This is a genomic window from Endozoicomonas sp. ALC020 (genome assembly GCF_049275935.1).
In the GTDB taxonomy this organism is placed as follows: domain Bacteria; phylum Pseudomonadota; class Gammaproteobacteria; order Pseudomonadales; family Endozoicomonadaceae; genus Endozoicomonas_A.
The window spans coordinates 1,227,059-1,284,729 of sequence record NZ_CP184830.1 but is presented as its reverse complement, the minus strand read 5'-3'; the positions used below and the strand labels follow the sequence as shown (position 1 = coordinate 1,284,729).

The 57,671-nt window shown below is 49.2% G+C and carries 16 protein-coding genes (2 of these 16 running past the window's edge); 4 read left to right on the top strand and 12 right to left on the bottom strand.

Annotated elements, in window-relative coordinates; genetic code table 11:
• From ACOJUO_RS03800 to ACOJUO_RS03750, 11 genes are all read right to left on the bottom strand, one after another.
• Positions 1–627: the 5' portion of a methyltransferase domain-containing protein gene (locus ACOJUO_RS03800; protein ID WP_422138973.1), read on the bottom strand. It extends 228 nt beyond the left edge of the window; 627 of the gene's 855 nt are visible here — the first part of the coding sequence; the start codon lies at positions 625–627; its stop codon lies beyond the left edge, outside the window.
• A 206-nt stretch (positions 628–833) separates the two neighbouring features.
• Entirely contained in the window at positions 834–1,094 is a 261-nt protein-coding gene (locus tag ACOJUO_RS03795; protein ID WP_422135433.1) for a DUF5062 family protein, read from the bottom strand.
• Between the two features lie 412 nt (positions 1,095–1,506).
• The gene (locus tag ACOJUO_RS03790) at positions 1,507–1,938 is read right to left on the bottom strand and encodes a DUF962 domain-containing protein (RefSeq protein ID WP_422135432.1); all 432 of its coding nucleotides are present in this window, start codon (positions 1,936–1,938) and stop codon (positions 1,507–1,509) included.
• Between the two features lie 137 nt (positions 1,939–2,075).
• Positions 2,076–3,116 (bottom strand): peptidoglycan DD-metalloendopeptidase family protein, encoded by a 1,041-nt coding sequence (locus ACOJUO_RS03785; RefSeq protein ID WP_422135431.1) that lies wholly within the window; start codon positions 3,114–3,116, stop codon positions 2,076–2,078.
• 433 nt (positions 3,117–3,549) lie between these two features.
• Positions 3,550–4,200 (bottom strand): pseudouridine synthase, encoded by a 651-nt coding sequence (locus ACOJUO_RS03780; protein WP_422138972.1) that lies wholly within the window; start codon positions 4,198–4,200, stop codon positions 3,550–3,552.
• A 162-nt stretch (positions 4,201–4,362) separates the two neighbouring features.
• On the bottom strand, positions 4,363–4,956 hold the full coding sequence (locus tag ACOJUO_RS03775; RefSeq protein WP_422135429.1) for a hypothetical protein: 594 nt from the start codon (positions 4,954–4,956) through the stop codon (positions 4,363–4,365).
• A gap of 196 nt (positions 4,957–5,152) precedes the next feature.
• Positions 5,153–6,481: an MFS transporter gene (locus tag ACOJUO_RS03770; RefSeq protein WP_422138971.1), complete on the bottom strand. Its 1,329-nt coding sequence runs from the start codon at positions 6,479–6,481 to the stop codon at positions 5,153–5,155.
• A gap of 19 nt (positions 6,482–6,500) precedes the next feature.
• Complete coding sequence (locus ACOJUO_RS03765) at positions 6,501–14,465, bottom strand: AAA family ATPase (RefSeq protein ID WP_422138970.1); 7,965 nt, start codon at positions 14,463–14,465, stop codon at positions 6,501–6,503.
• Between the two features lie 120 nt (positions 14,466–14,585).
• Complete coding sequence (locus ACOJUO_RS03760; RefSeq protein WP_422138969.1) at positions 14,586–21,998, bottom strand: AAA family ATPase; 7,413 nt, start codon at positions 21,996–21,998, stop codon at positions 14,586–14,588.
• Between the two features lie 419 nt (positions 21,999–22,417).
• Positions 22,418–23,401 carry a transposase gene (locus tag ACOJUO_RS03755; protein WP_422138968.1) on the bottom strand — a complete coding sequence of 328 codons (984 nt, stop codon included), beginning with the start codon at positions 23,399–23,401 and terminating at the stop codon, positions 22,418–22,420.
• Positions 23,402–23,546: 145 nt separating this feature from the next.
• Positions 23,547–31,523 (bottom strand): AAA family ATPase, encoded by a 7,977-nt coding sequence (locus ACOJUO_RS03750; RefSeq protein WP_422138967.1) that lies wholly within the window; start codon positions 31,521–31,523, stop codon positions 23,547–23,549.
• Positions 31,524–31,789: 266 nt separating this feature from the next.
• On the opposite strand from ACOJUO_RS03750, the gene ACOJUO_RS03745 reads away from it, so the two are divergent.
• Positions 31,790–39,145: an AAA family ATPase gene (locus ACOJUO_RS03745; RefSeq protein WP_422138966.1), complete on the top strand. Its 7,356-nt coding sequence runs from the start codon at positions 31,790–31,792 to the stop codon at positions 39,143–39,145.
• An 85-nt stretch (positions 39,146–39,230) separates the two neighbouring features.
• On the opposite strand, the gene ACOJUO_RS03740 is transcribed toward ACOJUO_RS03745, so the two are convergent.
• Complete coding sequence (locus ACOJUO_RS03740; protein ID WP_422138965.1) at positions 39,231–39,509, bottom strand: hypothetical protein; 279 nt, start codon at positions 39,507–39,509, stop codon at positions 39,231–39,233.
• Positions 39,510–39,748: 239 nt separating this feature from the next.
• On the opposite strand from ACOJUO_RS03740, the gene ACOJUO_RS03735 reads away from it, so the two are divergent.
• The 3 genes from ACOJUO_RS03735 to ACOJUO_RS03725 all read left to right on the top strand — a co-directional run.
• Positions 39,749–47,086, top strand: coding sequence for an AAA family ATPase (locus ACOJUO_RS03735; RefSeq protein ID WP_422138964.1), 7,338 nt, complete (start codon positions 39,749–39,751; stop codon positions 47,084–47,086).
• Positions 47,087–47,243: 157 nt separating this feature from the next.
• A complete protein-coding gene (locus ACOJUO_RS03730) occupies positions 47,244–54,836 on the top strand; it encodes an AAA family ATPase (RefSeq protein ID WP_422138963.1) in 7,593 nt (2,530 codons plus the stop codon).
• Positions 54,837–55,194: 358 nt separating this feature from the next.
• Positions 55,195–57,671 carry the start of an AAA family ATPase gene (locus tag ACOJUO_RS03725; protein ID WP_422138962.1) on the top strand. Its footprint extends 5,098 nt past the window's final position, so 2,477 of the gene's 7,575 nt are visible here — the first part of the coding sequence; it begins with the start codon at positions 55,195–55,197; the stop codon falls past the right edge of the window.

Here is a 57,671-nt window from a genome sequence, read left to right as displayed (position 1 = left end):
ATCCACAGGGTAAGGTCTGACCGTTTCGTAGATAACCTGACGAAGTTCCAGCAAGTGCTTCTCTCCGGGAGACAGTAGCAGAACATGCCCGTCAGGCTTTAACAGTCGCACAAATTCGTTCCAGTCGCATCGTGAAAATACACTTACAATGACGTCAACTTCCTGGTCTTTAACGGGAATGTCATTAACACTGGCAACCAGCCACTGGACAGTTTTGCTTCTTTTGCAGCAGGCCATTATGGCAGGCCTGGAGATGTCAATGCCGACTACTGCGGCTCCCGGAAACGCCTGTTGCAGCCTTTCTGTGTAATAGCCTTCACCGCAACCGGCATCAAGAATAGACCGATTACTTTCTGAAAATTTCTCAAGGCTGTCCAGAGTTTTGGCAAGTGAATCAGCCACCGGCTGATAGTAGCCTTTGTCCAGAAAACGGGTTCGGGCCTGAACCATTGTTTTGTCATCGCCGGGGTTTTTGCTGCGTTTTTTATGCCCCGGAAGAAGATTGAAATACCCTTGTCTGGCTCGATCAAACTGGTGATTCCGGATGCAGCCCAGACCCGCACCGGAGGTATGGAATGACTGTGTCAGAGATTCGTGGCAGACGGGGCAGCGCAGAGTCAGGGTCATGATTACCAGTAAAGGTTTTTTTGATAATGCAAATGCAGCGCATCCGGACCTTTAAGCCACTTCCACGATTTGCTGGGAACTGGATTTAGCTCAGAGCTGCTCGAGCCGGGAAGTTTACTGTAATTACTGCTTTTTGCCATGAAAAAAATGTCCGCAGCGCCGAACATTAAATCAGCTATGACTTCTAATGGCCTAATTCAGGGCGCTTATTTCAACAGCGGATGATTTTCTGGCAGTTGGCGAGATATCCACAGCGCCAGTTTGCGCTTCATGCTTTGTTCTGACTCTTCCCCTTTCACCAGAGGTTGTATCAACTTGTCATGAACCAGCAGGCGGTATAGATATTCAATTTTTTGCTTGGCGGAATCTGTCGGTTCAAACTGAGCTACTTTGCGTTTTTGGGCATAAATGGCTCCGACTCTCAGAGCTTCTTTGACCAGTTCGCTTTCATTTTTGAGTTTTTTCATTGGCTTCCAGGTTTTGTTCTCTAAGCAGCCTGTCGGACTTAAGCGTCCGTAGCGAGGATTGCAAGAAATTGAGGATAAAAATCTCTGTTTCTGAGGAGAATAGCGAGCTATTTGACGAAGAAACAGGGATTTTTAGACCAATTTATTGCAACCGCAGTAGGACAGTCTTAAGTCCGACAGGCTGCTAAGGTTCACGGTAAAGGGTACATCATAATAGCTCAAGCGATCTCATGCTCCCGAGTAGTTTGCACTGAGGATCTGCCTGAGGTCAGCAATTCCAGAGTTAATTTGAGTACTATTGGCTAAATCCGGCACCAGACCCTGTTGTTTTTTCTTACCATGGAATAGCCACTCAATGGACTGCAAAGAATGTTTTGGGTTTTTAGAGGGTGTTACCGATAAAAACACCCTGTCAGACCCTTAAATTCCACTTCTTAAAAAGAAAATTCAGACACCAGAGTGGCCCGACCAGCAGAAACTGAATGTCTTCAAAGAAAGAGGGTTTTTTGCCCTCTATCTTGTGGCCGATAAACTGGAAGATCCAGGACACCGCAAAAACAGTAATGCTCAGGGTCAGTAAATACTCACCAAGGCTGGCGGCGATGCAACTCATAACTGCGTATAAGGCAATGATGGCCAGAGATAAAGGCAGAGACAGCATAAAGTAGAAAATCAGGGTCATGGCCATGACCACAATGACCGCAGCAGGGCTGAAAGACCAGACAATGCCAATAATACTGAACATGATTGCCGGAACGCAGATCCAGTGAATCTGTTTGTTGGTGGGGTCCTGGTGACTTTCACCATAGGCTTCGAGCCATTCAGTCAGGGGTCGTATTTGCATAGGGGGCCTCATTCTAATGAAACCTGCTAAAGCAGCGTTTTTGTTATTCTTGTCTTTATTCTGCGTAATGCCTGCTACTGAACCCAGTGGCAGGCATGTCAATGATACCTCGCACCATGGAGTTGTTCACAATGATTTTAAAATGCGTCAGTGTTTTTCAGAGTTAGCCAGTTATCAGGAGCACTGCTTGCCTTACTGACAAGGAGTGTTTCCTGCTGATTCTGATTCATGGCTGCGATCAACGGTTGTGTGGTCTTTTTAAATCGCTTCAATGCATCACCTTGCAAAGGTTCACCGGTTGGCAGTCTCGCGGTCATAGGATCCACTGCCTTGCCATCGATAAACAGTTCGTAATGCAAGTGGGGACCAGTGGACAAACCGGTATTTCCGGTTTTACCAATCAAATCGCCTTTGCGAACCTTTTGCCCTTCTTTCACATGCAGTTTGCTCAGATGAAGGTACCGGGTGACATAGCGACTGCCGTTTCGCATTTCGATAAAGTGACCGGCTGCCGGGTGATTGGTTTTTGCTTTGACGATGACGCCGTCAGCTGGAGCATAAATGGCAGTTCCTACGGGCACAGCCCAATCTGTTCCATTGTGCGGGCGAATCTGGCCGGTGATGGGATGCTTCCTGGCTGGATTAAAACCGGAACTGACCCGGCCCTTTTTACCCAGAGGGTACCGGGAGAAAGAGCTGCCGAGTATTTTTCCTTCCGGTGTATAGTACTTCCCATCGCTGTAGCGAACCGCCGTGTGGATTTCGTCCTTCTGATAGAGTCGGGCAGCCAGAATGACACCGCCAGCTCCCTTCTTGTTTTTCAGGGAATTGTCAGTCAATAGTTTAAAGCGATCACCAGCCTTCAGATCTTTACTGAAATCAATCTTATATCGGAAAATGGCCGCAAACTTATGAATGAATGAGCTTGAAACACCCGCTTTTCGCGCACTCCGGTAAAGGCTCCCCTGAATTTCGCCGGTAAAAGTTTTGAACAGTTCAAAAGCAGCGGGTTCATGCCTGTCAGTGGAATGAGCAAAAGCAATCTTTGAGAAAGACACTGAAAGTATCAGAGCGGCAGGCAAACTGCGTCTGACTTTGATGGTGAATGATTTGCTGGTCGAGCGATGAGGCCTGTCAAACAGTCTGGTGCAGGCTTTATAAAATGAATTGGCAGGCATTCATCAGGACCCCCTGTGGAAAACTGCAGGCAGTATCACAGCCCTCGAAAAAGTGGACTATGGAGGCTTCTCCTTAATAGGTCTGTGATCAGGATAAGCGATAACACTGGCTATCGGGATTTTTACCAGGCCGACATCGGACAGGAAAATAAAAAGGGAACAAACGAAGTGATCGAATGTGGACTTTCGTACAATCGGTTGTTCTTTCCGAGGTTTCTACTTAGAACAAAATCCATCTATCAGTATTTTTATATATCAGTAAGCAATAATTCTGCTTTTCTAACATTTGCACGTCTGTATCATGTGGCCGCTTTAATGGGTGAACGCACTCATCAATAGGCGTTTTCGCCCGTTACCCTGTTGTTCTGGCTCCCGCTATGGGCATGAATCCCTTGTTTACTTTTTTCCTGTAAAAACTCAACTCCGCCAGCCCTCAGAAAGGAGGCTGGCTCTCAAATCTCATGGTTTCTGCCGTGGCAGGGTGTTTGAATGTCAGAAGGCTGGCGTGCAGGCGCAAACGGTCAGACGCTGCTCTGGCTTTATCATGAGCGTAAAACTCACAGCCCAGAATAGGGTGTCCCAGCTCAGCCAGGTGAACCCTGAGTTGGTGAGACCGGCCTGTCACGGGCTCCAGCCAGACCCTGCCGTGAGTGCCATCACCCGCTATGTAGTAATACCGGGTCAGGGCCTTTTTTCCCTGCTCATGATCCACCTTTTGTCTGGGTCGGTTAGGCCAGTCGCAAATCAATGGCAGGGATATCTCTCCGGAGTCTTGTTCCGGCGTTCCCCAGACTTCTGCAATGTACCCTTTCTCCACTTCCCGATCCTGGAACTGTCGGCTCAGTTCTCTGTGGCTGGCTGCATTCAGGCCGAACACCATGAGCCCGGATGTGGACATATCCAGCCTGTGGACCACCCGGGTTTCCGGCTCAATGGCAAGCAGGCGCGCATGAGCGCTGTCGTTATCGTTGGGTGGACGACCGGGAACGCTTAACAATCCCGCAGGTTTAACAACAACCACCAGTTCGGAGTCACGGTACAGCTCAGTCAAAGGTTCCTGACAGTGAGGCGCAATAAAGGTCATGCAAAAAGGTCAATAATGAATGTGCGGGCATTATGCAGGGATTGAGGGGGGGATGAAAAGTAAGACTTCTAATCACTGCTGCTGTCACCACCGGTAAAGCCTACGCTCGTAGTATCCAGCTTAAGGACTCTGCCCGACAAAGTGAAAGCTGACATTGAGTTTTCATAGCTCATCTTTTCTTAGTATTATATCTCTTTCACTTGAGCAAATGCTTGAATCTGTCGAGGGCCAAATTTTTTTGTTTTCTTTTAAATTGGAGTCTCTAAAAAATAATCTCTGATTGTGAAGGTAGTAATCAAAATCTTCCCAGCAAATGACTAATTTCCCAGTAGCAATTTTTTTTAACCGTATGTAAGCGGTCATTCTTCCAGGCATTTTTCTTAATTCTTCCAGATTGGTTTCTTTTGTTAAAAAAACACCATTCAAGTCGGGATTTTCAGGGGGAGAAGCTGAAATCCATAAGGCGCTATGACTTAAGATTCCCTCATCTGTTGTTACATTCATAGTGTAGGTCCCATAACTACCATCTCTCATTACATGGCCGATCTCGGTACGTTCATCTTCTTCAGTTCTGTAGAGTATGAACAGTTTTTCAGAAGCGAAGGTGTTTAGTCCATGAAATTCCAGATTGATATGGTCAAGGCTGGCACTCTCACCATTCCATGAGCCCAATAACTCAAAATAATTAATGGTTGGTCTGGCGTAAGAAACCGATGTCAAAAAGATCAATATAGAAAGAAGCTTGATTCTTATCATAAATAAACCTCATTACTTCGAATGCAATTCATTGTAAAAAAGAATTTGCATAATTCCAGAAAACATAACAAAAAAAATCCAGCGGACTGCCAATGGTTATGCACAGGATCAATAATGAATGTGCGAGCATTATGCAGCCCCCCGCTACAACATAGTTGTCGTTTCATGTCACGATACGGCAGTACCGACAATGAACTCAATCACTGGCGACTTTCTTAACGAAGCGAGCGACAAAACGTTCTATAAATTCCGGCACTTTTCTGAAAATAAGGGCACAGATCAGCAGGTTGAGTACACCAAGTGTCAGGAAAAACTGTTCAATGGACAGCTCCAGGAACCCCAGGAATACCATGCCAGACAAGGCACTGACCACCATATAGAGTGCATTCTGAACATTCAGGGCAGCAATCGTCTGTGCACGACGGTTCGCAGGTGTTCTCTGCTGAACCATGGCATACAGAGGAACGATAAACAGGCCGCTGAAAAAACCAATCATGCCCAGATCCAGCAAAACTCTCAGATTCTCACTGTTTTCCATAAAGGCATCAATGGTCAGTAAGTTTGTCGTTGTGGCAGGAGTGACAGCGAAATACAAATCAATTCCGAACAGGCTCAGACCCAGGGCACCAATGGGTACAATACCCGGCTCAATATGACCTTTGGAAAGTCGTCCACAGAACAGCGAACCGGCAGCGACGCCAATGATGAATATCGCCAGCATGACACTGACGACTTGTGGACTGCCTTTCAGGGTCTCGCTGGCCAGGTTGGGAAGCTGTGTCAAATAAGCAGCCCCCAGAGCCCAGAACCAGGAAATGGCAATAATGGATTTGTGAACGCTGTCGTTTGATCGGGTTTTCCGGATTATAGTCAGGGTCTGCTGAAAGAGGTTCAAGTTGATTTTCAGGTCGGGATCAGCCGCTGCAGCCCCCGGTATAAATAGAGACGCCAAATAACCCAGAACGGCAAACAGAACGACAGAAATGGCTACCCAGACAGTAGCATCAGCCTGTTCAATCAAAATACCTGCACCCAGCGTACCCGCCAGTATGGCAACAAAAGTACCCATTTCTACCAGAGCATTGCCGCCAATCAGTTCATTTTCATTCAGGTGCTGGGGAATAATGGCGTATTTAACCGGCCCGAAAAAAGCGCTTTGAACCCCCATCAGGAACAGCAGAACCAACAGGATCAGGTAGTTCTGGGTAATGATAAAGCCGGAAGCGACCGCCATGGTGACAATTTCCAGCAGTTTGACCCGGCGGATAATCATCGACTTTTCATATTTGTCACAGATCTGCCCGGCAGCACTGGAAAAAAGAAAGAAAGGAAGAATAAACAGGCCAGCAGCCAGGTTGATGTATAGATCTGAGTTAAGTGGCAGGTTTTCTGCTGCAGCGAATGCCGCCATCAGTAACAGGCAGTTTTTATAGAGGTTGTCGTTAAAAGCACCCAGAAACTGGGTCAGGAAAAAAGGTAGAAAGCGTCTTTTACCCAGCAGTGCCAGCTGACTCTGTTGCCTCATGTTAAAGCCTCGTTATGTTTTATGACAGGCTCAATGAGTCACAAATTGAGCTCAAATTCACGCTTTTCAAAAACTCATCGGCAATTGTCGTCATCTTATCAGATCTGAGTACCAGAGCGTTATTGGCGTTGAGAACCTGCCTTAAGTAGGAGTCCTCAATAGAAGAGTTTGCGGAAGAGCCTTGAACCCTGGACATCATGGCACAGAGCTCTTCTGGTGAAGATGGGGCATGAGAGCCACAGTGGTAATCATTCTTGGGCATGATGGCAGCATCGTCCCAACAATACGTCAGGCAGCCGCCTTTCGAGTGTGTCAATTCATACAGGTAATGGCTGAAGGCCTGCTGAATCGCTTGCCTGCATTTGTCTTTTAAGATGTCAGGAAGATTTTTCTCTTCATCCGACAGCTCTAATGACTTCAGGCTAGCTTGGTAACTTCTGCGAATGGATTCGTGCGTTCTTTTGATAGCAAGCATTCTTCTCCTATATTCTTCTTTTTGAGCTTGATTTTGTTGTTGATCCATGGATGTTTCAAGCTCTTCAATCCTATTTCGCTCAGAGTTGGTGTAATCTTCAAGCGCTGCCGCAGTTTCCTTATATTGATTGATTCTTTCCAATTTTGCCTTCAAGTCCGGATTGTTCTTAACTTTTTGTTGGAACAGAGCCTTGACCTTTTCTTTAATCACTGTGTCGCACCAGAAAGATCCCCCTATGATAATCACCGGACGGTGATTCTTCTTGCCTGAGACTGATTGTGGAAACGCGGGACGGTGTGCCAGCATTCGTTCTATATTGGGAATGCCCTCAGGTTGGTCTGTCCAGGCGTTCTGTATAGATGAGCTGATAATGCTATCTTCCAGGTATCGTGAAAACCCGTCATGACAATGAGTGATGAAAAAGCCATAACCTTCCCTCTCCCGGAAGTGCTCATAAGCCAACCGCCATACCTGACTATTTTTTTCTCTGGACCATAATTTCCTATACCACTTTTTCAGGCAATGGGTAGCTTCGACCTTCAGTTCATCGAACTTTGCCAGCTCCCTCAATAGATCATAATAATAACTGGCCTGTTCAGTATGGCCCCCATTGGTCGGCACTGGGTCCAGCCAACCTGATTTCAGGGCTTCATGGGCAAAGTGAATAACCGCAGGGTCGGTCAAGATCCTGCGTTTCAGAATCTCCACTATTGATTTAAACCATTCGTAAGGGTCTGCACCGCCCTGAACAATCATTTTTGAGTACAATAACTTGAGTTGTTCAGTGACCTGATCTTCATCATTATTGAGCAATATTTCTCTGACTGTCGCCGTCATCGGGGACTCAATCCGGGCTAAAAAATAGAACTCTTCGATCAATTTCTTCTCTGCATCGCCCAATGCTTCTTGCTCCAGTAACATTGAGACACCCATGGAAAAACTGGTTAGATCTTTTTGTTTCCAAAGTTTCAAGACCATTTCGGCGGTGCCTGGATTGGTTTCCGGCAATTCACAGTCTGCCTCATCGGCGTTGTCCAGTTCTTCGAGGCTCTCAGCATAGGCACTTTGATGTTTTGCTATAACAGCATCTTTCAAAAGACCTATAAAATTCGCTAACGCAGCGCTGACAGCACTTTTCATTCTGGTGGGCGTGCCAGAAGCATTTGCCATTCTGGTGGAAGTGCCGGAAGCATTTGCCATTCTGGTGGAAGTGCCGGAAGCATTTGCCATTCTGGTGGAAGTGCCGGAAGCATTTGCCATTCTGGTGGAAGTGCCGGAAGCATTTGCCATTCTGGTGGAAGTGCCGGAATCATTTGCCATTCTGGTGGAAGTGCCGGAAGCATTTGCCATTCTGGTGGGCGTGCCGGAAGCATTTGCCATTCTGGTGGAAGTGCCGGAAGCATTTGCCATTCTGGTGGGCGTGCCGGAAGCATTTTCCTTTCTGGTGCCTGTACCGGAAGCATTACCCTTTCTGGCGGGCGTGCTGGGAGCATTTGCCTTCCTGACAGGCTGGAATTCAGGTTTGATTTCCTTTTCCTCTACAGGTTGCCCGCCAAAAGACTCAGACTCCCAGGTTCGACCTCCATCCACTGAATACTCACCAAAGCCGTGGTTGAGGCTATTTGTTTGCCGACATGGAATCCCGAAATAACGGCAAAAAGCAATAAAAACAGGCACTCGATGACGACAGGAGCCTTGCCGCTGCGTGACGAGGAATCGAAAGAGATTTTTTTTGCGTTTCGGTTTAGCTTTACCGGAAAACTGTCGGCAATAGTCCGAGATCGCCTTAACTCGTTGTGTTGTGGTTTCTGCGTTTTTTATTGCCCGCAAAATCTGCTGTATTTCCGGCGGGTGATCGGCAATGGTCTTGAACAGTTCGTTCAGTACGGTTTTCATACCTTCTGAGCAGTGGGCATCAAAACGTGCTGATGGATCTGATCCTTCGGATTGGGCTTCATTAGCCAATGTTTTTTTGCCCGGTTTTCTGGATTCCACGACATAGTCGAACTGAATACTCTGATTGGCTCCGGCGCCGGGAATAAACACTGTGTGAAGCCCGGTATACCGATCCCTGATCAGTTTATATGGCAAATTGGGTTCCATACGCAGTGCCACAATATAGTCGTCAGGTGTCAGGCTGGGCAATACATATTGGCCTCTTTGTGGTGGTGTTTTATAGCTTGCCAGTGTTTGATCACTGGTTAATGTCACTGTCTGGTCATGCCCGGGTAACGGGGCTGGTGTGAGGATTTCGACTCCCTTAATGTGTTGATCATTAATATCGATACATTCGATATCACCCTTAGCAGTCACACGAATATTTATCACCTCGTAGCGATACATACTGGGAGGAGGGTTCTCAGTATTGAAGATTTTATGCTCTTCCACTGTTGGCTTCTTTAGTCTCTCAAAGTCCGTTTCCCGACCCAATGCCCGATTCACCGTCGTTTTGTTACCATCATTCGCAGCCAGGCCGCAAAAGTCCGTTTCTTCAGCCAATGCCTTAACCTGCGTCTCTTCGTTAATAGAATCGTTCAACATTTGGTTCGGCAGGTCACTCATCTGATGCCAGAATGCAGGCCAAAATTGAATGTCACGGGCATTCCATGTCTCTATCAGCTTATCAGCCTCCCGAAGATAAGGCTGGCAGGCCGGTGTTTTCAGGGTTTGTTCCTCTTCTTTCGTCATGGAGAATACATCATCGGCCTTCACGCCGGTGCGGCCAAACTCATCATTAAACCAGCGTTGCTGCCAGTGTCGGTAAAGTGCCCGGGTGAGAATATCGCCGGACTGATACGGCTTCAGGGAGAGACCAGATGCCTGCCATTTAGCCTGAGCCACCCTCCTGATGATTTCCGCTTTGACTTCCTCTTCATTCGGACGCGCCTTAATACGAATTTCGTGGTTTTTTTCATCAATACTGTCGAGGTTACTTTTTCGTATCAACCACGGCCGATCAATGTTGGGTACGCTTTGGATGAACCATTCGCAAAGTCCGGAATCAAACTTACTTTTACCCATGGCGAGAGCGGGTGGTTCTGGCAGTGTCTCCAGCGACAGTTCGGCTGCCATCAGATAAAGCCGGTAGTGCTTATCGAGGCATTGAAGCAGTGCTTTTTCGGTAAAATCGCCCCCTTTGTCAACCGCTCTGGCGACATTCTGTAAATCAAGGCTGGTCGGCTGCAACGGCAGGTTTCCCTGTTGCAGGCAGGCCCTTAATCGACAGTGTTGCTCAGTCAGCTTTTTAGCTGCGGTTTTCCCTTCTGGAGTCAGTGGCAACACTTTCTCGGCAATGGTCTGCAATTCGGTCTGATTGTACTGTCGGATCGGCAAATGTCGAAAACGCCCTTTCAGAGCCGGTGATAAGGGTTTTCGTCCGCTGTACTCGGGTGGGTTGATGGTGGCAAACAAATGGAAACCCGGATGGGCATCACCGGCCAGAATATCATTTAACTCACCTTCCAGGTGCTGGCTGTCGATCAGATTCATTTCCGAAATAACTACGATGCCGCCCTTTACTTTTGCTTTCTGGATCACTTCACACAGTTGCTCCCAGGAACAATCACAGGCATTCAGGGGAAAGACCTCTGGCATGGTTTTTCCCCGTTCTTCAGCTTGCTGTTTAACACTTTTGATCAGCAGGTTCAGCGTGGCATCCTTACCCCGTCCAGCCGGGCCTTCAATCAGCGTTGCCTGACGGCCGCCGTGTTTTCTGTCGTGATGATAAGCCTGCTGACAGCGGCTTAAATCCTGTCCCAGATGTTGCACCAGATCAATGACTGCCGATCCGGAGGTATCAAACTCAGGTCGGAATTCTTTGGTGAATGCTTCGAAGTCCCGCTGTATATCCGGCAAGGTGTGGTTATGAACTCTGTCGCGCAGGGTGTGGTCCGGTTGGTAGCGGGCAGCAAACCAGATTTCCAGTGCCGAAAGGGCATCCTGTTGAGTCTCGCTGATTTCGGGACCCAGTAGATCCCGGAAACTTTGCTGGATCAAACTGTTCACTTGCTCACAGCTGGCACTGTCGCCTTCGGACAACGCTCGATCCAGATACCAACCCACCCAGCTGCAGATATCGGTTAAATCCCTGGGGGTAAACTCATGGTCGGGCAACAGCTCCTGATAATATTGCCACAGTGCCATCACACTTTTGCTGGCCCTGTGTGCAATGTCGTTTATTTTGTGGCGCTGTAAATGATTGAGCAAAGCCGGTTCTACTACTCTGTCCCGAAGGAAAGCCTGATCCAGACGTGGGTAGTAAGCCTTGGGCAGTTTCTCTTTCAGGGTCGGGTCCATTTGGCGCCCGGAGTAATGATCGGGGTTGCCGGTGAGAATTACACGGTGTTTTTCGCTGACTTTGACAGGATGACCATTCACGTAGATGCAGGGTTCCGGTTCCCATAAGCCGTTCAGTGACGCCAGCAATCCGGCTTCGGCCAAGTTAGCCTCATCCAGCACCAGGGTAATGTATTCTCCGTCTTTGTCGGATTTGGTATTGGCCCATTCCATCAATGCCCGGTTTTGTTCCGCCATAGAGCGGTCGCCATCGCCGTGTTGTTGCCACTGCCAGCGTTTCATCAGGGTCTGTTCGCTGTCGGAAGGTCCAAGGGAAATGACTGAAGCTTGTCCCGAAGCCTTGGCCATCTTCGCTGAAAAATAACTTTTCCCGGTGCCGGTTTCTCCCTGCAGGAAGATAACGGGAGAGTCTGTCATCCGGTCATGGAGCCGGGATAAACGACGGCTTTCACGATCTTCCTGACTCATCTCGCCATAATAAAGATCCCTGGCCAGTGCAGACAGGGGCTCATCAGCGGAACCCTGCCATTTCAGTAATTCAGAGAGTCGATGTTTTATACGTTCAATGCCTTCTGCCTCCGCATTCGCTGTTTTGGATATGTGAAAACAATCGGTGGCCAGCGCGTGAATGGTATTGGATCGGGTCTGCCCCGATGGCAGAAGTAACTGCCAGCCAGAAGCCAGTGCATCTTGCAAACGTTTAATCTGTCTGGTTGGCTTGATGGCCAGGGATTGCCAGGGCTTTGTTGCCGCCGGATCGACTGCCAGCTGATAGGCTATAGCATCCCGTTGTTTTTCAGGCGCGTGGGCCAGGATCATGGCACAGAGCCTGTCCATAACGTCTTTTTCACCTTGCTCTGGAAATGGACTTTTATAGGACAGTTGTAATTGGATACCTTTAAAGACTGCCGGGTCAAAGGCTCGGGCCAGTGGCCACAGGTTCTGTTCCACAAACACTCTATTCAATGGCAGGGCACTGTTGATGATGGCGTTTAACCGATCCGGGTCTACCGAGTCGGCTTGCCCCTGGTCCGGCGTCTTATCCGGTAACAGGTGCCAACAGGCTACTTTCATAAAATCCCGCACTGAAGGATGCTGTCGGGTGCCATGGGTGATGACGCTATTGATGGCCTTGCGCCAGTGGCAGGACAGGAGCTGTTTGGAGTGGTCAACCTGCTGTGCCCGGCGGGCAGCCAGTATCAGGTTATTCAACAACTCTTCGGTTATTTCAGGCAGAGGGTTACAAAGGTGGGCAGGTACGCTTTCAAACGCTTCGTAAAGTTTAGCAATTGCCTGTTCTGGCAGCTCAGTCTGCGGGATTTGATGCTTGCGAGCATTAATATGCCAGAGATCGACCTCAGGACAGGGTTTACCCATGGCGACCATCAAATTGACTACTGAAGACGGACTCTTCGCAGACTCAGGCCAAAGCAGGGTGACATGTGCTTGTGGGTACGCCTGTAATTGGCCATTCACTAACAGAGGTTGCCCTATAATCAGGGGTTCCAGAAGCTGCGCAAGTGTTGGACTAGTCTCCATTCCCAGGAATACAACCGGCTTGCCAGAGGTTAATGCCTTCTGCAACTGACTCTGACGTTGTCCAAAATACGCCTTTTGTTCGGAAGTAATATGAATGTTATCAAATAGCTGGCTGAAGCTGGTCTGTTCATTGACTTGAATGACCAGAGGCACTTCCTGCTGACTATTTATCCAGTGACTGGTCTGGGCATGATGCTGATACGTCAGGGTACTAAAAGCGCGTTGATCTTTGATTTTTTGCTGCAGCTGACAGCTGCTGGACGAAGAGTGCTTATCGTTTTCTGCCAATCCCAGGGCTTCTGGCTGCCGTTTTGAATCAGCCACCTGAAGCCGGGGCTTCAGGCCTGTTGTTTCGAGAATAGTTTGCAGTGAGCCCAGCAAACGGAACCAATCTGCCTCAGTGAGGGCAGACGTTACGGTGACTGCACCACCTGCCTGAATTTGTTCCAACAGACGGATGTTAGGGACTGCGTAGCCTTCCGGGGCAATGGCAATCGGGCTCAGCCAGTCCCTGATATTACTCTGGTTAATAATGATCGGTTTTTCTGATGTGCACTCGCTATCGTCACCCTCTTTGACAGAAGAGTGGGACAGACTTTGGAACAGTGAATGAAGCTCGTTATCCCCTACCGGCATCTGATAAAACTGAACATCGTCGGGTAACGGACAGATCTTCCCATTGCTCTCAAAGCACTGTTGCGCCAGCATCTGACGAATGCTCTGTTCAAAGGCCAGATCTTTCCAGTCAGCCCCCTTCAGAATCACCCGTTGCCCGGTCTTCAATGACTCAAGCCTGCCGGGGATGTGCCGGATTCGCCCCTGTTTATCCACGCCAGGGCCGCCGAGCAGCAACGGTCGCCAGTGACTGTGCAGGTGGCAGTCAATAAGAACGGTATTGTCGTCATCCGTGGTACTTTCAGCAGAGGGGAGTTCAGCCAATAGCGAAGGAAGCTCGTCGATCTCTATCGATGAGTCATAGTCGGTCTGTGCTTCGAACTGCCAGGTATTGCCCGGTCGATTAATTCGCCGCCAGAAATCAGCACCGGGTGCGTCTTCACGCCGGCCAACCAATGCCAACTGTTCAGGGTCTGCCAACACCAGCAGAGCAACGTGTTCGCCCAGAGGGCGTTTCTTCTGGCTGACATTATCGAACAGACAGGGGTTATCCGGGTCCAGTAGATCGTTAAGTTTAGGCAGTTCCTCACTGGTGAGCTTTCGGATATCGATCACCAGGGTCAATGGCTGTGAACTTTCAAAGAGCTTGCCCGGACTCAGAGTGTGGCGGCCCTCTTCGGAAATGCTCAACCGGCTCACCAGGTTGGCCTGTGAGAGGTCGTCGGGGTGAGAAATAACCGTAACATCCTGATGTTCATCGCAGGTTCTGGCAACCAAAAGCTGTCGAACCTCGTCATCACTGTCGACAAAACGAAAATCGAAGGAATGAGTCGCCTTTTGGAGCGAGGAATCCGTTGCGGAGATGGTTCTCACTTTATCAGGCAAGGTCTCCGAAGAGGGCGATCTATTTAGTCTGGACCTTACTTCAGAGCAGATTTCTACATCCTGCTTTTCCTTTGACGATACATCCAGCTTTGCCATCTTGGCTGCCATGCCATCATCAAGCAGGCCAGGATCAGAAACGCGTTTTTTGGTACTTCCAGCAATCTGGCCATCCATAGTCTATCTCCCTCTCAACTGTCATTTGAAGTTATTGAAATTGTTTAGTGGTTAGACCTTAAGGTGTGATTAAAGTTCCATTTTAACGATCTCGAAAAACTGATCATGACCAAACGGTTATCAGGTATCCAGTGACTCAGAGAGTGAATTCAAATTCACGCTGTTCAAAAACTCTTCGGCAATGGCTGTCAGCTCAGCGGATTTGAGTATCAGAGCGTTATTGGCGTTGAGTGCCTGCCGCAGGTAGGCATCTTTAACAGAATTCTGAAACGTTAAAGAGCTATGAAAACTACACATCATGACTAACAGCTCTGCTGGTGAAGACGGATCATGAGCGCCATAGTAACGTTGATCCTCGCAGTCCCCGAAGAGAGCATCTCCCCAACAATAGGTTAAACAACCACCTTTCGAGTGTGTTACTGAATACAGGTATTGAATGAAAGCCTGCTCAATCATGGGCTTGGATTTAGTTTTTATATCATCTAGAAGCCTTTGGTTCTCCCATGACATCCCATGGGGATTTAGTTTGATTTCTTCCAACAACGGCTTCAGGTAAGGGCTGTTATTAATTATTCGTTGATACAGGGTATCAGCCTTTTCATTAAACACCGTATTGCCCCAGCGAGGTTGCCCCATGATAATCACCGGACGGTGGTTCGCCTTGCCTGAGGTTAGCTTCACAAACGCAGGATGATGCACCAGCATTCGTTCTATATTCGGAATGCCCTCAGGTTCGTCTGTCCAGGCGTTCTGTAGAGATGAGCTGACAATTTTATCTTCCAGAAATGCTGAAAAACCTTCATAACAATGAGTGATGAACAAGAAGGCATTACCATTTTTTTCCTGGTAGCGTTGATAAGCCATCCGCCACTTCTGGCTATTTTTTTTCAACGAAAATAACTGCTTATACAACTTTTTCAGGCAATGGGTGGCGCCGACCTGCAATTCATCTACACCTTCCAGACGCACCAAAAGGTCGTGATGTATATTGGCTCCCATAATCTTGCTATCGTAGTCCGGCACAGGATCCAGCCAACCCCATGCCATGGCTTTACGGGTCAATTGAAGAACCGAAGGCCTGCTCAGGTTACTTTTATGAAGTAGATAGACCATTGAAGCCAACCAATTGTATGGGGTGGTGCCGACCTGAAGAATAATTTTTGAATGGAGTGACTTGAGTTGTTCACTGACCTGATCTTCATCACTGTTGGACAATATTTGATGGATTGCCTCCGATATGGGTTTAAATTTCAAATTGAAATGATCCAACTCTTCTCTCCCCAGTGACTCGATCACTGAGGCAGCCATGGAAAAAGCGGATAAACTTTTTTCCTTAAAAAGGTTATTTAATAATTCGGGAATACCTGGATTGCTTTCTGGCAATGCACTGTCTGTCTCAAGGTTTTTTTTCAGTTCCTCAAGGCTTATTCCAGAGGCTGCAGCCAACGTTTGCTGTTGTGCTAAATCAGCTCCTTTCAGGAGATTCTTAATCTTCTTTGATGCAGTGCTGGCACTACGGACCTTCCTGATGAGCTGGAATTGAGGAGTGATTGCTTTTGGCCGTATTGGCGCTCCGCCTAAATCCACTGATTCCCAGGTTTGGCGTTCATCCACCGAGTACTCGGCAAAGCAGTGGATACGGTTATTAATTTGCCGACATGGAATCCCGAAATAACGACAAAAAGCAATAAAAACAGGCACACGATGACGGCAGCTACCTTGCCGGTGTGTTACGAGGAATGCAAAGAAATTTTTAGCACTCTCTGGTTGAGACGCACCGGAAAACTGTCGGCAATACTCAGTGATTGCCTCAATGCGTTGCCTGGTGTCTCCAGCATTTTCTATTGACCGCAAAGGCTCCTGTATTTCGATTGGTTGTTGTTCAATGCTCTTAAACAGTTTCTCCAGTACAGTAATCATACCTTCTGAACAGTGGGTGTCTAACCATGTTGATTGTTCTGGCCGGGCTTCTTTTCTACCCGGTTCTCTGGGTTCTACGATATAAGCAAATTGAATACTCTGTTCAGCATTAATCCCGGAAACAGACATCCCGGAAACAAACAGTGTGTGTAGCCCGTTATATCGGTCTCTGATCAGGGTATATGGCAAATCGGATTCTATACGAAGGGCCACGATATGGTCGTTGGGCGTCAGGCTGGGCAATGCAAACTGGCCATTCTTTGATGACAGGGTAAAGGTCGCCAGCGTTTGCTTGCTGGTTAATGTCACTTCCTTGTCAGGCCCCGGTAACCGCGCAGGTATGAGGGTTTCGACCCCCAGAATGTGTATACCATCAAGACTGATCTGTTTGATATTACCCTCAGCAGTTACGTAGGTATCCACTGCCCGCCAGCGATACATCGCAGCAGAATGGCAGCGCGAATTAAAAACCTCATAAACGTCAACTTTTGGTTTCTCCAGACATTCATAGTTTGTTATCTGGTCCAGTGTCTTAGCCTCTTTCTCGAGGACTTCTGGATTGTATTTTTCAGAATTGTCCATCCAATGGTTCGGCAGATCACTTATCTGATGCCAGAACGCAGGCCACCATTGAACTTCATCGGCTTTCCATGCCGTTATCTGCTTATCAGCCTCGCGCAGATAAGGCTGGCAAGCCGGCATTTTCAGGGTTTGTTCCTCTTCTTTCGTCAGGGGAAATATAAGATTAGCTTTCACGCCCGTCCGGCCAAACTCACGATCAAACCAGCTTTGCTGCCAGTGTCGGTACAGTGCCCGGGTGAGAATATCGTCCGACTTGTCTGGCTCCAGGGAAAAACCGGATGCCAGCCATTTTGCCTGAGCCACCATCCCGATAATTTCTGTTTTGGCTTCGGCTTCATTCAGATTGGCCTCAATACTTATTTCATGGCGCTCTTCATCAATGCTTTTGTGATCAGAGTTTCGTATCAACCACGGGCGGTTAATTCCCTTTACTGTCTGGTTGAACCAATTGCAAAGTTCAGAAGCAGGCTCTCCTTTACCTGTGGTCAGAGCCGATGGCTCTGGCAGTTTCTCCAGCGACAGGTCTGCTGCCATCAGGTAAAGCCGGTAGTGCTCATTGAGGCATTGATGAACGGCTTTTTCGGTAAAATTGCCTCCTCTGGTGATAGCCCTGGCAACATTCTGTAAATCAAGGCTGGTCGGTTGCAATGGCAGTTTTTTGAGTTGCAGGTAAGCTCTTAAACGACAATGTTTTTCTGTCAGCTTTTTAGCGACGAATATCCCTTCTGAGGACTCTGGCAACACTTTTTCGGCAATGGTCTGTAATTCGGTCGCGTTGTACTGCCGGATGGGCAAATGTCGAAAACGCCCTTTCAGTGCCGGTGATAAGGGTTTTCGCCCGCTGTACTCAGGCGGGTTGATGGTGGCAAACAGGTGGAAACCCGGATGGGCTTCACCGGCCAGAATATCGTTCAATTCACCTTCCAGATGCTGGCTGTCGATCAGATTCATTTCTGAAATCACCACTATGCCGCCTTCCAGCTTTGCCTTCTGGATCACTTCACACACTTTGTCCCAGGAACAATCACAGGCATTCAGGTAAAAGACTTCCGGCATGGATTCTTGCCGTTTTTCAGCCTGCTGTCTGACACTTTCAATCACCAGGTTCAGCGTGGCATCCTTGCCCCGTCCGGCCGGACCTTCAATCAGTGTCGCCTGACGACCGCCGTGTTTTATTTTGAGATGATAAGCCTGCTGACAGCGGTTTAAATCCTGCCCAAGCCGTTGTGCCAGTTCACGGACTGCCGATCCCGAGGTATCAAAGTCTGGTCGGATTTCTCTGGTGACTGCACTGAAGGTTTGCTGAATATCTGACAGGGTCTTGTTATGAACTCTGTCGCTCAGGGTGTTCTCCGGTTCGTAACGGGTAGCAAACCAGGTTTCCAGTGCCGACAGGGCCTCCTGATGAGTTTCGGTGATTTCCGGCCCCAGTACATCCCGAAAACTGTGTTGAATCAAACTGTTTATTTGCTTACAGGTCACACTGCCGCAAGCGGGCAGGGCACGATCCAGATACCAACCCACCCAACTGCAGATATCGGTTAAATCCCTGGGAGTAAACTCATGCTCGGGCAGCAGTTCCTGATAATATTGCCAGAGTGTCATCACAGCTTTGGTGGCACTGTGTGCAATGTCGTTTATTTGCTGCTCCAGCAGATGCCGTTGTAAATGCTTGGCCAGAGCCGGTTCCACCACCCTGTCCCGAAGGAATGCCTGATCCAGGCGGGGGTAGTAAACTCTGGGCAGTTTCTCTTTCAGGGCCGGGTCCATTTGGCGCCCGGTGTAATGACCCCCGTTACCGGTGAGAATCACCCGGTGTTTCGGGCCGACCTTGACAGGATGTCCATTCACATAAACGCAGGGTTTCGGTTCCCATAAGCCATTCAATGAAGCCAGCAATCCGGTCTGGGCCAGGTTGGCTTCATCCAGAACCAGAGTTATGTACTCTCCTCCAATACAGCCTCTGTCTTTGTCGGATTCGGTCTTGGCCCATTCCATCAGCACCCGGTTTTGCTGCACCATAGAGCGGTCGCCATCGGCGTGTTCTTGCCACTGCCAACGTTTCATCAGGGTCTGTTCGCTGTCGGAAGGTCCAAGAGAAATGACTGAAGCTTGTCCTGAAGCTCTTGCCATTTTGGCAGAAAAGTAACTTTTCCCGGTGCCGGTTTCTCCCTGCAGGAATATAACGGGAGAGTCCGCGAGCCGTTCGTGGAGTCGGGATAATCGGCGACTTTCACGATCCTTCTGACTTATCAAACCGTGATAAAGATCCCGGGCCAGTGCTGACAAGGGCGAACTGATAGAACCCTGCCATTGCAGTGATTCAGCCAATCGGTGTTCTATGCGTTCAATGCCTTCTGCCTCAGAATTCGCTGTTCTGGCTCTATGAAAACAATCAGTGGCCAGAGCGTGAATGACCTCGGATCGGGTCTGCCCGGATGGCAAAAGTAACTGCCAGCCAGAAGCCAGTGCATCCTGCAAACGTTTAATCTGTCTTGATGGCCTGATGGCTGATAGTGAGTAAGGCTCTGTTGATTCCAGATCGACTTGCAACTGATAGGCTATGGCATCTCGTCGTTTTTCAGGTGCATGGGCCGTGATCATGGCACAGAGCCTGTTCAGAAATTCTTCTGCACCAAACTCCGGGAATGGACTTTCATAGGACAACTCTAATTCTTCATTAAATAATCCCACGTCAAAAGCTCTGGCCAGTTGCCAGAGGTTCTGTATTACAAAGCCTCTATCCACCCACAAGGCACTGTTGATGATGGCAGTTAAGCGATCCGGATCTACCGAGGCGGCTTGATCCTCATCCGGCTTGTTATGGGCATCCGGCGTCTTATCCGGCAACAAGAGCAAACAAGCCACTTTCATAAAATCCCGCACTGGTGGACACTGCCGGGTGCCGTGGGTGATGACGCTATTGATAGCCTTGCGCCAGTGGCAGGGGCGGAGTTGTGGCGAATGGTCAACCTGTTGTGCCTGCCGGGCAGCCAGTATCAGGTTATTCAACAACCCTTCGGTTATTTCAGGCAAGGGTTTACAAAGGTCGGCAGGTACGGTTTCAAATGCTTTATAAAGTGTGTGAAGCGCTTGTTCTGGCAGCTTGGCCCGGGGGATATCATGCCTGAGGACATTGATATCCCAGACACCAACCTCAGGACACGGGTTGCCCGTTTCAACCATCGAATTAACTATTGAAGATCGACTTCTCGCAGACCTGGGCCAGAGTATTGTGATATGAGCTTGTGGGTACGCCTGCAATTGGCCATTCACTAACAGAGGTTCGCCAACAAACAGAGGCTCCAGAAGCTGCTGAAGCGTTGGATTAGTCTCCAGTCCCAGGAATACAACCGGCTTGCCAGCGGTCAATGCCTTCTGCAACGCACTCTGACTGCGTTCAAAATGTGCCTTTTGTTCCGAGGTGATATGGATATTATCAAAGAGTTGGCTAAAGCCGGTCTGTTCACTGACCCGAATCACCAGAGGTGCTTCCTGCTGATTATTTAGCCAATAACTTGCCTCGACATGTTGCTGATAAGTGACAGTATCAAAAGCTGCGTGATCTCTGACATTTTTCTGTAGCTGACGGTTCTTGAACAGAGATTGCTCATGGCCTTCTGCCAATCCCAGGGATTTTGGCTGCCGTCTTGAATGAGCCACCAGCAGTTGGGGGGGCAGGCCTGTCCTCTCGCGAATAGTCTGCAATGAACCCAGCAAACGAAACCAATGTGCCTCAGTGAGGGGAGACGTTACGGTGACTGTCCCCCCCGCCTGAACCTGCTCCAACAGGCAGGTGTTAGGGACTGCATAGCCTTCCGGGGCAATAGCAATAGGGCTCAGCCATTGCGAGATATTACAGCGGTTAATGATGATCGGGTTTGCGTGTGCCTGCTTTTTATCAAGTTCTTTGTCACTTTCTTTGTCAGAAGAGTGAGACAGACTTTGGAACAGTGAATAAAGCTCGTCATTCCTCACTGGCATCCGGTAAAACTGAACATCATCGGGTAACGGGCAAATCTTCCCATTGCTCTCAAAGGACTGTTGCGCCAGCATCTGCCGAATCGTCTGTTCAAAGGTCAGGTCCTTCCAATTGGCCCCTTTCAGAATCACCCGCTGTCCGGCCCTCAGAGATTCAAGCCTGCCGGCGATGTGCCGGATGCGTCCCTGTTGATCCACACCGGGGCCGCCCAGAAGCAATTGTCGCCAGTGACTGTGCAAGTGGCAGTCAATAAGAACCGTATTCTTGTCATCCATGGCGCTTTCGGAGCAGGGCAGTTCAGTCAATACCGGGGAAACTTTGTCGATCTTCTTCGATGGATCATTGCCGGTCTTTGCGTCGAACTGCCAGGTATTTCCAGGTCGATTGATTCGCCGCCAGAAATCAGCGCCCGGAGCATTGGTCCCCGAGGCGTCATCACGCTGGCCAACCAATGCCAGCTGTCTGTGATCTGCCACGACCAGCAGAGCAACATGTTCTCCCAGAGGGCGCTTTTTCTGGCTGACTTTGTCGTAAAGACAGGGGTTAGCCGGGTCCAGTAGATCGTTAAATTTTGGCAACTCCTCGCTGGTGAGCTTTCGAATATCGATCACCAGAGTGAGTGGCTGGGAACCTTCAAACAGCTTGCCTGAACCCAGAACCTGGCGGCCATCGTCGAAAATGCTCAACCGGCTCAGCAGATTAGCCTGTGAAAGGTCATCGGGATGGGAAATAAGGGTGACATCCCGATGTTCATCGCAGGTTTGGGTAACTAAAAGTCGTCGAACCTCATCATCACTGGCGACAAAACGAAAATCGAAGGCATGGGAAGCCTTTTGCAGCGAGGAATCCGTCAAGGATACGGTTCTCGCTTTCTCTGGCTTCATCATTTGAGTTGACGATATATTGAGTTGCTCGTTGAGACCAGAGCAGATGGCTATTATCTTTGAAGATGAATCAACCAGCTTTTTTGTTTTCTTGGCTGGCACGCTAATTTCGCTAATTTTTAGAGCATTGGCATCAATTTTTCTATCAATAGGATAACCATCCATAGTCAAACTCCCTCCTGTCAAATTAAGGACTGCATCGAAATTGTTATATCATTCGACCTTCAGACAGGATGAGAGTTCAAAAAAAAAAAGACAAAAAAAAACAAAAAAAAAGACACCCATTTAAAAAAAAAAGACACCCATTAAAATGAAAAAGAAAAAGACACCCATTGAAAAAGAAAAAGACACCCATTAAATAATGAAAAAGAAAAAGACACCCATTAAATAATTAAGACATCTAAAAACTGTATTCCCAAAAAGGATCTAAAAACCTATCTTCGAATAGCCTATCAGCGAGCCATACAGAAGCATCCCAAGAACAGAGGCTGCTCAGGCCATGATTCAGACAACACAAACCTATTCCGACTTAAAGTCGAAGAGAGATGAAGAGAAAGTGTTTAATTTCTTAACTGCCTTCTACACTAACCTGTCAGGTACAAACGACTACAGACATTTAAACCTCGAAGCCACTTCTTTCCGGCTTCAAATGCATAAGCCTTCATCGTCTCCAGACGGCCAACTGCCCGATAAAAACGATTATTCCATTGCATGGTTTTCAGCCACTCATCCGGATCAATTTCCAGTCTTTCAAGAATACGAGGGATATGCGACGGGATGGAACCTTTCTTATCTGTCCTGACAATGCGGCCACTCCAGTCAACCAGTTCCAGATAGTCGTGAAGAAGGTAGGGAAGGGCAACGTCCGTATTCTGGCCCTGCGAACAAAAAGGTTTCAGGGTCAGCGGCTGCTTTTTAGTCTCAGAATGTGTAACCTGCTCCACGCGTTCCTGAATCGACGTGTAGTCTGATTCTTCCGGTGTTTCCACCTTTCCAGCCCGAATCGGATTCAAGTCAACATAGGTCATGCAGGTCAGTAAGGCTGCTTCGTCCAGCAATGCCTGGCTTTTAAAACGACCTTCCCAGAAGCGTCCTTTACACTCGTCTTCTTTATTGGCCTCACGAGCAAGATGTTCATTCAGGCAGCGCATAAACCAGCTGATATCCGTTAAACGACGCCGGTATTCCTCAGCATATTCATCAATACGGGCCAATTCAGCGCTGCCCAGTTTGTCAGCGGCCAGATGCCTTTGCACCAGAAGTGGACCTCTGAACAAGGTCGTCCAACGATGCAGCACTTCATTCCGTGACCAGCTCCTGGCAGATGACTGATTGATGTGCAAAACCACATGATAATGATTCGACATGACAGCGTAAGCGCAAACTTCGATAGCAAAGACTGAAACCAGTTCCTGAAGTTTATCCACCACCCATTGGCGGCGATGCTCGTAGTTCTTGCCAGTCAGGTGGTTCTCTCCACAGAGGTAAGCCTGACGAACACATCTTGCCATGCAGTGGTAATAAGGCGTTGAGCCGGGGTCAATCAGAGTATTGCGGGCCTGAGCCATGAACTCACCTGTCTGGGTAAAAAATCAGTGATGGGTGAAAAAGTAGACCAGGTTGATGGTAAAAAAAATTTATGGGTGTCTTTTTTTATTTTCTTTATGGGTGTCTTTTTTTCTTTAGGTGTCTTTTTTTCTCTTTTTTTCTTTATCAGGTCTCTAATGACTCATAAAGCGAGATCAAATTCACGCTGCTCAAAAATTCTTTGGCGATGGCTTCCAGCTTACTGGGTTTGAGCACCAGAGCATTACTGACGTTGAGTGCTTGCCTTAAGTAGGCATCTTTAAACCTGTGCTCACATTCGCGAGAGCTATCAATTTCAGACATCATGGCGTATAGCTCTTTTGGTGAGGATGGAGCATGAGTGCCATAGTTGTCGCTCTCCTGAGTCTCAGACCCTATGCGAGCTTCGGCCCAACAATACATTAAGCTACTGCCTTTCGAGTGTGTTACTCCATACAGGTAATGACAGAAGGCCTGTTGAATCGCTTTCTTGCATTTGTCTTTTAAATGATTCAAAAGTTCTTCGTCCTTTAATGACGAATTAAGGGTCTCTAAACTAAGGGTGTAATTATTCAGGAGTTCATTCCGTTTTTTCTCATATTCCTCTTTTTGAGCCTGAGATTGTGTATTGCCCCCAGCTTCCCTGAATGCTTTGTTCAATGCTCGCACGTTATTGGCGCATTGATCACGGTTTGCATGATTTTTATTGATTCTTTCCAATACCTGCTTCAAATCGGGGGTGTTCTTAATTTTTAGTTGAAACAGGGCTTTGATTTTTTCATTACTCACACTGTCTTTCCAGGAAGGTTGCCCCAGGATAATTACCGGACGGTGGTTTGTCTGCCCTGAGATGAACTTCGAAAATGCGGGTTGTTGCGCCAGCATTCGTTCTATATCAGGAACTCCCTCAGGTTGTTCCGTCCAGGCACTTTTTACAGATTGACTGGCAATGTTCTCTTCAAGCAGTCGCGAAAACCCGCCATGACGATGTTCGACGAACATGACATCACCTTCTCTCTCCAGGAAGTCTTTATAAGCTAACTGCCATACCTGGTTATTTTTTTCCCTGGACAAAAATTCCTGATACCACTTTTTCAGGCAACGGGTGGCTTTAACCTTCAGTGCATCGATTTTTTGCAGACGCACCAACAGATCGTGATGTTCATGAGCCCCCACCATATCGGTCGGCAGTGGATCCAGCCAACCCAATGTCAGTGCTTCATGGGCAAGGCGAATAGTCGAACTATTTATACAAGGGAATTTCAGTATATCCACTATTGCACTCAACCACTTTTGTGGGCTTACTCCGGCCTGAACAATCAATTTTGAATGGAGTGACTTGAGTGGTTCAGTGACCTGATCTTCATGCCTGAAGATCAATAATTCTTTTACTGCTTCTGACACAGGTTTAGGGTTATGCCTATCGCCGCGAATAATATGACTGGGAGGCAGATTCTCGTGACCAGTCCAAAGACTATTAATGAGAGATTTATCGTCGTAGTCGAACCAAGGCTTACTATCGGGAAATCCATTCTTGCGATTGGGGTGAGTCTCACTACTGAGCAGTTCATGCTTGACATCGCTCAATTCTTTTGTATCCAGCGACTCAATCATTGCGACGCCCAATGAAAAACTGGCTAAATCTTTTCGCCTCCAAAGTTCCTTCAGTACTTCGAGAGTGTCTAGTTGGGATACCGGCAATGTAGTGTCTTGCTCAAGGGCTTTGCTCAATTCCTCAAGGCTCAAACCAATGGCTTGAGCCAGAGCTGCCTTTTGTGCTAAATCAGCACCTTTCAGGATATCCTTGATTTTCTTCGACTGAGTGCCAGAACCTCTGACCTGCTTGCGAGGCTGGAACTTGGACAGGATGTTTATATCCCGGGTAGGCGCCCCGCCCAAATCCGCTGACTCCCAGGTTTGGCCTCTATCTGCAGAAAACTCTGCAAAGGCATGGGTATAGCTTCTGATTTTCCGACATGGAATCCCAAAATAACGACAAAGAGCAACAAACACAGGCACACGATGACGACAGCGCCCCTGCCGTTGTGTTACCAGGAAGTGAAAGTAATTTTCCGTTTTTTTCGGCTCAGCCTTACCGGAAAACTGTTTACAATAGTCCCTGATCGCCATAATGCGTTGCCTTGTATTTTTGGCGTCTTTTATGTTCTGCAAAGGTATCTGTACTTCGGTTGGTTGCCCCTTAATGTTATCAAACACTTCCTTCAGTACGCTTCTCATCCCTTCTGAACAGCGGGTGTCAAAACGTGTTGATTGTGCGGGTCGGACTTCTTCAACAGGTGTTTTTTTGCCCGCTTTTCTGGATTCTACGATATAAGCCAATTCAATATTCTGGTTGTCTTTGGCTTCCGGAATAAACAGTGTGTGAAGTCCGGTATATCGATCCCTGAGCAGGGTATATGAAAAACCGGGTTTTATACGCAGGGCCACGATATAGTCTTTAGTCGTCAGGCTGGGCAATTTAAGTTGACCATTCTTTGATGGCCAGGTAAAAGTTGCCAGCGTTTGATCTCTGGCCAATATCACTTCCTGGTCAGGCTCTGGCAACCTTGCAGGTACGAGGACTTCGGCTCCCTGTATGTGTTGATCATTAATACTGATCTGTTTGACATTGCCCTCAGGAGACACATAAACATCCTCTGCCCACAGGCGCATCATTGCGGAAGGAAACTGCGTCGTATCAAAAATTTTATATTCCTTAACGGTTGGCCTTTCCTGGTTCTCATAATTCGTTTTCTGGTCCAATTTCGGAGCCTTTTCCAGGTGGGCCTCTGGAAGGTATTTTTCAGGAGTTTTATCAGCGCTGGCAGCCAACGTTTTGTTAACAGGTTGTGGTTCATGGTTCGTTCTCTGATCCAGTGCCGGAGCCTGTTGCTCCTGAACTTTTGGCATGTTTTGTTCAGGCGCTTTATCAGAGCTGATAGTCGATACTTCATTAACGGGTTGTGGCTCACGGTTCGTTCTCTGATCCAGTGCCGAAGCCTGTTGCTCCTGAATTTTTGGCAAGTTTTGTTCAGGCGCTTTATAAGCGCTAACAGCTGGAGTTTCGTTAATAAAATCGTCTACCAAATGGTTCAGCAGACCACTGATTTGACGCCAGAATGCAGGCCACCATTGAACTTCACCGGCTTCCCATGCTTCTATCCGCTGATCAGCTGTCTGAAGATAAGGCTGGTTAATAGACAATTTCAGCGTTTGTGACTCTTCTTCCGTCAGGGGGAATAGGCTACTGGCGTCCACGCCCGACTGGCCAAACTGACGATCAAACCAGCATTGCTGCCAGTGTCGGTAAAGTGCCCGGGTGAGAATGTCGTCCGACTCGTCCGGCTTCAGGGAAAGACCGGATGCCTGCCATTTTGCCTGAGCTATCCCCTTGATGATTTCCGTTTTGGCTTCCTCCGGAGTCAGTTGGGTCTTAATACGAATTTCATGGTTTTTTTCATCAATACTGTTGCAATCACTTTTTCGTATCAGCCACGGACGACTAATGCCCGATACCGTTTGATTGAACCAACGGCAAAGTCCGGAACTAAATTCACTTTTCTCCATGGCAAGAGCCGGTGACTCGTGCAGTTTCTCCAGTGATATATCGGCGGCCATCAGGTAAAGCCGGTAGTGCTGATTGAGGCATTGATGAACGGCTTTTTCGCTAAAATCGCCTCCTGCGAGGACGGCCCTGGCGACATTTTGTAAATCGAGGCTGGTCGGCTGCAATGGCAGTTTTCTGCCTTGCAGATGAGCCCTTAAAAGACAATGTTTTTCTGTTAGCTTTTTAGCGGCGGATGTCCCTTCTGAGGACTCTGGCAACACTTTCCCGGCGATGGTTTGTAATTCTGCCGGGTTGTATTGCCGGATGGGCAAATGTCGAAAACGCCCTTTCAGCGCCGGTGATAAGGGTTTTCGCCCGCTGTATTCTGGCGGGTTGATGGTGGCGAACAGGTGGAAGCCCGGATGGGCGTCACCGGCCAGAATATCGTTTAACTCACCTTCCAGATGTTGGCTGTCGATCAGGTTCATTTCTGAAATCACCACGATGCCGCCTTCCAGTTTTGCTTTCTGGATTACTTCACACAGTTGCTCCCAGGAACAATCACAGGCATTCAGTAGATGGACCTCTGGCATGGGTTCTTGCCTTAGTCTGGCCCGCTGTTTGGCGCTTTCAATCACCAGGTTCAGCGTGGCATCCTTACCCCGTCCGGCCGGGCCTTCAATCAGGGTCGCCTGACGGCCATCGTGTTTTATCTTGCGATGATAAGCCTGCTGACAGCGACTTAAATCCTGTCCAAGCTGTTGCGCCAGTTCAATGACTGCCGATCCGGAGGTATCAAACTCAGGTCGGTTTTTGTCGGTGTATTCCATGAAGGGCTGCTGTATATCATTCAGGTTCTGTGTACGAACTTTGTCGTTCAGGGTGTTGTCCAGTTGATAACGGGCAGCAAACCAGATTTCCAGTGCCAAAAGGGCATCCTGATGAGTCTCGGTGATTTCAGGACCCAGCACATCCCGAAAACTTTGCCGGATCAGACTGTTCACTTGCTTACAGCTAACACTGTCTCCTTTAGATAATCCACGGTCCAGATACCAGCCCACCCAACTGCAGATATCCGTTAAATCCCTGGGGGTAAACTCATGCTCGGGCAACAGTTCCTGATAGTACCGCCAAAGTGCCATCACACTCTCGGTGGCTTCATGTGCAATCTTGTTGATTTGGTCGTAGTCCTGCAGATGCCGTTGTAGCTGCCTGACCAGAGCCGGTTCCACTACTCTGTCCCGAAGGAAAGCCTGGTCCAGGCGGGGATAGTAAGCCCTGGACAGTTTCTCTTTCAGGGCCGGGTCGAGCTGGCGCCCGGCGTAATGATTCGGGTTACCGGTGAGAATCACCCGGTGTTTTGGGCCGACCTTGACAGGTTGACCGTCTATATAGATACAGGGTTCTGGTTCCCATAAGCCATTCAATGATGCCAGCAACCCTGCTTTGGCCAGGTTGGCTTCATCCAGTACCAGGGTGACATAGTGTCCGTCTTTGTCGGACGGGGTATTGGCCCATTCCATCAGAGCCCGGTTTTGCTGTGCCATAGAGCGATCGCCATCGGCGTACTTTTTCCAGTACCAGTGTTTCATCAGGGTCTGTTCGCTGTCGGAAGGTCCAAGGGAAATGACCGCAGCCTGTCCTGAGGCCTTTGCCATTTTGGCGGAAAAGTAGCTTTTCCCGGTGCCGGTTTCTCCCTCAAGGAATAGAACGGGAGAGTCCGTAAGCCGGTCATGGAGCCGGGATAATCGACGGATTTCACGATCCTCCTGACTCATCTCGCCGTGATAAAGATCCTGGGCCAGTGCTGACAATGGCCTATAAGCAAAACCCGGCTGTAGCGAATCGGACAGTCGATTTTCTATGCGTTCAATGCGTTCTGCGGGATTCTCTGTGACATATTCTCCTCTGGCAATGTGGAAACAATCGATGGCCAGGGCGTGAATGGCATCGGATCGGGTCTGCCCCGGTAGTAAAGGTAAGTGCCAGCCGCAAGCCAGTGCATCTTGCAAACGTTTAATCTGCCTTGCTGGCCTGATGGCCAACGATTGCCAGGGCTTTGCTGCCGCCGGACTTATTTCCAACTGATACGCTATGGCATCTCGTTGATGTTCGGGCACATGGGCCAGAATTATGGCAGAGAGCCTGTCGAGAACGTCTGCTTCACTCCACTCTGGAAATGGACTTTTATAGGACAGTCGTAATTCGTTACCTTTAAATACTGCCGGGTCAAAGGCTCTGGCCAGTGACCACAGGTTCTGTTCCACAAACACTCTATTCAATGGCAGGGCACTGTTGATGATGGCGTTTAACCGATCCGGGTCTACCGAGGCGGTTTGATCCTTATCCGGTTTCTCATCAGCATCCGGCATCTTATCCGGTAACAACTGCCAGCAGGCCACTTTCATAAAATCACGCACGGACTGATGCTGGCGGGTGCCATGGGTGACGACGCTATCGATGGCCTTGCGCCAGTGGCGAGGTAAAAGCTGTGAGGCATGGTCAACCTGCTGTGCTCGTTGGGCTGCCAGTATCAGGTTATTCAACAACCCTTTGGTCATTTCAGGCAAAGGGTTACAAAGGCCGCAAGGGACGGTTTCAAACGCTTGGTAAAGTTGCTTAAGCGCTTGTTCTGGCAGTTCAGTCCGAGAGATACCATGCTTGTGAGCATTGATATCCCAGAGATCGACCTCGGGACACGGCTTACCCGCAGCAACCAGCGAACGAAATACTGGCGATGGGCTTATCGCAGACTCAGGCCAGAGCAGGGTGACATGAGCCCGGGGGTAGGCCTGTAATTGGCCATTGACCAGCAGAGGCTGCCCCATCATCAGAGGTTCCAACAGCTGCGCCAGGGATGGATTTTGTTCGAGCCCCAGGAATGCCACTGGCTTGCCAGCAATTAATGCCTTCTGCAAGTTACTCTGGCGTCGTTCAAAATACGCCTTTTGTTCTGAGGTGATATAGAGATTATCAAATAGCTGACTTAAGCAAGTCTGTTCATTGACCCGGATGACCAGAGGTGCTCCCCGGTGATCATTGATCCATTGGCTTGCCTCGGCATGTTGCCGATAAGTGACTGCGTCAAAGGCATCATGATTTTTGATTTTTTTCTGTTGCTGTTGGCTCCCGGACCAAGGGCGCTCATCTTGTTCTGTCAATCCCAGGGCTTTCGGCTGCTGTTTCCAGTGGGCTACCTCAAGTCCGGGCTTCAGGCCGGTGGTCGCGCGAATAGTCGCCAATGAGCCCAGTAAACGAAACCAGAGTGCCTCAGTGAGGGGAGAGGTTACGGTGACGACACCACCCGCTCGAACCTGTTCCAACAGACAGGTGTTAGGTACTGCATAGCCTTCCGGGGCAATGGCAATGGGGTTCAGCCATTGGGCAATATTACTCTGGTTAATAATGATCGGTTTTCCTGGTGCGTTCTCTCTATTGTCATCTTCTTTGGCGCCTTCTCTGATACGAGAGTGGGACAGACTTTGGAACAGTGAATGAAGCTCGTCATTTCCTACCGGCATTTGATAAAACTGAACATCGTCGGGTAACGGACAGATCTTGCCATTGCTTTCAAAATACTTTTTCGCCAGCATCTGCCGAATCGTCTGTTCAAAGGCCAGATCACGGCAGTTGGCCCCTTTCAGAATCACCCGTTGTCCAGCTTTCAAACACTCAAGCCTGCCGGGGATGTGCCGGATTCGCCCCTCTTGATCCACTCCGGGACCGCCCAGGAGCAACTGTCGCCAGTGACCGTGTAAATGACAGTCAATTAAAACGGTATTGTCGTCTTCCATAGCACTTTCGGCAGAGGGGAGTTCAGTCAATACCGGAGGAACTTTATCGATATCCATCGATGGATCATTGCCGGTCTGTGCCTTGAACTGCCAGGTATTTCCCGGACGATTAATTCGCCGCCAGAAATCGGCACCCGGAGCGCCGGCCGCCGATGCGCCGTCAAGCCTGCCAACCGACCTCAACTGTTCAGGGTCTGCCAGGACCAATAGAGAAACATGCCCGCCAAGGGGGTGTTTTTTCTGGCTGATTTTGTCGTACAGACAGGGGGTATCCGGGTCCAGTAAATCGTTGAATTTGGGCAGTTCTTCGTTGGTGAGCTGTCGGATATCCATCACCAGAGTGAATGGCTGTGAACCTTCAAACAGCTTGCCCGAGCGCAAAGTATGACGACCCTCTTCGGAAATGCTCAGCCGACTCACCAGGTTAGCCTGTGAGAGGTCATCGGGGTGGGAAATAACAGTAACATCTTCATTACAGGTTATGGCAGTCAAAAGCTGCCGAACTTCATCATCACTGGCGACAAAACGAAAATCGAAGGAATGAGTCGCCTTTGGCAGCGAGGAATCCGTTAAAGAAACGGTTCTGACTTTGTCAGGCACCGTCTCCAAAGATGGCGATCTTTTTAGTTTGGACCTTACTTCAGAGCAGCTTCTTACAGTCTTCTCTTGTTCTGATAATAAATCCAGCTTTGCTCTCTTGGCTGCCACGCCATGCCCGCCATGATCAAGAAGGTTAGGATCCAGAGCGTGTTTTTTTGTACCTTCATCAATCTGACCATCCATAGTCAATCTCCTTACTGCGATCTGAAGAACCAAGTTGAAGTTGTTATATAATTTGACCTTAAGATTAAACGTAAGTTCCATTTAAATAGAGAGCCGCAACCATGGCAGATGCGACGGCCTCACCTGATTCAGTGCAGCCGAACAGCAGGCTGGGCAACCCTATAGAGGGGTAACAGTCAAAATCGAACTTTAATCCCATCCTAAGGTCAAACAATCAATCAGTTTCAATACAGTTCTTCAAAAGACATCAGGAAGGGAGATTGACCATGGATGGTGGAATAAGGGAAATAAACAAATCGGTTTTTGATAGTGGCTCTGATACTGGCGTACCATCCAAGAAACCAAAGCTGGAATTATCAGCAAATGATGTCGGGATCTGCTCTGATGTCATGGCCAAACTCAATGTATCATCACCTCAGATTCAGTCACCTGACACGGCAAGAACCGTATCCTCAACAGATTCCTCATTCTGCAAGACCCCTCATGCCTTCGATTTTCGTTTTGTCACCAATGATGATGACGTTCGTCAGCTTTTAGTGGCCCAGACCTGCGATGAACATCGGGATGTTACCCTTATTTCCCATCCCGATGACCTCTCACAGGCTAACCTGGTGAGCCGTTTGAGCATTTCCGACGAGGGTCGCCACACCCTTTATCCGGGCAAACTGTTTGAAGGTTCGCAGCCACTCACCCTGGTGATCGATATCCGAAAGCTCACCAGCGAGGATCTGCCCAAATTTAACGACCTGCTGGACCCGGATAACCCCTGTCTGTACGACAGAGTCAGCAAGGAGAAGCGCCCCCTGGGCGAGCATGTTGCTCTGCTGGTGCTGGCAGACCCTGAACAGTTGAGGTCGGTTGGCAGGCTTGACGACGCACCGGGGGCTGACTTCTGGCGGCGAATTAATCGACCGGACAATACCTGGCAGTTGGACGCAAAAACCGGCAATGACCCATCGTTGGAGATCGACGAGGTTCCACCGCTACTGGCTGAACTCCCCTCTGCCGAAAGCGTAATGGACGACAATACTCTTATAATTAACTGCCACTTGCACAGTCACTGGCGACAGTTGCTGCTGGGTGGCCCCGGTGTGGATAAACAGGGGCGAATCCGGCATATCCCCGGCAGGCTTGAGTCATTGAGGAGCGGACAGCGGGTGATTCTGAAAGGGGCCGACTGGGGAGACCTGGCCTTTGAACAGACCATTCGACAGATGCTGGCGCACCAGTGCTTTGAGAGTAATGGGGAGATCTGTCCATTACCCGACGATGTTCAGTTTTATCAGATGCCGGTTGGCGATGACGAGCTTTATTCACTGTTCCAAAACCTGTCACATTCTCATGAAAAAAACTGTGAAAAAGAACTTTATAAAAAGCACGCACCTCAAAACCCGATCATCATTAACCGGGATAATATCAGGGACTGGCTGAGCCCCATTGCCATTCACCCGGAAGGCATTGCAGTTCCTAATACCAGCCTGCTGGAACAGGTTCGGGCCGGTGGTGCAGTTACCGTCACCTCTCCCCTGACTGAGGCTCTCTGGTTTCGTTTGCTGGGTTCATTGCAGACGATTCGCGAGACAACCGGCGTAGAGCCGCTGCTTCAGGTAGCTCATTCAAAACATCAGCCGAAAGCTTTGGGATTGGCAGAAAATAATGAGCAGCCTCTGTCTTACCTGCAGGAAAAAATGAGGGCTCGCTCCGCCTTTAATACCTTTACCTATCAGCAAGCTGCTCAGGCCAGTCACTGGCTCAATAATCATCCGGAAGCCCCTCTGGTGATTCGGGTCAATGAACAGACCAGTTTCAGCCAGCTATTTGATAATATCCATATCAGCTCGGAACAAAAGGCCTATTTCGGACGCCGTCAGAGTAAATTGCAGGAGGCATTGACCGCTGGCAAGCCGGTGGTATTTCGGGGGCTGGAAACCAATCCAATTCTTCAGCAGCTTCTGGAGCCTCTGGTTGCTGGCCAACCTCTGTTGGTCAATGGGCAGTTACAGGCTTATCCACAAGCTCATGTCACAATGCTCTGGCCTGAGTCTGTAAAAAGCCCATCTTCAATATTTCGTTCGATGGTTGCCAAGGGTAAGCCCTGTCCTGAGGTGGATCTCTGGGAGATCAATGCCGTCAAACATAAAATCTCCCGGGCTGAGCTGCCAGAACAGGCGCTTAATAAACTTTACCAGGCGTTTGAAACCGTACCTGCTGACCTTTGTAACCCGCTACCAGAAATGACCGAAGGGTTGTTGCATAACCTGATACTGGCTGCCCGGCGGGCACAGCAGGTTGACCAGTCCTTACAGCTTTTACCCCGCAACTGGCGCAAGGCCATCGATAGCGTTATCACCCATGGCACCCGGCAGAACCCATCAGTACGGGATTTTATGAAAGTGGCCTGCTGGCACTTGTTACCGGATAAGACGCCAGATGAGGATCAAACGGCTTCGGTGGACCCGGATCGTTTAAACGCCATCATCAACAGTTCCCTGCGGTTGGATAGAAAGTTTGTCAGGCAGAACCTGTGGCAACTGGCCAGAGCCTTTGATCAGGCAGTATTTAAAGGCATCGAATTACAACTGGCCTATGAACATCCATTTCCAGCATGGGGCGAAGAAAACGTTCTCGACAGGCTCTGTGCCATGATCCTGGCCCATAGGCCTGAAAAACAACGAGATGCTTTAGCCTATCAGTTCGAAATTGATCCGAAGGCAGCAGAAGAACATCCACCGTTAGCCATCAGACCATCAAGACAGATTAAACGTTTACAGGATGCACTGGCTTCTGGCTGGCAGTTAATTTTGCCATCGGGGCAGACCCGATCTGATGCCCTTCATGCTTTGGCCAGCGATTGTTTTCATGGGGCCAGAACAGCGAATTCCAAGACAGAAGACATTGAACGTATAAAACGTCGACTGTCTGAATCACTGATATGGCAAGGCTCCGCCGATATGCCCTTGTCAGCACTGGCCCGGGATCTTTATCACGGCGAGATAAGTCAGAAGGATCGTGAAAGTCGTCGATTATCCCGACTCTATGACCGGCTTACCGACTCTCCTGTTATCTTCCTGCAGGGAGAAACCGGCACCGGGAAAAGTTACTTTTCCGCCAAAATGGCGAAAGCTTCAGGACAGGCTTCGGTGATTTCTCTTGGACCTTCCGACAGCGAACAGACCCTGATGAAACGCTGGCAGTGGCAACAACATGCCGATGGCGACCGCTCTATGGTGCAGCAAAACCGGGCGTTGATGGAATGGGCCAGTACCGAATCCGACAAAGACGCAAGCTGTATTGGAGGAGAGTACATTACTCTGGTTCTGGATGAAGCCAACCTGGCCCAGACCGGATTGCTGGCATCATTGAACGGTTTATGGGAACCGCAACCCTGCATCTATGTGAATGGTCATCCTGTCAAGGTCAGCCCAAAACACCGGGTGATTCTCACCGGTAACCCCGATCATTACGCCGGGCGCCAGATGGACCCGGCCCTGAAAGAGAAACTGCCGACAGCTTACTACCCTCGCCTGGACCAGGCATTCCTTCGGGACAGAGTGGTGGAACCAGCTCTCGTCAAGCATTTACAACGGCACCTGCTGGAGCATCAAATAAACGACATTGCACACAGAGCCAGCAACAGCTTGATGGCGCTCTGGCAATATTATCAGGAACTCTTGCCCGAGCATGAGTTTACCCCCAGGGATTTAACCGATATCTGCAGTTGGGTGGGTTGGTATCTGGATCGTGCCCTGCCCGCTCGCGGCAGTGTGACCTGTGAGCAAATAAACAGTTTGATCCAACACAGTTTTCGGGACGTACTGGGGTCGGAAATCACCGAAACTCATCAGGATGCCCTGTCGGCACTGGAAATCTGGTTTGCTGCCCGTTACCAAATGAACAATACCCTGAGCAACAAAGTTCATGACCACACCCTGCAAGATATGCAGCAAACCTTCAGTACAGTCAGCAGAGAAATCCGACCAGACTTTGATACCTCCGGATCGGCAGTCTGTGAGCTGGTGCAATGGCTTGGACAGGATTTAAGCCGCTGTCAGCAGGCTTATCACCTCAACAGAAAACACGGCGGTCGTCAGGCAACACTGATTGAAGGCCCGGCGGGACGGGGCAAGGATGCCACGCTCAACCTGGTGATTGAAAGTGTCAGACAGGAGGCTAAACGACAGGGAGAGTCCATGCCGGAAGTCTATTACCTGAATGCCTGCGATTGTTCCTGGGACAAAGTGTGTGAAAAGATCCAGAAGGCCAAAATTGAAGGCGGCATCGTGGTGATTTCGGAAATGAACCTGATCGACAGCCAGCATCTGGAAGGTGAGTTGAACGATATTCTGGCCGGTGACGCCCATCCGGGTTTTCACCTGTTTGCCACCATCAACCCGCCTGAGTACAGCGGACGAAAACCCTTATCACCGGCGCTGAAAGGGCGTTTTCGGCATTTGCCGATCCGGCAGTATAACCCGGCAGAACTGCAGGCCATTGCCGAAAAAGTGTTGCCACAGGACCCGCAGGGAAAAATCGCAGCTAAATGGTTGACTGAGAAACACTGTCGTTTAAGAGCTTACCTGCAACGGAGAAAACTCCCGTTGCAGCCAACCAGTCTTGATCTACAGAATGTCGCCAGAGCGGTTAACAGAGGGGGTGATTTTAGCGATAAAGCACTCCATCAATACCTCAATCAGCACTACCGGCTTTATCTGATGGCCGCCAACAGATCGCTGAAGAAACTACCCGATTTAACGACTCTTGCCATGGGTAAAGGAGCGCCTGAGCCTGAGCTGAGCCATTGGTTCTACCAAACGGTATCGGGCATTGATCGTCCCTGGTTGATTCGACTCAGTGATCGCAACAGCATTGATGAAAAACACCATGAAATCCGTATTAATACCCTTCTGGATAAAGAGGAAGCCAAAACGGAAATTATCAGGCTGGTGGCCCAGGCCAGATGGCTGAAATCCGGTCTTTCCCTGAAGCCGAACCAGTCGGACGATATTCTCAACCGGGCACTGTACCGACACTGTCAGCAACACTGGTTTAACCATGAGTTTGAGCGGACAGGCGTGGATGCTAATAGCGTCTTTCCCCTGACGGAAGAAGAGGAACAAACGCTGAAATTACCCGCTTCTCAGCCTTTTCTTCAGGAAGCTGAACGGCGGATAAGTGCATGGAACTCCAATGCCATTCAATTGTGGCCTGGGTTTTGGCATCAGCTGATGGGTCAGCCAAGCCATTGGGTTGAGGTTTCTGAAAAATACAATTCAGAAGTCCACGAGAAACAGGCTCCGACATTGGACCAGAGCACCAATTATGAGAACCGGCAGGTGCCAAAGGTTATCGATTATAAAATCTTTAATAGTCGGCATCCGTCCCATATGTACCGCTGGTGGGCAAGGGATATTAATGTCACTGTTGAGGGTGACGTCGAACTGATCGACATGAGTGATCAGGACATTCAGAGAGTCGAACCCCTCACGCCTGCACTATTGCCAGAGTATGGTCAGGAAGTGACATTAACCGGATATCAAACGCTGGCGACCCTGAGTTTGCGATCAAAAAATGGTCAATATGCATTGCCCAGCCTGACGCCTGATGACTATATCGTGGCCTTGCGTACCAAACCCGATTTCGACTTTAAACTGGTCAGGGATCGATGTACCGGGCTTCACACACTGACTATTCCAGAGGCCAAAGCCAACCAGAGTATTCTGATCGCTTATATCGTAGAAGAGAGAGAACCGGGCATAAGCTCGCCTGATAAAGAGGCCCTGTCAAAACGATTAACAGCTTCTGACACCCACTGTTCAGAAGGCATGAAAAAGGTACTGAACGATTTGTTTTCACCCACCAGCCAACACCCAACCGAATCACAGGAGCTTTTGCAGGCCATAAAAAACGCTAAATCCAAGCTACAACGTATTTGGGCGATCAATCACTATTGCAGACAATTTTCCGGTAAGTCTGAACCAGAGGAAAGTCAGAATTTCTTTCAATTCCTGGTAACAGAGCGGCAAGGTAGCTGTCGTCATCGTGTGCCTGTTTTTGTTGCTTTGTGTCGTTACTTTGGGATTCCCTGTCGGCAAATAGACAACTCTGTCCACTGCTTTGCCGAGTATTCCGAAGATGGCGGCCAAACCTGGGTATCGTTGGATTTAGGCGGGGCCCCTCTGCAGACAATAGAAATCAGACCTGACTTCCAACCCACCGGGAACTTCGGTAATTACGACAGGGCATCAAAGAAGATCAGGAATCTGCTGAAAGATCTTCTGAAAAGTGCTGATTCAGCTCAACAGCAAGCTCTGGCCATGGTGCTTGGCATGAACCTTGAGGCACTGAAAATAGCCCTTGAGACAAACCGTGCATTTCGGCAAGCCCATATGACTGTTTCCGAAATGGTAGAGAGACTTTGGTTGCAAAAAGATTTAGCCGGATTTTCCATGGGCGTCTTAATGCTGGAGTCACTAGCGACAGAAGCATTGGGCGATGACGAGAAGGCATTGGCCGGTTCTGGATTTGGAAACGTTTATGACGAAAGGCCGATGTCGGACGCAGTAAAAGCAATATTGTCCAACAGTGATGAAGATCAGGTCAGTGAACCACTCAAGTCATTACACTCAAAAATCATTGTTCAGGGCGGAGCAAGCCCTCACCCGTGGTTGAAGGCAATGCTGGATATTCTGAACTCAGCCGGACCTTCGGTTATTCTCTTTGCCCGTGAGGCCATGGCATCGGGTTGGCTTGATCCACTGCCGTACGATAAGAATTATCCCAAGCTGGCCCGTAAACTTCATGATCAATTGGTGGGTCTTAAATACTTCGATGAACTGAAAGTTGAAGCCGACCATTGCCTGAAAAAGTGGTATCAGGCGTTCTTGTCCAGGGAAAAAAATAGCCAGTCATGGCAATTGTTTTATAAACGCTTGCGAAAGAAAACAAGTGATATCTCCACCTTTTTCATCACTCATGGTCATGATGGGTTTTCGTCATTCCTTGAAGGTAAAATTACCAACTCATCCGTAGAGACCGCCTGGACGGACAATCCTGAGGGCATTCCGAATATAGAACGAATGCTGGTGCACAACCCTGCATTTGTGCAGTTAATTTCCGGCAAGGCAAACCATCGTCCGGTGATTATCACAGGAAAACCTGACTGGGACGAAACATTGATCAGAGACAAGATCAAAGCCCTTTGTCGACAAAAAGTTGAGAAACGCCCTGACTTGCAGCCGTTAGGGGAGGAAAAACTTGTGGATAATTTAAAAGACAAGTGCAAGCAAGCGATTCAGCAGGCCTACAGTCATTATCTGTATGAATTAACGCACTCGAAAGGCGGTAGTTTAACGTATTGCTGGATTGATGCTGTCAGCTGGGGGACCAAGGATAGAGGCAACTATGGCACTCACGATCCCTCTTCACCAGGAGAGCTTTACAGCATGATGTCAGAAATAGATACCTATTCCTCTATATACGACAGTATTGAGTATACCTACCTGAAGCAGGCACTCAACGTCACTAACGCTCTGGTGCTCGGACCCGTTGATATGACAAAAATTGCCGAAGAGTTTTTGAGCACCGTGAATTTGAATTCGCTTTGTGACGCACTGGATAGCTAAATGAATCCCGGCCTCACTCCCGATGTTCTTCCGGTACCCTGACTCTTGCCTCGGGGCTCGTACTGACTGACCTATGTTGTTTTTGCTAGTCGAGCTTATTGAAGATCTGGATTAGCATGTCTTCAATCTTGTCAAAACGTCGGTCATGATCCTCTAAATACATTTCAATCTTGTCAAAACGCTGGTCAACCTGCTTGAAACGCTGTTCAATCTTCGCAAATTTCCGGTCATGTATTTTCAGATGAATCTCTAATTGCTGATGTGTCCGAAGCATAAACGATAGGGTATCGCTCAAGCTTGCGGTCACTTTCTCCCATTTGTCTTGCCGTTCTTCCAGTACCGTGACTCTTGCCTCAAGGCTCATACTGACTGTCCTATGCGATTTTTTGTTTGAGCGTTGAGAATAGCAGTTGAAAGGAAGGCTGCAACTTGCTCCCTGTTGGAGTTTCACCTCGTTCCCAGGCTCTGCGTGGGAGCAGGTAAACAGCAGGCTGGACAACCCTACAGAGGGGTAACAGTTAAAATGGAACTTTAATTACACCTCAAGGTCGAAACATTAAAAATTTCAACGCAGTCCTTCAGATGTCAGGGGAGAAATTGACTATGGATGGCCGAATTAACAAATCGGTTTTTGATACTGGCGTACCATCCAAAAAACCAAAGCTGGAATTACCGCCAAATGATGTCGGGATCTGCTCTGATGTCATGACCAAACTCAATGTATCGTCACCTCAGATTAAGTCACCCGACTGGACAAGAACCGTATCCTCAACGGATTCCTTACTCTGCAAGACCCCTCATGCCTTCGATTTTCGTTTTGTCACCAATGATGATGACGTTCGTCGGCTTTTAGTGGCCCGGACCTGCGATGAACATCGGGATGTTACCCTTATTTCCCATCCCGATGACCTCTCACAGGCTAACCTGGTGAGCCGTTTGAGCATTTCCGACGAGGGTCGCCACACCCTTTATCCGGGCAAACTGTTTGAAGGTTCGCAGCCACTCACCCTGGTGATCGATATCCGAAAGCTCACCAGCGAGGATCTGCCCAAATTTAACGACCTGCTGGACCCGGATAACCCCTGTCTGTACGACAGAGTCAGCAAGGAGAAGCGCCCCCTGGGCGAGCATGTTGCTCTGCTGGTGCTGGCAGACCCTGAACAGTTGAGGTCGGTTGGCAGGCTTGACGACGCACCGGGGGCTGACTTCTGGCGGCGAATTAATCGACCGGACAATACCTGGCAGTTGGACGCAAAAACCGGCAATGACCCATCGTTGGAGATCGACGAGGTTCCACCGCTACTGGCTGAACTCCCCTCTGCCGAAAGCGTAATGGACGACAATACTCTTATAATTAACTGCCACTTGCACAGTCACTGGCGACAGTTGCTGCTGGGTGGCCCCGGTGTGGATAAACAGGGGCGAATCCGGCATATCCCCGGCAGGCTTGAGTCATTGAGGAGCGGACAGCGGGTGATTCTGAAAGGGGCCGACTGGGGAGACCTGGCCTTTGAACAGACCATTCGACAGATGCTGGCGCACCAGTGCTTTGAGAGTAATGGGGAGATCTGTCCATTACCCGACGATGTTCAGTTTTATCAGATGCCGGTTGGCGATGACGAGCTTTATTCACTGTTCCAAAACCTGTCACATTCTCATGAAAAAAACTGTGAAAAAGAACTTTATAAAAAGCACGCACCTCAAAACCCGATCATCATTAACCGGGATAATATCAGGGACTGGCTGAGCCCCATTGCCATTCACCCGGAAGGCATTGCAGTTCCTAATACCAGCCTGCTGGAACAGGTTCGGGCCGGTGGTGCAGTTACCGTCACCTCTCCCCTGACTGAGGCTCTCTGGTTTCGTTTGCTGGGTTCATTGCAGACGATTCGCGAGACAACCGGCGTAGAGCCGCTGCTTCAGGTAGCTCATTCAAAACATCAGCCGAAAGCTTTGGGATTGGCAGAAAATAATGAGCAGCCTCTGTCTTACCTGCAGGAAAAAATGAGGGCTCGCTCCGCCTTTAATACCTTTACCTATCAGCAAGCTGCTCAGGCCAGTCACTGGCTCAATAATCATCCGGAAGCCCCTCTGGTGATTCGGGTCAATGAACAGACCAGTTTCAGCCAGCTATTTGATAATATCCATATCAGCTCGGAACAAAAGGCCTATTTCGGACGCCGTCAGAGTAAATTGCAGGAGGCATTGACCGCTGGCAAGCCGGTGGTATTTCGGGGGCTGGAAACCAATCCAATTCTTCAGCAGCTTCTGGAGCCTCTGGTTGCTGGCCAACCTCTGTTGGTCAATGGGCAGTTACAGGCTTATCCACAAGCTCATGTCACAATGCTCTGGCCTGAGTCTGTAAAAAGCCCATCTTCAATATTTCGTTCGATGGTTGCCAAGGGTAAGCCCTGTCCTGAGGTGGATCTCTGGGAGATCAATGCCGTCAAACATAAAATCTCCCGGGCTGAGCTGCCAGAACAGGCGCTTAATAAACTTTACCAGGCGTTTGAAACCGTACCTGCTGACCTTTGTAACCCGCTACCAGAAATGACCGAAGGGTTGTTGCATAACCTGATACTGGCTGCCCGGCGGGCACAGCAGGTTGACCAGTCCTTACAGCTTTTACCCCGCAACTGGCGCAAGGCCATCGATAGCGTTATCACCCATGGCACCCGGCAGAACCCATCAGTACGGGATTTTATGAAAGTGGCCTGCTGGCACTTGTTACCGGATAAGACGCCAGATGAGGATCAAACGGCTTCGGTGGACCCGGATCGTTTAAACGCCATCATCAACAGTTCCCTGCGGTTGGATAGAAAGTTTGTCAGGCAGAACCTGTGGCAACTGGCCAGAGCCTTTGATCAGGCAGTATTTAAAGGCATCGAATTACAACTGGCCTATGAACATCCATTTCCAGCATGGGGCGAAGAAAACGTTCTCGACAGGCTCTGTGCCATGATCCTGGCCCATAGGCCTGAAAAACAACGAGATGCTTTAGCCTATCAGTTCGAAATTGATCCGAAGGCAGCAGAAGAACATCCACCGTTAGCCATCAGACCATCAAGACAGATTAAACGTTTACAGGATGCACTGGCTTCTGGCTGGCAGTTAATTTTGCCATCGGGGCAGACCCGATCTGATGCCCTTCATGCTTTGGCCAGCGATTGTTTTCATGGGGCCAGAACAGCGAATTCCAAGACAGAAGACATTGAACGTATAAAACGTCGACTGTCTGAATCACTGATATGGCAAGGCTCCGCCGATATGCCCTTGTCAGCACTGGCCCGGGATCTTTATCACGGCGAGATAAGTCAGAAGGATCGTGAAAGTCGTCGATTATCCCGACTCTATGACCGGCTTACCGACTCTCCTGTTATCTTCCTGCAGGGAGAAACCGGCACCGGGAAAAGTTACTTTTCCGCCAAAATGGCGAAAGCTTCAGGACAGGCTTCGGTGATTTCTCTTGGACCTTCCGACAGCGAACAGACCCTGATGAAACGCTGGCAGTGGCAACAACATGCCGATGGCGACCGCTCTATGGTGCAGCAAAACCGGGCGTTGATGGAATGGGCCAGTACCGAATCCGACAAAGACGCAAGCTGTATTGGAGGAGAGTACATTACTCTGGTTCTGGATGAAGCCAACCTGGCCCAGACCGGATTGCTGGCATCATTGAACGGTTTATGGGAACCGCAACCCTGCATCTATGTGAATGGTCATCCTGTCAAGGTCAGCCCAAAACACCGGGTGATTCTCACCGGTAACCCCGATCATTACGCCGGGCGCCAGATGGACCCGGCCCTGAAAGAGAAACTGCCGACAGCTTACTACCCTCGCCTGGACCAGGCATTCCTTCGGGACAGAGTGGTGGAACCAGCTCTCGTCAAGCATTTACAACGGCACCTGCTGGAGCATCAAATAAACGACATTGCACACAGAGCCAGCAACAGCTTGATGGCGCTCTGGCAATATTATCAGGAACTCTTGCCCGAGCATGAGTTTACCCCCAGGGATTTAACCGATATCTGCAGTTGGGTGGGTTGGTATCTGGATCGTGCCCTGCCCGCTCGCGGCAGTGTGACCTGTGAGCAAATAAACAGTTTGATCCAACACAGTTTTCGGGACGTACTGGGGTCGGAAATCACCGAAACTCATCAGGATGCCCTGTCGGCACTGGAAATCTGGTTTGCTGCCCGTTACCAAATGAACAATACCCTGAGCAACAAAGTTCATGACCACACCCTGCAAGATATGCAGCAAACCTTCAGTACAGTCAGCAGAGAAATCCGACCAGACTTTGATACCTCCGGATCGGCAGTCTGTGAGCTGGTGCAATGGCTTGGACAGGATTTAAGCCGCTGTCAGCAGGCTTATCACCTCAACAGAAAACACGGCGGTCGTCAGGCAACACTGATTGAAGGCCCGGCGGGACGGGGCAAGGATGCCACGCTCAACCTGGTGATTGAAAGTGTCAGACAGGAGGCTAAACGACAGGGAGAGTCCATGCCGGAAGTCTATTACCTGAATGCCTGCGATTGTTCCTGGGACAAAGTGTGTGAAAAGATCCAGAAGGCCAAAATTGAAGGCGGCATCGTGGTGATTTCGGAAATGAACCTGATCGACAGCCAGCATCTGGAAGGTGAGTTAAACGATATTCTGGCCGGTGACGCCCATCCGGGTTTTCACCTGTTTGCCACCATCAACCCGCCTGAGTACAGCGGGCGAAAACCCTTATCACCGGCACTGAAAGGGCGTTTTCGGCATTTGCCGATCCGGCAGTATAACCCGGCAGAATTGCAGGCCATTGCTGAGAAAGTGTTGCCACAGGAACCGCGGGGAAAAATCGCAGCTAAATGGTTGACTGAGAAACACTGTCGTTTAAGAGCTTACCTGCAACGGAGAAAACTCCCGTTGCAGCCAACCAGTCTTGATCTACAGAATGTCGCCAGAGCGGTTAACAGAGGGGGGGATTTTAGCGATAAAGCACTCCATCAATACCTCAATCAGCACTACCGGCTTTATCTGATGGCCGCCAACATCTCTCTGGAGGAACTGCCAAAATCATCGGCTCTTGCCATAGGCAAAGGATCGCTTGATCCTGAGCTGAGCGAATGGTTCTACCAAACGGTATCGGGCGTTGATCGTCCCTGGTTGATACGACAAAGTGACCTCAACAGCATTAATGAAAAGCGCCATGAAATTCGTATTAATACCCTTCTGGATAAAGAGGACGCAAAAACAGAACTTATCAAGAGGGTGGCCCAGACCAGATGGCAGGCATCCGGTCTTTCCCTGAAGCCGCGTGAGTCGGACGATATTTTCACACAGGCACTTTACAGACACTGGCAGCAATGCTGGTTCGCTTGTGTGTTTGACCTTACGAACGTGGACGCTAATAGCGTATTTCCCCTGACGAAAGAGCAGGCGCAAACGCTGAAAATGCCGACTTACCAGCGTCATTTTCAGGAGGCCGATAAGCAGATACAGGCATGGAATGCCCATGACGTTGAATGCTGGCCCGCATTTTGGCATCAGATCAGTGATCTGCCGAACCGTTGGGTAAACGATTTTATTAACAAAGCATCCGCTATTAGCGGTGACGACGCTCCTGAACCATACGACCCGGAAGTCGAGGAACAAAAAGCCCCGGCATTGGACCGAAGCACGAACTATGAGGATAAGGAGATAACAAAGGTTGAATATTGTAAAATTTTTGATTCGCTGCATCACCCTAAGATGTATCGCTGGGAGGCATGGGATATTCGTGTCACTGCCAGGGGTGAAATCAAAGAGATCAATCTTGATGGTAAGCACCTTCTGGGAGTCGAAACCCTCACACCTGGGCGGTTGCCAAGGAATGACAAGAAAGTGATATTAACCAGAAATCAGACGCTGGCGACTCTTGAAATATCACCAAATAACGGTCAATGTCCATTGCCCAGCCTGACGGCCAGTGACTCTATCGTGGCCCTGCATATAGAACCCTGTTTTCCCTTTAAACTGATCAGGGACCAGTATACCGGGCTTCATACACTGTTTATTCCTCTGGCCGCAGTCGGCCAGAGTTTTCAATGTACTTATGTCGTAGAACCCGCAAAGCCGAGCGGTAAAACGGGCGCTAAAAAAGCCCTTTTTGACGTCCAGTGTTCAGAAGGCATGAAGTCCGTACTGAAGGAGCTGTTTGATAACATCAACGAACAACCCGCCGAAATACAGGCACCGTTGCACACAATAATAAACGCTAAAGACGTCAGGCAACGAATTAGCGCAATCACGGAATACTGCAAACAGTTCTCCGGTGCAGCTAAACCGGAAGAGAGTGAAAATTTCTTTCGATTCCTGGTAACAAAGCGGCAAGGTAGCTGTCGTCATCGTGCGCCTGTTTTTGTTGCTTTTTGTCGCTATTTCGGGATTCCCAGTCGGCAAATGGCGAGCCTCAAGCACGTCTTTGCCGAGTATTCCGTGGATGGAGGCCAATCCTGGGAGTCAGTGGATTTGGGCGGGGCGCCCGTGGAGACAACAGTAATTATACCTCGCTACAGGAAGCTCAATGATTGGAGCATTAAATCAGAGAAGCTTAAGGATCTCCTGAAAAGTGCTGATTTAGCCCAACAGCAAGCTCTGGCCAGGGCCCTTGAGATGAACCTTGAGGAACTGAAAAAATCCCTTGAGACAAATCGTGCATTACCGCAAGCCAATCTGACTGTTTCCGAAATGGTAAGTAAACTTTTTAAGCAAAAAGATTTAGCCGGTTTTTCCATGGGCGTGTTAATGGTGGAGTCGTTGGATACAGAAGAATTAGGCGCTGACGAGAAAGCATTGGCCTGTTCCGGGTCTGAAAACTTATTTACCAGAAGTCAGATGTGGGAAGCAGTAAAAGCAATATTGTCCAACAATGATGGAGATCAGGTCACTGAATCACTCAAATCATTACACTCAAAAATGATTGTTCAGAGCGGAGTGAGCCCACACCAATGGCTGAGGTCAATGCTGAATATATTGAATACCAACTTAACCGGACCTTCGGTTATTCGCTTTGCCCGTGAAGCCATGGTATCGGGTTGGCTGGACCCACTGCCGAACGATAAGAATTATTCTCATCTGGATTCTGATCTTCATCGGCTATTGGTGCATCTGAAAGGCATCGATGAACTGAAAGTTGAAGCCGCCCATTGCCTGAAAAAGTGGTATCAGGCGTTCTTGTCCAGGGAAAAAAACAGCCAGTCATGGCAATTCTTTTATAAAAGCTTACAAGAGAAAAGAAGTGATACCGCTACCCTTTTCATCACTCACGGTCATGAAGGGTTTTCGTCATTCCTTGAAGGTAAAATTGCCAACTCCTCTTTAGAGACGCACTGGACGAATGAACCTGAGGGCATTCCGAATATAGAACGAATGCTGGTACACAACCCTGCATTTGCGCAGTTCATTTCCGGCAAGGCAAACCATCGTCCGGTGATTATCATAGGAAAACCTGAGTGGTACAACAACGTGATCCATTACAAGGTCGAAGCTCTTCTTAAACAAAAAGTTAATAAACGCCCAGACTTGCAGCCGCTAGAGAAGGAAACACCTATGGATAATTTAAACAAGTGCAGGCAAGCGATTCAGCAGGCCTTCAGTCATTATCTGTATGAATTAACGCACTCGAAAGGCGGTAGTTTAACGTATTGCTGGATCAATGCTTTCAAATGGGGGACCCTGGACAGAGGCAACCATGGCGCTCACGATCCCTCTTCACCGGGAGAGTTCTACACCATGATGTCAGAAATAGATGCCAATTCCCTCATACATGAATGTATTGAGGTTACCTACCTGAAGCAGGCATTCAACGCCACTAACGCTCTGATACTCCAATCCAATGAGCTGACAAAAATTGCCGAAGAGTTTTTAAACAGCATGAATTTAAATTCGCTCTGTGACGCATTTGATATCTGAATGATTCCCGGCTTCACTCCCGTCATTCCCGCAAAGGAGGCTGGACAACCCTACAGAGGGGTAACCGTTAAAATGGAACTTTAAACCCATCCCAAGGTCAAATGATTAAGTAATTTCAATACAGTCCCCAAAGGGACATCAGGAAAGGAGATTGACTATGGATGGTCGGATCAGGGAAATAAACAAATCGGTTCTTGATAGTGGCGAGTCTGACGCTATCGTACCAGCCAAAAAACCAAAGCTGGAATTACCAGCAAATGATGTCGAGATCTGCTCCGATGTCATTGTCAAACTCAATGTATCGTCACCCCGGATTAAGTCACCTGACCGTGCCAGAACTGTATCTTTAACGGATTCCTCAGTCCGCAAAAACTCTCATGCCTTCGATTTTCGTTTTGTCACCAATGATAATGAGGTTCGTCAGCTTTTAGTTGCCCAGACCTGCGATGAACGTCGGAATGTCACCCTTATTTCCCATCCCGATGAACTCTCACAGGCTAACCTGGTGAGCCGGCTGAGCATTTCCGAAGAGGGTCGCCACACCCTTCATCCGGGCAAACTGTTTGAAGGTTCACAGCCATTAACCCTGGTGATCGATATCCGAAATCTCACCAGCGAGGATCTGCCCAGATTTAACGACCTGCTGGACCCGGATAATCCCTGTCTATACGACAAAGTCAGCCAGGAGAAGCGGCCTCTGGGCAAGCATGTTGCTCTGTTGGTGCTGGCAGACCCTGAACAGTTGAGATCGGTTGGCAGCCCTGACGACGCATCGGCGGCCGGCGTACCGGGGGCTGACTTCTGGCGGCGAATTAATCGCCCGGACAATACCTGGCAGTTCGACGCAAAAACCGGCAATGACCCAGCGATGGAAATCGACGAAGTTCCTCCGCTACTGGCTGAACTCCCCTCAGCCGAAAGCGCAATGGACGACGACAATACCCTTCTTATTGACTGTCATTTGCACAGCAACTGGCGACAGTTGCTGCTGGGCGGCCCCGGCGTGAATAAACAGGGACGCATACAGCATATCCCCGGCAGGCTTGAGTCATTAAGAAGCGGACAACGGGTGATTCTGAAAGGGGCCGACTGGCAAGATCTGGCCTTTGAACAGACAATACGACAGCTGCTGGCGCAACAGTGCTTTGAGAGCAATGGCAAGATCTGTCAGTTACCGGACGCTGTTCAGTTTTATCAGATGCCGGTAGGGAATGACGAGCTTCATTCACTGTTTCAAAGCCTGTCCCACCCTCGTGAACAAGAAGGTGTCACAAAATCTGATAAAGAACAGGCACCTGGCAACCCGATCATCATTAACCAAAGTAATATTGCCCAATGGCTGAGCCCGATTGCCATCGCCCCGGAAGGCCATGCAGTACCCAATACCTCCCTGCTGGAACAGGTTCGGGCCGGTGCTGCCGTCACCGTGACGTCTCCCCTTACTGAGGCTCTCTGGTTTCGTTTGCTGGGTTCATTGCAGACGATTCGCGAGACCACCGGCCTGGAGCCCCGACTTCAGGTAGCTCATTCAAAACAACAGCCGAAAGCCTTGGGATTGGCAGAAAACGATGAAGACTCTCTGGCCAGTAAACGTCACCTGGAGGAAAAAATCAGGGCTCAAACTGACATTAATACCCTCATTTATCAGCAACCTGACGAGGCAAATTATTGGGTTTATCGTTACTGGAACACACGTCTGGTCATTCAGGTCAATGAACAGACCCGCTTCAGCCAGCTATTTGATAATATCCATATCGCCTCGGAACAAAAGGCGCATTTTGGACGATGTCAGAGTGACTTTCAGAAGGCATTGATTTCTGGCAGGCCGGTGGTATTCCGGGGGCTGGAAACTAATCCAACCCTTCAGCAACTTCTGGAACCTCTGTTTGCCGGGCAACCTCTGCTGGTGAATGGCCAATTACAAGCCTACCCGAAAGCCCGTATGAAAATACTCTGGCCTGAGTCTGCAAAAAGCCCATCTTCAGTATTTCATTCGATGATTGCCACCGGTGAGACCTGTGGTGAAGTCGGTCTCTGGGGTATCAGTACCGTCAGGCATAATATCTCCTGGGCTGATCGGCCAGAACAGGCGCTTCATAAACTTTACGAAGCGTTTAAAACTGTACCTGCCGGCCTTTGTAACCCGCTACCAGAAATGACGGAAGGGTTGATGAACAACCTGATACTGGCTGCCCGGCGGGCACAGCAGGTTGACCAGTCCTTACGACTCCTGCCCTGCCACTGGCGCAAAGCTGTCAATAGCGTCATCACCCATGGCACCCGGCAGAATCCATCAGTACGGGATTTTATGAAAGTGGCCTGTTGGCACTTGTTTCCGGATAAGACGCCGGATGAGAATCAAGTCGCCTCGGTAGACCCCGATCGGTTAAATGCCATTATTAATAGTGCCCTGCCGTTGGATAGAGCGTTTGTGGAACAAAACCTGTGGTCATTGGCCAGAGCCTTTGACCCGGCAGTATTTAAAGGTACCGAATTACAGCTGTCCTATAAAAGTCCGTTTCAAGGATGGGTTGAAGAAAAAGCTCTGGACAAGCTCTGTGCCATAATCATGGCCCATGCACCTGAAGAACATCGAGAGGCAATAGCCTATCAGTTGGAAATCGATCCGGCAGCAGCAACGCCCTGTTTGGCCATCCGCCCAACGGCACAGATTAAGCGTTTGCACGCGGCACTGGCTTCTGGCTGGCAGTTAACTCTGCCATTGGGGCAAACTCGATCCGATGCCATCCTCGCCCTTGCCAGCGATTGTTTTCGCATGGCCAGACCAGCGAATTCTGAGGCAGAAGGCATTGAACGCATAAAACATCGACTGTCTGAATCACTGGCATGGCAGGGCTCCGCTGATATGCCTTTGTCAGCACTGGCCCGGGATCTTTATCACGGCGAGATAAGTCAGAACGATCGTGAAAGTCGTCGCTTATCCCGACTCCATGACCGGTTTGCGGACTCTCCCGTTATCTTCCTCCAGGGAGAAACCGGCACTGGGAAAAGTTACTTTTCCGCCAAAATGGCGAAGGCTTCAGGACAGGCTGTGGTCATTTCTCTTGGACCATCTGACAGCGAACAAACCCTGATGAAACGCTGGCAGTGGCAACAACACCCCGATGGCGACCGCTCTATGTTTCAGCAAAACCGGGCGTTGATGGAATGGGCCAACACTCCATCCTACGAGGATGGACACTATGTCACTCTGGTTCTGGATGAGGCCAACCTGGCCAAAACCGGATTACTGGCATCATTAAACGGCTTGTGGGAACCAGAACCCTGCATTTACGTGAATGGTCATCCTGTCAAGGTCGGCCCAAAACACCGGGTGATTCTCACCGGTAACCCGGATCATTACGCCGGGCGCCGAATGGACCCGGCCCTGAAAGAGAAACTGCCCAGAGCTTACTACCCCCGCCTGGATCAGGCATTCCTTCGGGACAGGGTAGTGGAACCCGCTCTGGCCAATCATTTACAACGGCATCTGCTGGAGCAGCAAATAAACGACATTGCACACAGTGCCAGCAAAAGTGTGATGGCGCTCTGGCAATATTATCAGGAACTCTTGCCCGACCATGAGTTTACTCCCAGAGATTTAACCGATATCTGCAGTTGGGTGGGTTGGTATCTGGATCGTGCTCAGCCCGCACGCGGCAGTGTGACCTGTGCGCAAATAAACAGTTTGATCCAACATAGTTTTCAGGACCTACTGGGGCCGGAAATCACTGAAACTCATCAGGATGCCCTGTCGGCACTGGAAATCTGGTTTGCTGCCCGTTACCAACCGGAGAACACCCTGAGCGACAGAGTTCGTAACAAGACCCTGTCAGATATTCAGCAGACATTCGGAACAGTCAGCGAAAAAATCCGACCAGACTTTGATACCTCCGGATCGGCAGTCCGTGAACTGGCGCAAGGGCTTGGGCAGGATTTAAGCCGCTGCCAGCAGGCTAATCATCACGACAAAAAACACGGCGGCCGTCAGGCAACACTGATTGAAGGCCCGGCGGGAAGGGGCAAGGATGCGACGCTGAACCTGTTGATTGAAACTGTCAGAGAGGAGGCTAAACGACGGTGTGAGTCCATGCCGGAAGTCTATTACCTGAATGCCTGTGATTGTTCCTGGGACAAACTGTGCGAAAAGATACAGACGGCAAAAATTAAAGGCGGCATCGTGGTGATTTCAGAAATGAATCTGATCGACAGCCAACATCTGGAAGGAGAGTTAAACGATATTCTGGCCGGCGACGCCCATCCCGGCTTCCACCTGTTCGCCACCATCAATCCACCTGAGTACAGCGGGCGAAAACCCCTATCACCGGCGCTGAAAGGGCGTTTTCGACATTTGCCGATCCGGCAGTACAACCCGGCAGAATTACAGACCATTGCCGAAAAAGTGTTGCCAGAGTCCTCACAAGGGACATTCGTCGCTAAAAAGCTGACAGAAAAACATTGTCTTTTAAGGGCTCACCTGCAAGGCAAAAAGCTGCCGTTGCAGCCCACCAGCCTCGATTTACAGAATGTTGCCAGGGCTATCAACCGAGGTGGCGACTTTAGCGAACAAGCACTCCATCAATGCCTCAATCAGTACTACCGGCTTTACCTGATGGCCGCCAATGTCTCGCTGGAGGAACTGCCAGAATCATCGGTTCCTGTCATGGGTAAAGGAGCGCTTGAAACTGAGCTGAGTCAATGGTTCTACGAAACGGTATCGAGCATTGATCGTCCGTGGTTGATACGTCAAAGTGATCACAACAGCATTAATGAAAAATGCCATGAAATTCGTGTCAATACCCTTCTGGATAAAGAGGAAGCCAAAACAGAAGTTATCAAGAGGGTGGCCCAGGCCAGGTGGAAGGCATCCGGCCTTCCCCTGAACCCGGATCAGTCGGACGATGTTCTCACCCGGGCACTTTACCGACACTGGCAGCAAAGCTGGTTTGTTCATGAGTTTGACCAGACTGGCATTGACGCCAATAGCGTATTTCCCCTGACGGAAGAAGAGGAACAAACGCTGAAATTGCCCGCTTCCCAGCCTTATCTTCAGGAGGCTAGGAAGCGCATAAACAAATGGAAATCCGATGTCGTTCAATTGTGGCCAGCGTTTTGGAATCAGATAAGTGTTCAGCCGAACCGCAGGGTTGATTATGCTGAAGAATACCAGTCGGCAGTCCACTGGAAAGATGTTTTTACATTGAAGTGGAACACGAACTATGAGAACTGCGAGCCAAGACATCATGAAAACCATATAGTTTTTGCTACGAAGAAACTTTCTTCCACTATGTATCGCGTTTGGTTAGATGATATTAATGTGACTGCTGAGGGTGACATCGAACTGTTAGAGATCAGTGATCAACAGCTACAGAGGGTTGAAACCCTCATGCCTGCAAAGTTGCCGGAGTATGGCCAGGAAGTCACATTAGCCAGCAATCAAATACTAGCGACTTTTAAATGGCCATCGAAGAATGGCGAATTTGCATTGCCCAGCCTGACGCCTAACGACCATATCGTCGCCCTGCGTATCGAATCCGATTTGGCATTTACCCTTGTCAGGGGTGGCTATACCGGGCTTCACACACTCTATATTCCGGAGGCCAGAGCCAACCAGAGTATTGAGGTGGCTTATGTCGTAGAAACCAGAGAACCGGACAAAAAATCATCGGTTAAAGAAGCCCGAAGAGAACGATCAGTAAGGTTTGACACCCGCTGTTCAGAAGGGATGAAAAAAGTACTGGACGGAGTGTTTACGGCCATTGACGAACAACCATCCGAAATACGTGAGCCATTGCGGAAAATAGCAGACGCCCATGGCACGAAACAACGCATTGAGGCAATCACTGAGTATTGCAAACAGTTTTCCGGTAAATCTAAACCAAAGCGCACAGAAAATTTCTTTCAATTCCTGGTAACACAGCGGCAAGGTGACTGTAGTCATCGTGCGGCTGTTTTTGTAGCCCTTTGTCGATATTTCGGGATTCCATGTCGGAAAGTTAGAAACTATATTCACAGCTTTGCCGAGTATTCCCTGGATAAAGGCCGAACCTGGGAGTCGGTGTCTTTGGGCGGGTCAAAATCAAAGAAAACAGAAATCACCTACAATTTCCAGCCCATCATCCAGCTCGATGATCCCGGCACTGTTTCAAGGAAGATTAAAGGACACCTGAAAGCCCTCCTGAAAGGTGCTGATTCAACACAACAGCAAGCTCTGGCTAAGGCTTGTGTTATGAGCCCCGGGGAACTGAAAAAAAACCTTGATACGCACACTGCCTGGCCAGAAGCGAATCTGAGTTTCTCCAACATCATCAGGAACCTCTGGGAGAGAAATGATTTAACCGGTTTTTCCATGGGCGTCTCGTTGATAGAGTTGCTGGGGACAGACGCACTGAGCTATTTCGAGAAGCCATGGCGCGATAATGTGACTGACAACGAATGGCATATTTATCAATCGATGTCGGAGGCGGTCAAACAAATATTGTCCAACAGTGATGAAGATCAGGTCACTGAACCGCTCAGGTCGATCCACTCAAAAATGATTGATCGGGCCGGAGCAAACCCTCACCAGTGGCTGAGATCAATAGTGAAGATACTGGAAGACAGTGACTTAACCAAACCTTCGGTCATTAACTTCGCCCGTGAAGCCATGGAATCGGGTTGGCTGGACCCACTGCCGATCAATGAGTACATCTCTTCACTGCCCCGTGAGCTTCATCAGCTATTGGTGCGTCTGGAAGACGTCGATGAACTGAAGGTTAGAGCCGCCCATTGCCAGAAAAAGTGGTATCAGGAGTTCTTGTCCAGGGAAAAAAATAGTCAGGATTGGCAGTTGTATTATAAAACCTTACAAGGGGCAAGAAGTGGTAACTATGGCGTTTTCATCACTCAGGGCCATGATGGATGTTCGCCATTCCTTAAACGTAAAATGGCCGATTCATCTTTACAGGAAGCCTGGACGGAAGAGCCTGACGGCATTCCGAATATAGAACGAATGCTGTTGCACAACCCTGCATTTAAGCAGCTAATCTCGGGCCAGGCGAACCACCGTCCGGTCATTGTCATGGGGAAACCTCTCTGGAATGACACAGCAATGTATGAAAAGACCCGAGCCCTGCTTCAACATAAAATGGAGAATAGCCCGGGCTTGAAGCAGTTATCGAAAAAAATCAATCAATATGAGGCGCTCAAAAAAGAAAATAACCTCCGTTGTGAGCAATTTTTTAATGATTTGCAAAATCAGCTGAACACACTTTTTCTTTCCGGTGGCCCATCAACTCCAGACGCAATAATGAATATGGTTGAGCAAAAACAGAATGGTCTCTTTAGAGACTACAAATCCAATGCAGAGTCCCATGAAATATCAGAGGAGGAGAAAAAACTTGTTGATAATTTAAAACACCAGTGCGAGAAAAAAATTAAGCAGGCCTTCAGTTATTTTCTGTACGAATTGACTCACTCGAAAGGGAGTTGTTTATCGTATTGTTGGGCCAATTCCTGCCTCTGGGGAGATCTTCATCATAGAGGCAATTATGGCGCTCATGATCCCTCCTCACCAGAAGAACTGCATACTATGATGTCTCAAACGATAAACGATCCCTTGTTTGAGAAATCCATTAAGGATGACTACTTGCGGCAGACACTCAACGTCAGTAACGCTCTGGTGCTCAGATCTGATGAGCTGACAAAAATTGCCGAAGAGTTTTTGAACAGTGTGAATTTGAATTCGCTCTGTGACGCATTTGATATCTGAATGATTACCGGCTTCACTCCCGTCATTCCCGCGAAGGCGGGAATCCACACTGACTCTCCACCAGAACCTTACTGCCCGGCACTCGCCCTGGCCTTGTCATCCTCGAGAAGGCGGTGTCCCACTGTTGGCCCTGGATTCCCGCCTTCGCGGGAATGACGAGTTCCTTCGCGGGAATGACGAGCTCCTTCGCGGGAATGGAAACATTAACTGAGCACCTGATTCAGTGCAGCCGAACAGCAGGCTGGACAACCCTGCAGAGGGGTAACAGTTAAAATGGAACTTTAAACCCATCCCAAGGTCAAATAATTAAGTAATTTCAATACAGTCCTCCAAGGGACATCAGGAAAGGAGATTGACTATGGATGGTCGGATCAGGGAAATAAACAAATCGGTTCTTGATAGTGGCGCGTCTGACGATGTTGTACCAGCCAAAAAACCAAAGCTGGAATTACCGGCAAATGATGTCGAGATCTGCTCCGATGTCATTGCCAGACTCAATGTATCCTCACCCCGGATTAAGTCACCTGACCGGGCAAGAACCGTTTCCTTAACGGATTCCTCACCCCGCAAAACCCCTCATGCCTTCGATTTTCGTTTTGTCACCCGTGATAATGAGGTTCGTCAGATTTTAGTTGCCCAGACCTGCGATGAACGTCGGGATGTCACCCTTATTTCCCATCCCGATGAACTCTCACAGGCTAACCTGGTGAGCCGGCTGAGCATTTCCGAAGAGGGTCGCCACACCCTTTATCCGGGCAAACTGTTTGAAGGTTCACAGCCATTAACCCTGGTGATCGATATCCGAAATCTCACCAGCGAGGATCTGCCCAGATTTAACGACCTGCTGGACCCGGATAATCCCTGTCTATACGACAAAGTCAGCCAGGAGAAGCGGCCTCTGGGCAAGCATGTTGCTCTGTTGGTGCTGGCAGACCCTGAACAGTTGAGATCGGTTGGCAGCCCTGACGACGCATCGGCGGCCGGCGTACCGGGGGCTGACTTCTGGCGGCGAATTAATCGCCCGGACAATACCTGGCAGTTCGACGCAAAAACCGGCAATGACCCAGCGATGGAAATCGACGAAGTTCCTCCGCTACTGGCTGAACTCCCCTCAGCCGAAAGCGCAATGGACGACGACAATACCCTTCTTATTGACTGTCATTTGCACAGCAACTGGCGACAGTTGCTGCTGGGCGGCCCCGGCGTGAATAAACAGGGACGCATACAGCATATCCCCGGCAGGCTTGAGTCATTAAGAAGCGGACAACGGGTGATTCTGAAAGGGGCCGACTGGCAAGATCTGGCCTTTGAACAGACAATACGACAGATGTTGGCGCAACAGTGCTTTGAGAGCAATGGCAAGATCTGTCAGTTACCGGACGATGTTCAGTTTTATCAGATGCCGGTAGGGAATGACGAGCTTCATTCACTGTTTCAAAGCCTGTCCCACCCTCGTGAACAAGAGGGTGTCACAAAATCTGATAAAGAACAGGCACCTGGCAACCCGATCATCATTAACCAAAGTAATATTGCCCAATGGCTGAGCCCGATTGCCATCGCCCCGGAAGGCCATGCAGTACCTAATACCTCTCTGCTGGAACAGGTTCGGGCCGGTGCTGCCGTCACCGTGACGTCTCCCCTTACTGAGGCTCTCTGGTTTTGTTTGCTGGGTTCATTGCAGACGATTCGCGAGACCACCGGCCTGGAGCCCCGACTTCAGGTAGCTCATTCAAAACAGCAGCCGAAAGCCTTGGGATTGGCAGAAAACGATGAAGACTCTCTGGCCAGTAAACGTCACCTGGAGGAAAAAATCAGGGCTCAAACTGACATTAATACCCTCATTTATCAGCAACCTGACGAGGCAAATTATTGGGTTTATCGTTACTGGAACACACGTCTGGTCATTCAGGTCAATGAACAGACCCGCTTCAGCCAGCTATTTGATAATATCCATATCGCCTCGGAACAAAAGGCGCATTTTGGACGATGTCAGAGTGACTTTCAGAAGGCATTGATTTCTGGCAGGCCGGTGGTATTCCGGGGGCTGGAAACGAATCCAACCCTTCAGCAACTTCTGGAACCTCTGTTTGCCGGACAACCTCTGCTGGTGGATGGCCAATTACAGGCCTACCCCAAAGCCCGTATGAAAATACTCTGGCCTGAGTCTGCAAAAAGCCCATCTTCAGTATTTCATTCGATGATTGCCACCGGTGAGACCTGTGGTGAAGTCGGTCTCTGGGGTATCAGTACCGTCAGGCATAATATCTCCTGGGCTGATCGGCCAGAACAGGCGCTTCATAAACTTTACGAAGCGTTTAAAACTGTACCTGCCGGCCTTTGTAACCCGCTACCAGAAATGACGGAAGGGTTGATGAACAACCTGATACTGGCTGCCCGGCGGGCACAGCAGGTTGACCAGTCCCCACAGCTCCTGCCCTGCCACTGGCGCAAGGCTATCAATAGCGTCATCACCCATGGCACCCGGCAGCATCCGTCAGTACGGGATTTTATGAAAGTGGCTTGTTGGTACTTGTTACCTGACAAGGATCAAGCCGCCTCGGTAGACCCGGATCAGTTAGCTGCCATCATCAATAGCGCCCCGCGGTTGGATAGAACGTTTGTGAAGCAGAATCTGTGGTCACTGGCCCGAGCCTTTGATCCGGCAGTCTTTAAAGGTAGCGAATTACAACTGACCTATAAAAGTCCATTTCCAGAATGGGGTGAAAAAGAAGCTATTGACAGGCTCTGTGCCATGATCCTGGCTCACGCGCCTGAAAAACAACGAGATGCTATAGCGTATCAGTTGGCAGTTGATCCGGCGGCAGCAAAGCCCTG

Bases quoted from the DNA above. Each gene is read 5' to 3' on its own strand.
- ACOJUO_RS03795 (WP_422135433.1), bottom strand. From the start codon at position 1,094: ATGAAAAAACTCAAAAATGAAAGCGAACTGGTCAAAGAAGCTCTGAGA.
- ACOJUO_RS03790 (WP_422135432.1), bottom strand. From the start codon at position 1,938: ATGCAAATACGACCCCTGACTGAATGGCTCGAAGCCTATGGTGAAAGT.
- ACOJUO_RS03785 (WP_422135431.1), bottom strand. From the start codon at position 3,116: ATGCCTGCCAATTCATTTTATAAAGCCTGCACCAGACTGTTTGACAGG.
- ACOJUO_RS03780 (WP_422138972.1), bottom strand. From the start codon at position 4,200: ATGACCTTTATTGCGCCTCACTGTCAGGAACCTTTGACTGAGCTGTAC.
- ACOJUO_RS03775 (WP_422135429.1), bottom strand. From the start codon at position 4,956: ATGATAAGAATCAAGCTTCTTTCTATATTGATCTTTTTGACATCGGTT.
- ACOJUO_RS03770 (WP_422138971.1), bottom strand. From the start codon at position 6,481: ATGAGGCAACAGAGTCAGCTGGCACTGCTGGGTAAAAGACGCTTTCTA.
- ACOJUO_RS03765 (WP_422138970.1), bottom strand. From the start codon at position 14,465: ATGGATGGCCAGATTGCTGGAAGTACCAAAAAACGCGTTTCTGATCCT.
- ACOJUO_RS03760 (WP_422138969.1), bottom strand. From the start codon at position 21,998: ATGGATGGTTATCCTATTGATAGAAAAATTGATGCCAATGCTCTAAAA.
- ACOJUO_RS03755 (WP_422138968.1), bottom strand. From the start codon at position 23,401: ATGGCTCAGGCCCGCAATACTCTGATTGACCCCGGCTCAACGCCTTAT.
- ACOJUO_RS03750 (WP_422138967.1), bottom strand. From the start codon at position 31,523: ATGGATGGTCAGATTGATGAAGGTACAAAAAAACACGCTCTGGATCCT.
- ACOJUO_RS03745 (WP_422138966.1), top strand. From the start codon at position 31,790: ATGGATGGTGGAATAAGGGAAATAAACAAATCGGTTTTTGATAGTGGC.
- ACOJUO_RS03740 (WP_422138965.1), bottom strand. From the start codon at position 39,509: ATGAGCCTTGAGGCAAGAGTCACGGTACTGGAAGAACGGCAAGACAAA.
- ACOJUO_RS03735 (WP_422138964.1), top strand. From the start codon at position 39,749: ATGGATGGCCGAATTAACAAATCGGTTTTTGATACTGGCGTACCATCC.
- ACOJUO_RS03730 (WP_422138963.1), top strand. From the start codon at position 47,244: ATGGATGGTCGGATCAGGGAAATAAACAAATCGGTTCTTGATAGTGGC.